The organism is Kitasatospora sp. NPDC091276 (genome assembly GCF_040684355.1).
GTDB lineage: Bacteria > Actinomycetota > Actinomycetes > Streptomycetales > Streptomycetaceae > Kitasatospora.
On record NZ_JBFBFU010000022.1, the window covers coordinates 1 to 55,799 of the forward strand.

General features: G+C 73.2%; 49 protein-coding genes and 2 pseudogenes (1 of these 51 running past the window's edge). 23 read left to right on the forward strand and 28 right to left on the reverse strand.

Going from position 1 to position 55,799, the window contains the following annotated elements; all coding sequences use genetic code 11:
* Positions 1-115 precede the first annotated feature (115 nt).
* The 4 genes from AB0O19_RS25870 to AB0O19_RS25885 all read right to left on the reverse strand — a co-directional run bounded on the left by AB0O19_RS25870 (position 116) and on the right by AB0O19_RS25885 (position 4,109).
* Positions 116-712: a hypothetical protein gene (locus tag AB0O19_RS25870; protein WP_363622785.1), complete on the reverse strand. Its 597-nt coding sequence runs from the start codon at positions 710-712 to the stop codon at positions 116-118.
* 53 nt (positions 713-765) lie between these two features.
* Entirely contained in the window at positions 766-1,398 is a 633-nt protein-coding gene (locus tag AB0O19_RS25875) for a hypothetical protein (RefSeq protein ID WP_363622787.1), read from the reverse strand.
* A 165-nt stretch (positions 1,399-1,563) separates the two neighbouring features.
* Positions 1,564-2,643, reverse strand: a complete 1,080-nt coding sequence (locus AB0O19_RS25880; RefSeq protein WP_363622789.1) for a helix-turn-helix transcriptional regulator — start codon at positions 2,641-2,643, stop codon at positions 1,564-1,566.
* Between the two features lie 140 nt (positions 2,644-2,783).
* On the reverse strand, positions 2,784-4,109 hold the full coding sequence (locus tag AB0O19_RS25885) for a radical SAM protein (RefSeq protein ID WP_363622791.1): 1,326 nt from the start codon (positions 4,107-4,109) through the stop codon (positions 2,784-2,786).
* 367 nt (positions 4,110-4,476) lie between these two features.
* Here AB0O19_RS25885 and AB0O19_RS25890 point away from each other — a divergent pair.
* Positions 4,477-5,631, forward strand: a pseudogene (locus AB0O19_RS25890) (family 2 encapsulin nanocompartment cargo protein terpene cyclase); the annotation flags it as partial.
* A 55-nt stretch (positions 5,632-5,686) separates the two neighbouring features.
* Positions 5,687-6,571 (forward strand): geranyl diphosphate 2-C-methyltransferase, encoded by an 885-nt coding sequence (locus AB0O19_RS25895; RefSeq protein ID WP_363587146.1) that lies wholly within the window; start codon positions 5,687-5,689, stop codon positions 6,569-6,571.
* Positions 6,572-6,646: 75 nt separating this feature from the next.
* Here AB0O19_RS25895 and AB0O19_RS25900 read toward each other — a convergent pair whose 3' ends face one another.
* A complete protein-coding gene (locus tag AB0O19_RS25900; RefSeq protein ID WP_363587147.1) occupies positions 6,647-7,300 on the reverse strand; it encodes a dihydrofolate reductase family protein in 654 nt (217 codons plus the stop codon).
* A gap of 203 nt (positions 7,301-7,503) precedes the next feature.
* Here AB0O19_RS25900 and AB0O19_RS25905 point away from each other — a divergent pair, with 203 nt between their 5' ends.
* From AB0O19_RS25905 to AB0O19_RS25925, 5 genes are all read left to right on the forward strand, one after another.
* Positions 7,504-8,583, forward strand: a complete 1,080-nt coding sequence (locus AB0O19_RS25905; protein ID WP_363622793.1) for a phosphatidylinositol-specific phospholipase C domain-containing protein — start codon at positions 7,504-7,506, stop codon at positions 8,581-8,583.
* 331 nt (positions 8,584-8,914) lie between these two features.
* Positions 8,915-9,247, forward strand: coding sequence for a ribonuclease domain-containing protein (locus AB0O19_RS25910; protein ID WP_363587179.1), 333 nt, complete (start codon positions 8,915-8,917; stop codon positions 9,245-9,247).
* Positions 9,248-9,339: 92 nt separating this feature from the next.
* A complete protein-coding gene (locus AB0O19_RS25915) occupies positions 9,340-9,786 on the forward strand; it encodes an isomerase (protein WP_363622795.1) in 447 nt (148 codons plus the stop codon).
* 92 nt (positions 9,787-9,878) lie between these two features.
* Entirely contained in the window at positions 9,879-11,237 is a 1,359-nt protein-coding gene (locus AB0O19_RS25920; RefSeq protein ID WP_363587150.1) for an MFS transporter, read from the forward strand.
* 58 nt (positions 11,238-11,295) lie between these two features.
* A complete protein-coding gene (locus AB0O19_RS25925; protein WP_363622797.1) occupies positions 11,296-12,144 on the forward strand; it encodes an SAM-dependent methyltransferase in 849 nt (282 codons plus the stop codon).
* A 13-nt stretch (positions 12,145-12,157) separates the two neighbouring features.
* Here AB0O19_RS25925 and AB0O19_RS25930 read toward each other — a convergent pair whose 3' ends face one another.
* Positions 12,158-12,439 carry a hypothetical protein gene (locus AB0O19_RS25930; protein ID WP_363622799.1) on the reverse strand — a complete coding sequence of 94 codons (282 nt, stop codon included), beginning with the start codon at positions 12,437-12,439 and terminating at the stop codon, positions 12,158-12,160.
* A 373-nt stretch (positions 12,440-12,812) separates the two neighbouring features.
* On the opposite strand from AB0O19_RS25930, the gene AB0O19_RS25935 reads away from it, so the two are divergent.
* Both AB0O19_RS25935 and AB0O19_RS25940 read left to right on the forward strand, forming a co-directional pair.
* Positions 12,813-13,451, forward strand: a complete 639-nt coding sequence (locus tag AB0O19_RS25935; RefSeq protein ID WP_363587153.1) for a DUF4360 domain-containing protein — start codon at positions 12,813-12,815, stop codon at positions 13,449-13,451.
* 221 nt (positions 13,452-13,672) lie between these two features.
* Positions 13,673-15,325, forward strand: a complete 1,653-nt coding sequence (locus AB0O19_RS25940; protein WP_363622801.1) for a metallophosphoesterase family protein — start codon at positions 13,673-13,675, stop codon at positions 15,323-15,325.
* Between the two features lie 10 nt (positions 15,326-15,335).
* Here AB0O19_RS25940 and AB0O19_RS25945 read toward each other — a convergent pair whose 3' ends face one another.
* The 5 genes from AB0O19_RS25945 to AB0O19_RS25965 all read right to left on the reverse strand — a co-directional run bounded on the left by AB0O19_RS25945 (position 15,336) and on the right by AB0O19_RS25965 (position 20,010).
* On the reverse strand, positions 15,336-16,793 hold the full coding sequence (locus AB0O19_RS25945; protein WP_363622803.1) for a cytochrome P450: 1,458 nt from the start codon (positions 16,791-16,793) through the stop codon (positions 15,336-15,338).
* 85 nt (positions 16,794-16,878) lie between these two features.
* On the reverse strand, positions 16,879-17,496 hold the full coding sequence (locus AB0O19_RS25950) for an ATP/GTP-binding protein (protein ID WP_363587156.1): 618 nt from the start codon (positions 17,494-17,496) through the stop codon (positions 16,879-16,881).
* On the reverse strand, positions 17,477-17,839 hold the full coding sequence (locus AB0O19_RS25955; protein ID WP_063345928.1) for a DUF742 domain-containing protein: 363 nt from the start codon (positions 17,837-17,839) through the stop codon (positions 17,477-17,479). Before AB0O19_RS25955 ends, AB0O19_RS25950 begins: the two co-directional genes overlap by 20 nt.
* A 144-nt stretch (positions 17,840-17,983) precedes the next feature.
* The gene (locus tag AB0O19_RS25960) at positions 17,984-18,370 is read right to left on the reverse strand and encodes a roadblock/LC7 domain-containing protein (RefSeq protein ID WP_208869028.1); all 387 of its coding nucleotides are present in this window, start codon (positions 18,368-18,370) and stop codon (positions 17,984-17,986) included.
* Between the two features lie 17 nt (positions 18,371-18,387).
* Positions 18,388-20,010: an ATP-binding protein gene (locus AB0O19_RS25965; protein ID WP_363622805.1), complete on the reverse strand. Its 1,623-nt coding sequence runs from the start codon at positions 20,008-20,010 to the stop codon at positions 18,388-18,390.
* A 444-nt stretch (positions 20,011-20,454) separates the two neighbouring features.
* Between AB0O19_RS25965 and AB0O19_RS25970 the strand changes: the two genes are divergently transcribed.
* The 5 genes from AB0O19_RS25970 (at position 20,455) to AB0O19_RS25990 (ending at position 26,109) form a co-directional block, all read left to right on the forward strand.
* Positions 20,455-21,144 carry a Crp/Fnr family transcriptional regulator gene (locus AB0O19_RS25970; protein WP_363622807.1) on the forward strand — a complete coding sequence of 230 codons (690 nt, stop codon included), beginning with the start codon at positions 20,455-20,457 and terminating at the stop codon, positions 21,142-21,144.
* 159 nt (positions 21,145-21,303) lie between these two features.
* Positions 21,304-22,347 carry a hypothetical protein gene (locus tag AB0O19_RS25975; RefSeq protein ID WP_363622809.1) on the forward strand — a complete coding sequence of 348 codons (1,044 nt, stop codon included), beginning with the start codon at positions 21,304-21,306 and terminating at the stop codon, positions 22,345-22,347.
* Complete coding sequence (locus AB0O19_RS25980; RefSeq protein WP_363622811.1) at positions 22,344-24,548, forward strand: hypothetical protein; 2,205 nt, start codon at positions 22,344-22,346, stop codon at positions 24,546-24,548. The genes AB0O19_RS25975 and AB0O19_RS25980 overlap by 4 nt, the downstream gene beginning before the upstream one ends.
* A complete protein-coding gene (locus AB0O19_RS25985) occupies positions 24,545-25,504 on the forward strand; it encodes a hypothetical protein (protein WP_363622813.1) in 960 nt (319 codons plus the stop codon). The genes AB0O19_RS25980 and AB0O19_RS25985 overlap by 4 nt, the downstream gene beginning before the upstream one ends.
* On the forward strand, positions 25,501-26,109 hold the full coding sequence (locus AB0O19_RS25990) for a Pycsar system effector family protein (RefSeq protein ID WP_363622815.1): 609 nt from the start codon (positions 25,501-25,503) through the stop codon (positions 26,107-26,109). The genes AB0O19_RS25985 and AB0O19_RS25990 overlap by 4 nt, the downstream gene beginning before the upstream one ends.
* A 62-nt stretch (positions 26,110-26,171) precedes the next feature.
* Here AB0O19_RS25990 and AB0O19_RS25995 read toward each other — a convergent pair whose 3' ends face one another.
* Together AB0O19_RS25995 and AB0O19_RS26000 are read right to left on the reverse strand one after the other, a co-directional pair.
* Positions 26,172-26,867 (reverse strand): response regulator transcription factor, encoded by a 696-nt coding sequence (locus AB0O19_RS25995; RefSeq protein WP_363622817.1) that lies wholly within the window; start codon positions 26,865-26,867, stop codon positions 26,172-26,174.
* Between the two features lie 26 nt (positions 26,868-26,893).
* Positions 26,894-28,078 (reverse strand): histidine kinase, encoded by a 1,185-nt coding sequence (locus tag AB0O19_RS26000; RefSeq protein WP_363622819.1) that lies wholly within the window; start codon positions 28,076-28,078, stop codon positions 26,894-26,896.
* 211 nt (positions 28,079-28,289) lie between these two features.
* On the opposite strand from AB0O19_RS26000, the gene AB0O19_RS26005 reads away from it, so the two are divergent.
* The 4 genes from AB0O19_RS26005 to AB0O19_RS26020 all read left to right on the forward strand — a co-directional run bounded on the left by AB0O19_RS26005 (position 28,290) and on the right by AB0O19_RS26020 (position 31,585).
* The gene (locus AB0O19_RS26005; RefSeq protein ID WP_363622821.1) at positions 28,290-29,222 is read left to right on the forward strand and encodes an ABC transporter ATP-binding protein; all 933 of its coding nucleotides are present in this window, start codon (positions 28,290-28,292) and stop codon (positions 29,220-29,222) included.
* Positions 29,223-29,257: 35 nt separating this feature from the next.
* The gene (locus AB0O19_RS26010) at positions 29,258-30,040 is read left to right on the forward strand and encodes an ABC transporter permease (protein WP_363622823.1); all 783 of its coding nucleotides are present in this window, start codon (positions 29,258-29,260) and stop codon (positions 30,038-30,040) included.
* A gap of 88 nt (positions 30,041-30,128) precedes the next feature.
* The gene (locus tag AB0O19_RS26015; protein ID WP_363622825.1) at positions 30,129-31,295 is read left to right on the forward strand and encodes a HEAT repeat domain-containing protein; all 1,167 of its coding nucleotides are present in this window, start codon (positions 30,129-30,131) and stop codon (positions 31,293-31,295) included.
* The gene (locus AB0O19_RS26020) at positions 31,292-31,585 is read left to right on the forward strand and encodes a hypothetical protein (RefSeq protein WP_363622827.1); all 294 of its coding nucleotides are present in this window, start codon (positions 31,292-31,294) and stop codon (positions 31,583-31,585) included. The genes AB0O19_RS26015 and AB0O19_RS26020 overlap by 4 nt, the downstream gene beginning before the upstream one ends.
* A gap of 63 nt (positions 31,586-31,648) precedes the next feature.
* On the opposite strand, the gene AB0O19_RS26025 is transcribed toward AB0O19_RS26020, so the two are convergent.
* On the reverse strand, positions 31,649-34,018 hold the full coding sequence (locus AB0O19_RS26025; RefSeq protein ID WP_363622829.1) for a lamin tail domain-containing protein: 2,370 nt from the start codon (positions 34,016-34,018) through the stop codon (positions 31,649-31,651).
* A 304-nt stretch (positions 34,019-34,322) separates the two neighbouring features.
* On the opposite strand from AB0O19_RS26025, the gene AB0O19_RS26030 reads away from it, so the two are divergent.
* Complete coding sequence (locus tag AB0O19_RS26030; protein ID WP_363622830.1) at positions 34,323-35,774, forward strand: WGR domain-containing protein; 1,452 nt, start codon at positions 34,323-34,325, stop codon at positions 35,772-35,774.
* A gap of 66 nt (positions 35,775-35,840) precedes the next feature.
* Here AB0O19_RS26030 and AB0O19_RS26035 read toward each other — a convergent pair whose 3' ends face one another.
* From AB0O19_RS26035 to AB0O19_RS26060, 6 genes and pseudogenes are all read right to left on the reverse strand, one after another.
* Positions 35,841-36,848: an NADP-dependent oxidoreductase gene (locus tag AB0O19_RS26035; RefSeq protein ID WP_363622832.1), complete on the reverse strand. Its 1,008-nt coding sequence runs from the start codon at positions 36,846-36,848 to the stop codon at positions 35,841-35,843.
* Between the two features lie 92 nt (positions 36,849-36,940).
* Positions 36,941-37,381 carry a nucleoside deaminase gene (locus tag AB0O19_RS26040; protein WP_363622834.1) on the reverse strand — a complete coding sequence of 147 codons (441 nt, stop codon included), beginning with the start codon at positions 37,379-37,381 and terminating at the stop codon, positions 36,941-36,943.
* Positions 37,378-37,740 (reverse strand): annotated as a pseudogene (locus AB0O19_RS26045) (LLM class F420-dependent oxidoreductase); the annotation flags it as partial. The gene AB0O19_RS26040 and the pseudogene AB0O19_RS26045, both read right to left, overlap by 4 nt.
* A gap of 167 nt (positions 37,741-37,907) precedes the next feature.
* Entirely contained in the window at positions 37,908-38,945 is a 1,038-nt protein-coding gene (locus AB0O19_RS26050) for an LLM class flavin-dependent oxidoreductase (protein WP_363622836.1), read from the reverse strand.
* Between the two features lie 209 nt (positions 38,946-39,154).
* A complete protein-coding gene (locus AB0O19_RS26055) occupies positions 39,155-39,544 on the reverse strand; it encodes an SCO5389 family protein (RefSeq protein WP_363622838.1) in 390 nt (129 codons plus the stop codon).
* 81 nt (positions 39,545-39,625) lie between these two features.
* Complete coding sequence (locus tag AB0O19_RS26060; protein ID WP_363622840.1) at positions 39,626-41,164, reverse strand: MFS transporter; 1,539 nt, start codon at positions 41,162-41,164, stop codon at positions 39,626-39,628.
* Positions 41,165-41,369: 205 nt separating this feature from the next.
* On the opposite strand from AB0O19_RS26060, the gene AB0O19_RS26065 reads away from it, so the two are divergent.
* Positions 41,370-42,125, forward strand: coding sequence for a class I SAM-dependent methyltransferase (locus tag AB0O19_RS26065; RefSeq protein ID WP_363622842.1), 756 nt, complete (start codon positions 41,370-41,372; stop codon positions 42,123-42,125).
* Between the two features lie 94 nt (positions 42,126-42,219).
* On the opposite strand, the gene AB0O19_RS26070 is transcribed toward AB0O19_RS26065, so the two are convergent.
* Together AB0O19_RS26070 and AB0O19_RS26075 are read right to left on the reverse strand one after the other, a co-directional pair.
* Positions 42,220-43,440 (reverse strand): hypothetical protein, encoded by a 1,221-nt coding sequence (locus AB0O19_RS26070; protein WP_363622844.1) that lies wholly within the window; start codon positions 43,438-43,440, stop codon positions 42,220-42,222.
* A 195-nt stretch (positions 43,441-43,635) separates the two neighbouring features.
* Complete coding sequence (locus tag AB0O19_RS26075) at positions 43,636-44,208, reverse strand: carboxymuconolactone decarboxylase family protein (RefSeq protein WP_363622846.1); 573 nt, start codon at positions 44,206-44,208, stop codon at positions 43,636-43,638.
* Positions 44,209-44,357: 149 nt separating this feature from the next.
* Between AB0O19_RS26075 and AB0O19_RS26080 the strand changes: the two genes are divergently transcribed.
* Positions 44,358-44,645: a helix-turn-helix domain-containing protein gene (locus tag AB0O19_RS26080; protein ID WP_363622981.1), complete on the forward strand. Its 288-nt coding sequence runs from the start codon at positions 44,358-44,360 to the stop codon at positions 44,643-44,645.
* 92 nt (positions 44,646-44,737) lie between these two features.
* Here AB0O19_RS26080 and AB0O19_RS26085 read toward each other — a convergent pair whose 3' ends face one another.
* The 5 genes from AB0O19_RS26085 to AB0O19_RS26105 form a co-directional block, all read right to left on the reverse strand.
* On the reverse strand, positions 44,738-46,516 hold the full coding sequence (locus tag AB0O19_RS26085) for a glycoside hydrolase family 15 protein (RefSeq protein ID WP_363622848.1): 1,779 nt from the start codon (positions 46,514-46,516) through the stop codon (positions 44,738-44,740).
* 68 nt (positions 46,517-46,584) lie between these two features.
* Entirely contained in the window at positions 46,585-47,481 is an 897-nt protein-coding gene (locus AB0O19_RS26090; protein WP_363622850.1) for a carbohydrate ABC transporter permease, read from the reverse strand.
* Positions 47,468-48,544: a sugar ABC transporter permease gene (locus tag AB0O19_RS26095; protein ID WP_350884138.1), complete on the reverse strand. Its 1,077-nt coding sequence runs from the start codon at positions 48,542-48,544 to the stop codon at positions 47,468-47,470. The genes AB0O19_RS26090 and AB0O19_RS26095 overlap by 14 nt, the downstream gene beginning before the upstream one ends.
* Complete coding sequence (locus AB0O19_RS26100) at positions 48,534-49,787, reverse strand: extracellular solute-binding protein (protein ID WP_363589225.1); 1,254 nt, start codon at positions 49,785-49,787, stop codon at positions 48,534-48,536. The genes AB0O19_RS26095 and AB0O19_RS26100 overlap by 11 nt, the downstream gene beginning before the upstream one ends.
* Before the next feature lie 62 nt (positions 49,788-49,849).
* Positions 49,850-50,884, reverse strand: a complete 1,035-nt coding sequence (locus tag AB0O19_RS26105) for a LacI family DNA-binding transcriptional regulator (RefSeq protein WP_363589223.1) — start codon at positions 50,882-50,884, stop codon at positions 49,850-49,852.
* A 166-nt stretch (positions 50,885-51,050) separates the two neighbouring features.
* On the opposite strand from AB0O19_RS26105, the gene AB0O19_RS26110 reads away from it, so the two are divergent.
* Positions 51,051-53,108 (forward strand): glycogen debranching N-terminal domain-containing protein, encoded by a 2,058-nt coding sequence (locus tag AB0O19_RS26110; protein ID WP_363622852.1) that lies wholly within the window; start codon positions 51,051-51,053, stop codon positions 53,106-53,108.
* Positions 53,109-53,186: 78 nt separating this feature from the next.
* Here AB0O19_RS26110 and AB0O19_RS26115 read toward each other — a convergent pair whose 3' ends face one another.
* Positions 53,187-54,746 (reverse strand): metallophosphoesterase family protein, encoded by a 1,560-nt coding sequence (locus tag AB0O19_RS26115; protein WP_363622854.1) that lies wholly within the window; start codon positions 54,744-54,746, stop codon positions 53,187-53,189.
* Between the two features lie 273 nt (positions 54,747-55,019).
* On the opposite strand from AB0O19_RS26115, the gene AB0O19_RS26120 reads away from it, so the two are divergent.
* Positions 55,020-55,799, forward strand: partial view of a phytanoyl-CoA dioxygenase family protein gene (locus tag AB0O19_RS26120; protein ID WP_363622855.1) — the 5' portion only. The gene runs 9 nt beyond the window's last position; the window shows 780 of its 789 coding nt (coding positions 1-780); it begins with the start codon at positions 55,020-55,022; the stop codon falls past the right edge of the window.

Below are 55,799 nucleotides of genomic sequence, written 5' to 3' on the forward strand. Positions count from 1 at the left end.
TTAACCCCCGTGTTTTTGTGCGGGGGGCCCGCGGGGGGGCCCCCCTGGCCGCGTCGCCCCGGGCCGCCCCGCCCCGGCCGGGCACGACGGGCGTTCCTCGTGGTGCGCCGTACGGTCAGACGGCCTGCAGGTAGAACAGGTCCGGTCGGCTGTCCTGGACGATCTGGTAGCCCAGGCCGTCGCTGTGGTTCTGGGCGGCGACCCACTTGCCGGAGTTCAGGTTCTGGAGGGCGAAGCGGTTGCCGCCCGGAACCTTCGCCATCCAGAACGCCTGGTTCTCGGGGACGATGTCGCCGCAGCCGACCGTGATGATCCAGTTGCCGTCGTCCTTTCCCCAGCGGTCGACGACCATGCACCAGCCGCGCCAGCTGTCGCGGAAGTACACCAGCTCGCGGCCGTCGGAGGCGTGCTTGCGGCAGACCTGCCACTTCTGGTTCGACTCGTCACCCCAGAAGTACTGGATGACCGAGCCGTGGTTCCCGGGGGAGAGCGCGACGGTCAGCGGCCGGTCGGCCCCGGCGGTGTTGATGCGGTAGAGGCCGGGGTCGCAGGGGTAGTCGCTCTCCGGGTCCGCAGCGAGTGCGGTGGCCGACGCGGGGGCGGCCAGGGCGGCGGGGGAGGCGGTGAACAGCAGGGCGCCGACGGCGGCCGCCGTGCCGAGGACGTTCAGCGGGCGGCGGGCGCGGTAGCGCGGACGGTGCGGGTGGGGCATCGTGGACTCGCTTTCGCAGCAGGTGGGTCGGGCCGTTTCCGTGATCCTGGGCATCAGCAGACGAGTCGCGCCCGGGCGGCCGCGCGCAGGGTGCCGGCCGGCTCCGGGTAGGCGCAGGAGACGGTGCCCTGCTCCGGGACGTCGAAGGTGGTGAAGGTGCCGGGGCCGTTCGGGCTGGTGTTGATCCAGTAGCCCGTGTTCCCGCTGCGGGCGCAGATGTAGCGGACCCACTCGCCGGTGACCTTCCGGGTGCCGCGGTAGAGGCCGTAGTAGCCGGGGCTGTTGAAGTTCACGGTGTCGGTGACGGTGGTGGTGCGGGTGGTCGCCTTGGTGTTGGCAACCGAGAAGCCGACCTTGACGCTCACCTTGGCGAAGATCGCCTTGAATTCGGCGCTCACCTCGGTGCTGGTGTTGATCGTGGTGCTCACCGAGTCGACCTCGCTGAGGGTCTTGGTGTAACTGCCGGTGGTGCCGGGGGTGATGGCGACCGCGAGGAAGTCGGTGACGGTCGGTTCGACCCGGGCCGAGGCGATGTCCTCCCACAGGTAGTCGCGGGCGGGGTCGCAGGTGGCGGTCGGCGGTGTGGTGTCGGCGTGTGCGGGCGCGGCGCCGAGGCCGAGTCCGGTCACCGCGACCAGTGCGGCGACTCCTGAGGTGAAGGCGGTGCGCCTGGTGCGCGAGCTCATGAGGGTGCTCCTCCGCTGGACGATGAAGGCACTGCGATGCACGTCACGTCATGTGCATGGCGTGAATCCCCCGTGGGGAAATCTTCACGTTCGCGGCGGGGCCCCGGCCATCCCAGATTCCTGGGGGCGTGCGGCGGGCGCGCGCCAGGGGCGCGGGGCCACGGGTCAGCAGCGCCCTCCGCCGAGCATGATCCGCGCGATCAGCTCCTGCCGGCTGCCCACCCCGGTCTTGGTGAACACCGACTTCAGGTGGTCCTGCACCGTGTACGGCGTCATCGCGAGCAGCCGGGCCACGTCCCGGGTGTCGCTGCCGCGCACCAGCAGCAGCGCCACCTCCTGCTCGCGGGCGGTCAGCCCGTACGCGGCCAGGTAGAGCGGCATCACCTCGGCCGGCGAGGCGGGCGTGGCCACCACCGTCACCTCGTCCGCCGCCGCGTCGCCGCGCAGCGCCGATCCGTGCAGCAGGTACCAGCGATCGTCCCGGGAGCGGACCCGTACCGGCGTCTGCGGCGCGGCCAGCCCGTGCGCCGCCCGGCGGGCGTGCTCGGCGGCCATCGCCACGGAGGTCGGGATGCTGAGCGAGGTGGGGGTGGGGTCGGCCAGCCGGTCGAGCAGGTCCTCGGCCGGGCCGGACATCGCCCGCAGCCGGTTGCGCCGGTCGAGCAGCAGGACCGCAGGCCCCGCGTCCTCCTGGTCCGGTGCGCCGGCCGGAACGTGGCACGCCCGCAGCGCGTTGCCCAGGTGGCGGGCGGCGGCGCCGGCGAGCTCGCGCTGGCGCCCCAGGTAGGGGCCGCGGTCCGGGGCCCGCATGAACGCCGCGCACCCCCACATCCCGCCCGTCGCGTCGAACACCGCCCGCAGTTCGTCCCCGAACCCGGCCGGTGCTATCTGCTCCCGGAACCGCACGCTCTCCTGCGGGCGCCCCTTGGTCGCCCGGCTCAGCGTCTCCGCCTGCGCCCCGCTGTGCCGGATCTTCGGGAAGGTCGCCAGGTCGTCCTCCCAGACCTCCAGCCTGACGGCGTGCTCGTACGCCGTCAGGCTGAGGTCCTCGCTCTGCACCGAGTTCACCAGCCCGGTCGCCGGATCCGCGGTGTGCCAGCACACCGCGTCGAACTCCAGGACCGGGCGCAGCAGTTCGTCCGCCCGCCGGAACACCTCCGGCGCCGTCAACCCCTCCCCGGCGAGCTCCCGCATCCCCTCGATCGCCGACCGCGCCGCCACCCCACGAGCCCCACGTAATCCCATGGCGGGAAGCTAACACGCTGTTCGTACCCCCACCCACGCGCCGATCGGCGGGGTCCGCCTCCTCCTCGCGGTGGGCCGACGGCCCCCGGCGTCATCCTGACGTCCCGTCATGCCGGCCGGGGGCGGCGTGCGCCGGGGGCTCAGCCGGGCAGCGAGTCCATGAAGGAGCTGACCGAGAAGACGGCCTTGCCGGGGCCGGCCGGGCCGTAGCCGGGCGGGGAGGAGAGGCCGAACTCCTCCAGGGTGGCGCGGTAGGCCCGGAGCAGGCGGATGTGGTACTCCAGCGGGGCGCCCTGGGGGTTGGCCTTGCCGAGCGGAGTGGTGGGTTCGGGGCACCAGGTGGTGAAGCGGGGCACCACGCCGTGGGACATGAAGAAGCGCAGGCCCTCCCGGGTGGAGGCGATGGCCTCGTCGACGGTGGTGAAGCCGAAGGGCTGCGCCATCTCGACCCCGGCGACGAAGTTGGGGATCACGTTCTCCGGGCCGAACACCTCGGTGGAGTCGAGGATGCGCCGGTGCCACTCGTCGCGGCCCACGTAGCGCTCCTTGCCGGGGCAGTACAGCTCGAACAGGCGCTTGTCCCAGACCTCGAAGTTGGGGTGGTAGATCCGCACGCCGTAGTCGTGGAAGCGCTGGACGTCCTCGCGCGGCAGGGCCTGGGCGACGACCTTGCCGATCCAGCGACCGGGGAAGCGCTCCTCGATGGCCTTGGCGTACTGGCCGTAGAAGTCGGCCTCGTCCCGGCCGCCGACCTGCGAGGTGATGGCGCCGCCGGTGAGGGTGTACGCCTGGGAGGCGCGGGCGGTGTCGTGGCGGTCGATGAGCTCCAGTGCCTCCAGCACCTCCTCGACCGGCTTGACCCCGGTGTAGGGGCGGCCGGCGGCCTTGTGCTGGCGCCAGTTGTGGTTGATGTCGCAGTACTGGCACTCCTCCTTGGCGCCGAAGTACTGGCAGACCCGGAAGACCGTCAGGTAGATCAGGTAGCCCCACTGGATGGTCGGGGCGACCTCCATCACCGACTTCCCGTTGGCCAGGGTGTGTCGGTAGTAGTCAGGCATCGGAGGCAGGCCCACGTCGGCGATCCGCGCGCCGTCGAGGTACAGGCCGAGCGTGCCGTCCTCCCCGGCGCCGACCCGGTACGGCGAGTCCGGGTTGACCCGCACCGACACCACGGTGCGGCGCAGCCCGTACGGGCCGCCGGTGAGCACGACCTCCTCCGGCGGGCGGTTGAGCGCGGCCGCGCCGAGTTCGGGCAGGGTGCGGTGGTCGAAGGAGAAGATGAAGTACGACTTCGGCTTGACCTCGCCGCTCCCGTCGGCGCCGGTGCTCCCGCTGAGGGCGGACTCGTCGAAGGCCATGCCGCCGCGCAGCAGGTCCTCCTTGATCACGGCCTCCCGGGGCACGTCGGGGAAACGCTCCATGAGGTCCTCGACCAGTGCGGTGCGGCTGCGGCCCTGGGTCTCCATGTGCTGGTACGTCCTTCCTGGCCCCGTTTCGTCACGGGGTCGTGGCCATTCTTCTCCCCCTTACACCGGCGGGCGCGGCGGACCGATGCATGAGGAGGTGGCGTTTCAAACGCCATACGGGCCCACGTTCACCTGATCGGGTGTAGAAGATCGTCCGGAGCGTTTCCGAACCGGTCCCCGCGCCTACGGTTGTGAACCGAGCGAGACGGGGGGCGCGTTCGAAGACCGCCCGCGCCGTCGGCCAGGTGACGAAGCGTCATGTCTCGCGATCCTTCATCAGAGTCAGAGGAGGCTCCATGCCCCTGTGCACCAGAGCGGGGACACCCTTCGAGCGCACTGCCCCCGCGGCGGTGGGGTCATGAGCTCCTCGGCGATGGAGCGGATCCTGCGCGGGCCGAGCGGCCTGGGCACCGCGGGCCTGAACCTGGCGCAGAGTCCCCCCGCCCCGAGCGCGCCCGCACCCAACACCTCCGTGCCCGGCGTCCCCACGTCCGACAGCCCCTCGCCGGGCGGTTCCAAGCCGGGTGGTTCCAAGCCGCAGCCCGGCGACGCCATCCCGGGCCTCTACCACCACCCGGTGGCCGAGCCCGACCCGGTGCGGGTGGAGGAGCTGAGCCTCAGGATCAAGGCCTGGGCGCTGGACGAGGTCGAGCTGTACCCGCCGGACTGGGAGAAGCAGTTCGACGGCTTCTCGACCGGCCGCTACATGGTGGCCTGCCACCCGGACGCGCCCGGCGTCGACCACCTGATGCTCGCCGCCCGCCTGATGGTCGCCGAGAACGCGGTCGACGACTACTACTGCGAGGAGCACGGCGGCTCGCCGGTCGGCCTCGGCGGGCGCCTGCTGCTGGCGCACACCGCGCTCGACCCGCTGCACACCACCCCGGAGTACCACCCGGAGTGGGAGGCCTCGCTGCACGAGGACGCGCCCCGCCGGGCGTACCGCTCCGCGATGGAGTACTTCACCCGGGCCTCCACGCCCTCCCAGTCGGACCGGTTCCGGCACGACATGGCCCGGCTGCACCTCGGGTACCTCGCCGAGGCGTCGTGGGCCGAGACCGAGCACGTCCCGCAGGTGTGGGAGTACCTGGCGATGCGCCAGTTCAACAACTTCCGCCCCTGCCCGACGATCACGGACACCGTCGGCGGCTACGAGCTGCCGGTCGAACTGCACGCGCTACCCGCCATGCAGCGCGTGATCGCCCTGGCCGGCAACGCGACCACCATCGTCAACGACCTGTACTCGTACACCAAGGAGCTGTCCATCCCCGGACTGCACCTGAACCTGCCCGTGGTGATCGCCGAACGCGAGGACTGCTCGCACCGGGACGGCTACCTCAAGGCGGTCGAGGTCCACAACGACCTGATGCACGCCTTCGAGGCCGAGGCGGCCGCGCTGGCCGCGGCCTGCCCCGTCCCGACCCTCGTGCGGTTCCTGCGCGGTGTGTCCGCGTGGGTCGACGGCAACCACTTCTGGCACCAGACCAACTCCTTCCGCTACACCCTGCCCGACTTCTGGTAACCACCGTTTCCGGCAGCCGTCCCCCTTCCGTTGATCACCCGCTAGGAGCTGACGCATGTCCCTGACCGACGACATCACCACCCCCGCCGACAACGCCGCCATCCCCGGGCCGGCGACCCCCTACCAGGGCGACATCGCACGTTACTGGGACCACGAGGCACGGCCGGTCAACCTTCGCCTCGGCGACGTGGACGGCCTCTACCACCACCACTACGGCATCGGCGACGTCGACCAGGCCGCCATCGGCGACCCGGCCGACAGCGAGCGCGAGAAGAAGGTGATCACCGAGCTGCATCGCCTGGAGTCCGCGCAGGCCGAGCTGCTCCTCGACCACCTGGGCGCGGTTCCGGCCGACGCCACCCTGGTGGACGCCGGCTGCGGCCGCGGCGGCTCGATGGTGATGGCCCACCAGCGCTTCGGCTGCCGGGTCCAGGGCGTCACGCTCTCCGCCAAGCAGGCCGAGTTCGGCAACAACCGGGCCCACGAGCTGGGCATCGGCGACTTCGTCCGCTCGCAGGTCTGCAACATGCTCGACATGCCGTTCGAGACCGGCCAGGTGGCGGGCTCGTGGAACAACGAGTCCAGCATGTACGTCGACCTGCACGACCTGTTCGCCGAGCACTCCCGGATCCTCGCCGTCGGCGGCCGGTACGTGACCGTCACCGGCTGCTGGAACCCCGCCTACGGGCAGCCGTCCAAGTGGGTCTCGCAGATCAACGCGCACTTCGAGTGCAACATCCACTCCCGCCGGGAGTACCTGCGGGCCATGGCCGACAACCGGCTGGTGCCGCAGGCCGTCATCGACCTGACCCCCGCCACCCTGCCCTACTGGGAGCTGCGCGCGACCTCCTCGCTGGTCACCGGCATCGAGGAGGCGTTCATCAACTCCTACAAGGACGGCTCCTTCCAGTACGTCCTGATCGCGGCTGACCGGGTCTGACAGGGTCTGACAGGTCTGACGGTCCGAGTGTGACGGTGGCCTCCCCACGGGTGCGGGGAGGCCACCGTCTTTCGGCTACCGCCGGGTGAAGGTGAGGTGGGTGACGCCGCTCGGGCTGGTCACCGCCTCGGTGCGGAAGCGCTGTTCCAGGCCTTCGAGCCCGTCCCAGAGCCGCTCGCCGCGGCCGAGGACGATCGGCACCACCACCACGTGCAGGTGGTCGATCAGGTCCGCCTCCAGGAAGGCCCGGACGGTGCTCGGGCCGCCGCCGATCCGGACGTCCTTCCCGTCGGCCGCCGCCTTGGCTTGGCGCAGTGCCTCCTCGGGCGTGGCGTCGAGGAAGTGGAAGGTCGTCCCGCCCGCCATCTCCAGCGTGGGGCGCGGGTGGTGGGTGAGGACGAAGACCGGGGTGCGGAACACCGGTTCCGGCCCCCACCAGCCCTTCCACTCGTGGTCCTGCCACGGGCCGCGCTGCGGGCCGAACTTGTTGCGCCCCATGATCTCCGCACCGATGCCGTCGCTCCAGGTGCGGGCCATCGCGTCGTCGACGCCGGTGTCGCCGCCGGTGTCGCCCTCCCGGCCGTGCATCCGCCGGAAGGTCCGGGTCTGGAAGAACCAGCCGTGCAGCCGGTCGCCGGCGTGGCCGAACGGCGAGTCGAGGCTCTGCCCCTCGCCCGTTCCGTAGCCGTCGAGCGAGATCGAGAAGTTGTGGACGCGGACCAGGGACACGGGAGTTCCTCCGGTGCTCGGTGCTCAGGCGCGGACCGGGCCGCGCCTGCTGGACGGACCACGCTAACCCGGGCGGGAGCGGTACAGCCGTCACGCTATTGTCGTGTCTTCTTCACCCGGAGCTCGCCCTGGTGGGCGATGCTTCGTCCGACCGTCCGGGAGGGGCGGCCGGAGGCACATCCGCACTTGGGGGGACAGTACCTGTGACCGTACGCCGCACCGCCGCCGCCATCCTGGCGGCCGGCCTGCTCGCCGCCGCCGCGGCCCTGATTCCGACGACCGCCGACGCGGCGCAGGACGCGGCCGCGAGCGGCCCGGCGGACCTGCCGTTCGGCTCGGCCACCACCGTCGGCCTGCACAACACCTACGACCCGGCCGCCTACCCGTACCTCGCCCAGGGGCTCGACACCGGCACCGGGATGATCGAGCTGGACATCTGGACGGACATCGTCACCAAGGAGTGGAAGGTCAGCCACTCCAACCCGCTCGGCAACTCCAACAACTGCACCGCCGCCAGCACCCCGGCGCAGCTCTACAGCGGCGGCGCCAACAAGAACCTGGAGAACTGCCTCGACGACGTCCGGGTCTGGCTCGGCGCCCACCCGGGCGCCGGCCCGCTGGTGGTCAAGCTGGAGCTCAAGGCGGGCTTCTCGGCCAACCTCGGCATGGGGCCGACGGAACTGGACGCGCTGATCGCCGCCCACCTGGGATCGGCCGTGCTGCGCCCCGCCGACCTGCTCGCCAAGCCGGGCGGCGGCTCGTACGCCAGCGTCGACGAGGCGGTGCGGGCCGGCAACTGGCCGAGCCGCGCGGCGCTGGCCGGAAAGGTCCTGCTGTACGCGATCCCGGGGACGGTCGAGGAGAGCAACCCCTTCGACACCCTGCACACCGACGTCGAGTACGGCCGCCACCTGCGCGACCTCGCCGCCGCCGGCCGGATCGGCGACGCCCAGCTGTTCCCCGCCGTGCACGGCGCCAAGACCGGCGACCCGCGCGCCGCGTACACGGGCGCGGACGCCGGGATCCGGCCCTGGTTCGTGGTCTTCGACGGCGACGCCGCCACGTACCTCAACGGCGTCGACACCGCGTGGTACGACCGCTCGCACTACCTGCTGGTCATGACGGACGCGCACAACGTGGCGCCCGCCATCAGCGCCACCGACCCGACGGCGGACCAGGCCCGCGCCCGCACCGAGCAGCTGGCCCGGGCGCACGCCAGCATCGTCTCCAGCGACTGGCGCAAGCTGCCGGCCGTCCAGTCCCTGGCCCTGCCCCGGGGCTGACGCCGGGACGCCGGCTGCGCCACCGGGGCGGTGAACGCCCCGGTGGCGCAGCCGTGTCCGGCCTCGGCTCGGCTCGGCTCGGCTCGGCTTGGTTTGGCTCGGCTCGGCTTGGTTTGGTTTGGCTTGGTTTGGTTTGGTTTGGCTTCGCGCAGGGCGGACCCGGAGCGGCTGTTGTCCAGGTCAAGTCCGTTGCGGGTACGTCGAGTTGACCAGAGATGAAGAGTTGGATCAGGGCTTTCGGCGGGCCGGGGCGGTCGCCATGCTGGTTGTCATGACCCGAACTCTACGCGCGTGGAAGTCTCGCGCCGCCGCCGTCACCGCCGTCGCTCTGATGACCCTCGCGCCCGTCGCGGTCGCCACCGAGGCACACGCCGCGGTGAGCGGCTCGGTGTGCCTGTCCGCCCTGCCGTCACAGGCACGCACCACGCTCAACCTGATCGCCTCCGGCGGGCCGTTCCCGTACAGCCAGGACGGCGTGGTGTTCCAGAACAAGGAGCGCGTGCTGCCGAGCCAGTCCTCCGGCTACTACCACGAGTACACCGTGGTGACGCCCGGCTCGCCGACCCGCGGCACCCGCCGGATCGTCACCGGCCAGCGCACCCGCGAGGACTACTACACCGGCGACCACTACGTGACCTTCCGCCTGATCAACTTCGGCTGCTGACCCGCTGTTCACGCTCCCGGGCTCCCGGGCTCCCGGGCCCCCGGCGCAGCCGGGGCCCCGGGAGTGCCGCGCCACCGCCGCGCCGCACCCCGGTGAGCGCCCTGCCCGAGGGCCGCGCCGCCGTGCGCGGTAGCGTCGCCGTACTGTCCGAGGAGCCTCGCGCGGGCTCCGTCTCCTGGGAGGTCCCCGTGCCGCAGATCCTGGTCGACCACTCCGCCGGCCTCGACCTCGACCGGGCGGGCTTCGCCGAGGAGGTCCACCGGCTGATCGCCGAGGTGATCGACACCACCGTGGCGGACTGCAAGACGCTGTTCCGCCCGGCCGGGCGCCACGTGGTCGGCGACGGGAGGGGCGGGCGCGCGGTGGTGCTGGTGGAGGTCAAGATCCTGGCGGGCCGCAGCACCGCGCAGCGTGCCGAGCTGACGGCCCGGGTGCTCGCCGCGCTGGAAGCCCGCCTCGACGTGCCCGCCGCGATCGGCGTGGAGGTCACCGAACTGGACCGCGAGACCTACCGCTTCGTCCACCACCCCGGCCGGTAGCACCACCCCGGCCGGTAGCGCCGGGCCGCCGGGGGCGGCGGACCTCGCCGCGTCCGATACCGCGCCACCTCGATCGGTGCCATGCTGAGGCCATGACAGATCGGACCGGAACCACCCCGCCGCGCGAGGAGCCGCAAGCCGGCCGGCGGCGACGGGAGTTGGCCGCCGCCACGGTGGGCTCGGTGGTCGAGTCCTTCGACTGGAACATCTACGCCGTCCTCGCCCCGTACTTCGCGGCGGACCTCTTCGGGCACGGCAAGGGCGGGGTCAGCGGCCTGCTCGGGGCGTACGCGACCTTCGCGGTCGGGTTCGTCGCCCGGCCGGTCGGCTCGTACCTGATCGGGCGGCTCAGCGACACCCGGGGGCGGCGCTTCGCCCTGACCCTCGGCATGTCCGTGATCGCCGCCGCCAGCCTCGGCATCGCCGTGCTGCCGGACCAGCGGACGATCGGCGCCTGGGCGGCGGTCCTGGCCGTCGCCGCGCGGGTGGTGCAGGGGCTGGCCTTCGGCGGGGAGGCGCCCAGCGTCGCCGCGTACGTGACCGAGACGGCCCCGCCCCGGCACCGCTTCGCGTTCAGCTCGGTCTCCTACGGCGGGATCATCGTCGGCTCGCTGCTCTCCTACGGGGTGCTCGCGCTGCTGCTGCACACCCTCGGCAAGTCCGGTGTGACCGACGGCGGTTGGCGCTGGGCCTTCGTGGTCGCGGCACTGCTCGGGCTGGCCGCCGTCTGGGTGCGCCGGGCGGCCCCGGAGAGCGCGGAGTTCCGCCGGGCCCGGGCGGAGTCGACGGGCGCCCGCCCGCCGTTCCTGCGGGTGCTGCGCGAGCACCGCTGGGCCGTGCTCACCGTCTTCCTCAACACCCTGGGCGGGACGGTCGGTTACTACTTCGCCCTGGTCTACCTGCCGCAGTACGCCGCCGCCTACGGGGTGGTCGACCGGGAGGAGGCGACCTCCTTCATGACCGTGGTGCTCGCGGTGGTGCTGGCCACCATGCTGCTCAGCGGCGCCGCCGCCGACCGCTTCGGCCTGCTGCCGGTGGCCCGGGCCGGGTTCGCGCTGCCGGTGCTGCTGGTCCCGGTGCTGCTGATCGGGCTGCGGCAGGGCTGGCTGCCGTTCCAGGTCGTCGCCGTGCTGCTGGGGATGCTGGTGGCGACGGTGCTCGGGACGCTCAACGTCTTCACCGGCCTGCTGTTCCCGACGGAGGTCCGCGCCCTCGGCCTGGGCGTGGTCAACGCGGCCACCATCGCCGTGTTCGGCGGCTCCTTCCCGCTGCTCGCCGAGTGGTTGCACGACCACCACCGGCTCGGCCTGATCCCCGGCTACGTCACCCTCTGCACGCTGGGCCCGGCGCTCGGCCTCGTCACCGCCCTGCGGGTGCCGTCCTTCGCCGCCGCCGTGGGGGCTCCGGCCATCAAGGCGCGCGGCGGGCGGGTGCCGTCCCGAAGTGGCTGACGTTCGATCATGTCCTGTGGTTGAGTGGGACGGGAACGAACGTGCGGAAGGGCAAGACATGGAGAACAGCGGTCCGGACGGCTGGCTGACCGGGGTCCGGTTCGAGGAGGCGCCGCAGGTGGACCTGCGCACCGACCGCGCGCACCCGGCCCGGGTCTACGACTACCTGCTCGGCGGCAAGACCAACTTCCCGGTGGACCGCGAGGTCGGCGACCGCATCCTCGGGGAGTGGCCCGGCTCGCGCACCGCCACCGTCGCGGCCCGCGCGGTGATGCACCGGATGGTCCGTCGGCTGGTCGAGGTGCACGGCGTCCGCCAGTTCCTGGACGTCGGCACCGGCATCCCCACCACGCCCAACCTGCACGAGGTCGTCCAGGCCGTCGACCCGTCCTGCCGGGTGGTGTACGTCGACAACGACCCGATCGTGCTCGCCCACTCGCGCGCGCTGCTCACCAGCACCCCCGAGGGCCGCACCGCCTACGTCGAGGGCGACCTGCGCGAGCCGGGGAGGTTCCTCGCCGATCCCGCGGTGGCCGCCACCCTGGACCTCGACCGGCCGATCGCGCTGACGCTGATCAACATCGTGCACTTCCTCTCCGACGAGGCCGCGCACCCGCCGGTCCGCAAGCTGGTCGACGCCCTGCCCTCCGGCAGCTTCCTCGCGCTGACCGCCGGCACCGCCGACTCGATTCCCGACCTGGTCGCGATCGGCTCCCGCCGCTACTCGGAGGCCGGCATCGAGAACCACCTGCGCCCCCGCGCGGGCGTCGAGCGCTTCTTCACCGGGCTGGAACTGGACGACCCGGGCGTGGTGCTGATCAACCGCTGGCACCCGGAGCTGGGCGAGGGCCCGGTGCTCGGCGACCACGAGGTGGCGGCCTACGCGGGGCTGGGCCGCAAGCCCTGACGGCTTTACCGCTTTACGGCGCCATGGTGAGCCCCGCCGCGTCCGCGTCCCGGCTGAGCACCACCGAGCGGATGTGCTGCAGGGCGCGGGCGTAGTCGGCGCGGCCGGGGTTGCGGCGGACGGCCTCGCGCAGGTCGAGCACCCGGTAGGGCGGCCCGAGGTCGGTGACCTGCGGGACGAACTCGGCCCGGCCCACCGTCCGGCGCAGCCCCGGCCCGGCGGGCGGGGTGACGGTGAAACGGGCGAGGGAGCTCCGGTTGCCGCGCGGGTCCTCGGCGCCGTCGTAGGTGAACATGTGCCCGGCGAGCTGGTCGCCGAGGCCGTAGACCGTCCAGGTGTCGCCGATCTTCTCGTAGGCCTGCGGGGATGTGGGCGTGGGTGCCGAGGATCAGGTCGATGTCGGGCTGTCCGGGAGCCGGTTCGACGGCCGGCTCGCGGGCGAGGGTGAGCTGCTGCTCGTCGCCCGCAGGTCACCCGGGAGGTGCGTCACCCCCTGTACGCGGACACCCCGAGTGTGGTGACATATCCATGTCAATTTCGGGGCCGCGCTCGAAGTGCCAAGGCGCTCGGACCGCCAAGGTGCTCGGACCGCCAACGCGGGGAACGTCACCGCGCTCGGAGCGCCAACGCGCCGGCCCCGGCTCCGTGGACGATCGAAGGGGAAGCCCATGCTGCTCCGTGTACTGGCCACGACCGGAATCGCCGCAACCCTGTTCGCCTCGCCGACCCTCGGCTCCGGCGCGCTCCCGACGCCGCCGGACCGGATCGTCATCGACGTCGCGACCGTCAACGGCTCCGGCTGCCCGGCGGGGACGGCCGCCGTGGCCGTCTCCCCGGACAACACCGCCTTCACCGTGACCTACAGCAGCTACCTCGCCCAGGTGGGGGTCGGCTCGAAGCCGACCGACTTCCGGAAGAACTGTCAGCTCAACCTGCGGGTGCACGTCCCCCAGGGCTTCACCTACGCGATCGCCTCCGCCGACTACCGCGGCTTCGCCCACCTGGAGAAGGGCGCGACCGGCACCCAGCAGGCCGGCTACTACTTCCAGGGCGACCCCGCGACCGTCCAGCTGAGCCACCACTTCAGCGGCCCCAAGGACGACAACTGGCAGGCGACCGACACCGTCGACGTCGCCGCCCTGGTCTTCGCCCCCTGCGGCGAGGAGCGCAACTTCAACATCAACACCGAACTGCGGGTCGGCGCCGGCAGCTCGGACCCGAACAGCACCACCAGCTTCATGACCATGGACTCGACGGACGGCAGCATCAACACCGTCTACCACCTCGCCTGGAAGCAGTGCCCCTGATCCCCGGCGCCTGACCCCCGGGCCCTGCGCCCGACTCCCTGCGTTCGACTCCCTGCGCCCGACTCCCTGCGCCCGGCCCCGGCGGAGCTCCCGACCCCCGCCGGGGCCGACGCATGCCCTCCGTCGTACCGGTGGTGACCGTCCGTCATATCGATCGTTTCTGCATGCACATGTCTGTACAGTGCTCCGGGTCGACACCCCCACTCGGCAGGCGGAGCTCCATGACGATCGCACGCAGGTCCATCCTCAAGGGCACATCCGCGGCCGGCGCCGCGCTGGTCGCGGGCGGTGCGGCCGCCCAGCCGGCCGCGGCGGCGGACCCGGAGGCAAGCCCGGACGCGGGCCGGGAGGCGGGGCCCGCCGCGAGCCCGCTGCTGCAGTCCACCCCGCATCGGACCGGGGCGCCCAGCGTGAGCGGGCTGCACCTGCAGTTCGGCATGGACCCGTCCGCCGACATGACGGTCTCCTGGATCACCCCGCAGTCCGTGCGCCGCCCGCAGGTCCGGCTCGGCTCACCGGACGGCGGCCTCGGCCGGGTCGTCGAGGCGCAGACCCGCACCTACCGGGACGCCCTCGGCAAGGAGGAGGTGTACGTCCACCACGCCCGCCTCACCGGCCTGCGCCCCGCCACCACCTACCTCTACACCGCCGGCCACGACGGCGCGAGCCCCGAGCCGGGCTCCTTCACCACCGCCCCGCGCGGCCGCGCGCCCTTCACCTTCACCAGCTTCGGGGACCAGGCCACCCCCAACCTCCGCCGCCAGGTGGTCTTCCCCGACGGCATGCCGTCACCGCTCGGCAAGTACCCGGTGTTCACCAGCAGCCAGGTCGGCACCCCGCACTCCGCCGACATCGTCGCCGCCGTCGAACGCGTCGGCCCGCTGTTCAACCTGGTCAACGGCGACCTCTGCTACGCCTCCTACAGCGGCCGGCACGGCCAGAGCCGCACGCTGACCTGGGCCGACTGGTTCATCAACAACAGCCGCTCGGCCCGGCTGCGCCCCTGGATGCCCTGCGCCGGCAACGGCGAGAACGAGGCCGGCAACGGCCCGATCGGCGCCCTCGGCTACCAGACCTACTTCGAACTGCCCGACTCCGCGGCCGCCGACGACGCGGAGACCCGGGGCATGTGGTACGCCTTCACGGTCGGCTCGGTGCGCTTCATCAGCCTGGCCAACGACGACGTGGCCATCCAGGACAGCGGCGACCACTATCTGCGCGGCTACTCCGGCGGGGCCCAGCAGCGCTGGCTGGAGCGCGAGTTGCGGTCGGCGCGGAGCAGCCGGGCGATCGACTGGATCGTGGTCTGCATGCACCACCCGATGATCTCCAGCTCGCAGCACGGCGCCGGCAGCGACCTCGGCATCCGCGAGGCCTGGGGCCCGCTGTTCGACGCCTACGGGGTCGACCTGGTGGTCAGCGGCCACGAGCACTACTACGAGCGCTCCCACCCCGTCCGCGGGACCTTGCCCAACGACACCCGCACCCCGGTGCCGTCCGACACCGACCTCCACACGGTCGACACCGGCCGTGGCACCGTCCACATGGTCATCGGCGCCGGCGGCAACGCCGCCACCACCCAGGACGACCTGTTCGGGGAGCCCAAGGGCCGGGTGGTCGTCGCCCTGGAGGACGCGCCGCGCCCGCCGGCCCCGTACCGGCAGTCCGTGTGGCTGACCGAGGAAGCCCCGTGGGCCGCCGTCCAGGACCGGCAGCACACCCACGGCTTCGCGGCCTTCGACGTCGACCCCGGCGACCGGCGCGGCGGTCTGACCAGGATGCGGGTGACGTACTACACCTTCGACGGCCCGCACGGGGACCTCACCCCGGTCGACACCTTCACCCTGCAGCGGCCCCGCACCGACCGTCGTTAGGGACGGGCCGTCAGCGCCGGAACAGGCCCGTCAACGCCCGCCACCAGCCGCGCCGCTGCGCCGGGATCCGGACGGCGGCCGGTGCCTCCGCCTCCTCCACCGCCGGCGACTCCACCGGCGCGGGTTCGGGTGCGGTGACGGCCGCCGGCTCCGGGGCGTCGACCGGCTTGGAGTCGGGGTGCGGCTCGATCTCGCGCGGGGTGAACTCCACCGGCAGCTCCACCAGGTGCCGGGAGATCCAGGCGGAGGTCCAGGTCAGCTCCTCCTCCGGCACGGCGAGCCGAAGGTCCGGCAGGAGGGTCAGCAGGATGTCGATCCCGGCCTCGGCGACGGAGCGCCCGATGTCCTGGCCGGGGCACTCGTGCGGGCCGGCGCCGAAGGAGAGGTGGGAGCGGTTGCCGTACAGCGGGGTGGCCAGATCGGGCCGGACGACCGGGTCGACGTTGCCGGCCGCGAGTCCGAGCAGCAGCAGGTCACCGGCCCTGATCTGCTGCCCGCCCAGCTCGGTGTCGACGGTCGCCCAGCGGCCGGCCACCAGCGACATCGGCGGGGAGTCCCACAGCACCTGGTCCAGCGCCTCGCCCAGGGTCATCTGACCGCCGGACAGGTGGGCGCGGAACCGGGGGTCGGTGAGCACCATCTTCAGGGTGTCCGCGATCAGGTTGACGGTGGTCTCGTTCGCGGCGAGCAGCACCACCCGCAGGTGCTCCATCACCTCGTCGTCGGTCAGCCCGGCCGGGTGCTCCATCAGCCAGGTGACCAGGTCGCCGCCCGGGTCCTCGCGCTTGGCGGCCATCGTCCGGCGCAGGCTCGCCACCACGTACTCGTTGCTGGCGATGGCCGTCTCGGTGCCCTTCATGAGGTCCCGGGCGGCGTTCACCAGCTGTGGTCCGTACTCGTCGGGCATGCCGAGCAGCTGGGTCATGACGAGCATCGGCAGGTGCTCGGCGAACTGGGTGACCAGCTCGGCCCGGCCGGTCTGCCCGACCACCTGGACCAGCTCGGTGGTGAACCGCCGGACGTGGCGGCGCACGCCGCGCCGGTCGAAGCGGTTCAGGCCGTCCAGCACGGCGCCGCGCAGCCGCCGGTGCTCCTCGCCGTCCGCGAACACGCACAGCGGCTGCCAGGCGATCACCGGCATCAGCGGCGAGTCCATCGGGACGTCACCGTCGCGGAACGCCGACCAGAGGCGGGAGTCTCGGGAGAACAGGGACGGCGAGCGCATCGCGGTGATGTTCGCGCCGTGGCCGAGGATCAGCCAGGCCGGGAGGTCCCCGTGCAGCAGGACCGGGGCCACCTCGCCGTGTTCGGCGCGCAGCTTCTCGTACAGGCCCGCCGGGTCGGCCTCGGCCTCCGGCCCGTACAGGCGCCGGACGCCGCCGGGGCCGAACGGTTCGAGGGCGCGCCCGTGGGCCGGGCAGCCGGGCGGCGGGGTGGGGGCGGCGTCATCGGGGAACGGGGTGCTCACGGGCTCTCCGGGGTCGGGTGGGGTCGGCGGGGCGGACGGGGGGTTCGGCTGGCGGGGCGCGCGGGCGGCCCCGGGCGGGCGGTCGTCAGCGGGTGGGCGGGACCGCGAGCTCGTACAGGTACCGCATCAGGGTCATCAGGGTGTCCCGGCTGGACTCGCGGCTGCGCGCGTCGCAGGCCACGATCGGCACCTCGGGCGGCAGGTCGAGGGCGGCCCGCAGCTCGTCGACCGGGTGCGCCGGCGCCTCCGGGAAGCCGTTGACGGCCACCACGAAGGGCACGCCGCGGTCCTCCAGCCTCCCGATCACCTCGAAGCTGACCTCCAGCCGACGGGTGTCCACCAGCACCACCGCGCCCAGGGCGCCCTCGAACAGGCCGTTCCAGAGGAACCAGAACCGCTCCTGCCCGGGGGTGCCGAACACGTACAGCACGAGCTGGTCGCTGATGCTGATCCGGCCGAAGTCCATCGCCACCGTGGTGGAGGTCTTGCGTTCGACCCCGGTGGGATCGTCCACGCCGACCCCCGCCTGGGTCATGGTCTCCTCGGTGGTCAGCGGGCGGATCTCGCTGACCGAGCCGACCAGCGTCGTCTTGCCGACGCCGAAGCCGCCCACGATCACCACCTTGACCGCCATCGCGACGGAGTCCGGCAGCAGGTCCGAGGCGGCCGGCCCGACCACCGTGTCAGAGCCTTTGAAGTCCATGGATCACCGCCTCCAACAGGGCACGGTCGGGAAGTTCCGCCTTGGGGACGGCGGCGCGGGCCTCGATCCGCCCGTCGTCGAGCAGGTCCGCCAGCAGCACGGTGACGACGCTGGTGGGCAGTTCGAGGTAGGCGGAGACCTCCGCCACCGAGAGCGGCGAGCGGCACAGCCGCAGGATGGCCGCGTGCTCGGGCTGCATGGTGGGCGTCGGCTCCGCGCGGGAGACGATCAGGGTGACCAGGTCGAAGACGCCCGGTCCGGCCGGGCCGCTGCGGCCTCGGGTGATCACGTACAGGCGGGCGGGGTCGGGACCGTCCCACCCGTCCTGGTCGGCCGTCGTCATGTGCCCGCCTCGCTGTGCTCGTTCATGTGCCCGCTCCGCGATGCCGGGTCAGGCGGTCGTGGTCCCGGTCGCGGTCGGGACCGGGACCGGGACCACGACCGGGACGGCGCACCGGCCGCCGCTGCGCCCGCCGCTCCGGCCGGTTCACGCGACCACCTCGGGGTTGCGCGGGGGAGTGGCCAGGTGCTCGCCGATCCGGGCGACCAGGTCGCGCATCTGCTGGCCCACCAGCCCGGCGTCGACTCCCTCGTCGGCGAGCACCGCGAGGTACGCGCGGGAGGCGGCCGCCATCAGGTAGAAGAAGCCGCCGTCCACCTCGATCACCACCAGCCGCATCGAGCCGTCGCCGTGCGGGAACTCCTGCCCCACCGCCGCGGCCAGGCTCTGCAGCCCGGCGCAGGCGGCGGCGAGCCGGTCGGCGGTGTCCGGATCGGTGCCGTGCTGGGCGATCCGGAGGCCGTCGCCGGAGAGCACGACGATGTGGCGGATGTACGGCACGCTGTCTGCGAGGTCCTTGAGGATCCAGTCCATGTTGCTGCGGTGCGGAATCACTGCTCGCCTTTCCCTGCCGTCTCTTCATTGGTCTGACCGGCCGAACTCGCGGCCGGCCCATGGCCGTTGATCCCCTCGGTGAACGCCTCCAGCCAGAGGCCGGGCTGTACCGGCTCCTTGGCGTGACGCCCTCCCGTCCCCGGGGCGGGGCCCGCGGCGGGCCCCGAGGCCGGGTTGCCGTACTGTCCGGCGGTCCGGGCCGATCCGGGGTAGCCCGCCCGGGGGGTGGGCGGGCGGCGCCGCCGTTGCGGCAGGCCGTTCGCGGTGCGCTCGGTCACCACCACCTCGTCGTCCCCCGGGCCCGGCCCGCTCGGCGCCCACGGGCCGGACGCCCCGATGGACGGTCCGACGGACGGTCCCGTCACGCCGGTCGCCGCCGCCCGCGCCCCCCACGGGGCCGCCGACTTGGACGGGTTCGCCGGGAGCGGCCGGGGGCCGGAGAACGCCCCGATCCCGTGCGCCCGCCCGGTCGGGGGCGCGGTGGTGACCAACTCCTGCGGCACCACCAGCACGACCCGGACGCCGCCGTAGGCGGAGCGGCGCAGCGAGATCTGGAAGCCGTACGCCTGGCACAGCCGGCCGACCACCGCGAAGCCCAGCCGGGGCGACTCGGTGAGGTCGTCCAGGTCCTTCGAGACCTGGGCCTCGCGCAGGCTGCGCTCGGCGCGGATCCGGGCCTCGTCGGTCAGACCGAGGCCGCCGTCCTCGATCTCGATCGCTATGCCGCTCTGCACCTCGGCGGCGCTCAGGTGCACGTGGGTGTGCGGCGGCGAGTAGCGGGTGGCGTTGTCGAGCAGTTCGGAGACGGCGTGGATCAGCGGCTCGACGGCCGGTCCGATCACCGACACCTGGGCCACCGGGTGCAGGTCCACCCGCTGGTACTCCAGGATGCGCGACATGCCGCCGCGCAGCACGCTGTAGAGCGCCACCGGCCTGGTCCACTGACGGCCGGGGCGGGCGCCGGACAGGACGGCGATGCTGTCGGCGAGGCGGCCGGTCAGCGCGTTGCCGTGGTCCAGGCGCAGCAGGTCGTCGAAGACCGCCGGGTCGTTGCCGTGCCGGTCCTCCATCTCGCGCAGGTCCTTGGCCTGCCGGTGGATGATCGCCTGCACCCGGCGGGCGATGTTGACGAAGGCCCGCTCGGCGGAGTCGCGCCGGTTCACCTCGTCGTCGACGGCGACGATGATCCCGCGCACCACCGACTCCAGCGCGCCCCGGAACTTCGGTGCGGCCAGCGGATCGCGCACCTGGTACGACCGGGCCAGGCTGTCCATCGACGCGCCGTACCGGGCCCGGGCCACCAGCCTCGGCAGCTCCTCCTTCGCGAGCCGCACGGCCTCGGCCTCCTGGCCGGCCAGCCGCCGCTGTAACTCGCCCACCTGCCGGGCGTGCTGCTCCCGCAACGCGGCCAGCGCACGCCCCCGGCGGGCCGACTCGGCGGCCACCACGGCCACCAGCACCGTGCCCGTCGCCCCGCACCAGAGCACCTCCGCACGGACCCCGGCGGACACCACCGCCGCGGCGGCCGCCACGGCCGCCGCCATCACGGCGGTGGGCAGCAGCCACCCGAGCAGGGGCGCGGACGGCCGTCTGGCGGGTGATGATCCAGCTCGAAGCATTCTCGGCATCCTCAAACGATCGGAACAGTACGGGGACGGGCGACGGCCGGCGCCGGAGGCATGGTGATGCAGCATAGCCAAGTTCAGGACAATCCTGACGGAAGTTCAAGAATCCAGCTGTACAGCCGACTTGTCCTGCCGTGCCGGACATGCCGGACATCTCGCACACCAGTCTCAGCCCCGGCCGGCCGCCGTCCCGCCACCAGGCTTCTCGCCCCGCCCCGCCCGCACCGCCAACCCGCCCCGGATTCGCTCATGCGAAGGGTTTCTTCGCCAATTCCCCACCCCGAAAGATGAGTTCGTGCTACAGCGGCGCCTCCTGCGCTGGCCCCGACCGGACCACCCCCCTCCCGGGGACCGCCACCACCGGGGCGCCCAAGGGAAATTCCGGCGGGAGACCGCATCCGTCTGCGCACCCGCCGTGGCGCCTCCTAAGGTCAGCGCATGAACGATCACGGCCGAACGGTGGACCCCCTGGGTCAGACCCTGCGCCGACTCATGGGTGAAGCGACCTGGAACAGCATGCTGGCGGAGGCCTTCGAGCGCCGGCATCCGATCGGCGCCACCCTGCTGCGCCAGGCGGAGCCGGGAACGCACGTGCTCGCGCTGCTGAGCGGGGTGGCGAAGGTGACCCGACGGGAGCGCACCGGAGACGTCAGACTGCTGGCGTTCCGCGGCCCCGGTGAACTGCTCGGCGAGGTGGCCGTGCTGGACGACGGGGCCCGTTCGGCGAGCGTCCAGGCGATCTCGGACTGTACGGTCGCGGTCCTCGCCAAGGCCGCGTTCCTGCGGTTCGTCACGGACCGGGACCTGTTCCCGGTGATGGTGCGCTACGCCATCGGCAGGCTGCGGGAGTCGGACCTCGCCCGCGGCGGCGGCGACATCGTGGCCCGGCTGGCGGGCGCCCTGGCCACCCTGGCCGACGTCTCCGCGGACCCGGCGGGGCCGCCGGGGCGGCGCACGGAACTCGCCCTGACCCGCGACGAACTGGCCCAGCACCTCGGGGTGTCCCGGAACACCGTCACCGCGGGCCTGGCTGAACTCGGCTCCCACCAGGTCCACGCCGGGCGGAAGTCCATCGTCATCGGCGACCTGTCCGCGCTCCGGCGGGTGGCCCGCGGGGCGCGTGACTGACGCGGCGCCGGTCCGTTCGGAGGGTCCGCCGCGCGACTGATGCCACGTCAGTTCGCGTGACGGGCGTCACCAGGTTTCCGCACTGAGCGAGCACACCGCACGGCGCGCGCTCGCGAAGCTTGGGGCACACGGTCCGCACCGGAACCACAAGGAGCACAGATGTCGCAGTCCGACCAGCCGATGCCCGAGGCCAGCGCCCTGCCCTACAGCCGGAGCCGCCAGCTGCCGCCGTACCGGGGCATCGTGGCCGTCGACGCCAAGGACTTCACCGGCTACCCGGCCATCGAGCACGGCATGATCAGCCAGGCCGTCCCGCAGGTCCTCCAGTGGTCCTTCGAGCGCGCCGGGCTCGCCGAGGTCTGGCACGGTCGCCGGTTCCCCGCCTCCACCGGCGACGGCTACGTCTTCGGCTTCGACCCGGCATGGATGCCGTTCCTGATCCACCCGTGGCTGCACACCCTCCAGGAGGTGCTCACCGAGTTCAACGTGAACTCGGTCGGGACGGTACGGATCCGGCTGCGGGTCAGCCTCCACATCGGGCCGCTGCCCGACTCCGGCGGCGAGTTCGACGGCAACGGCACGCCCCGCAACGACACCCACCGCCTGCTCGACTCCCGCCCGGTGAAGGCCATGCTGGCCGCCTCCAACGAGAGCATCACCCAGGTCGCCGCCATCCTGTCCGACCGCTGCTACGACGACGCGGTGGCGGGCGGATTCACCGGCCGCCACCCCGACCACTTCATCGAGGTGCCGGCCACCGTCGAGGGCAAGCGGTTCGACCAGCGGGCCTGGCTGTACGTACCCGCGCCCTCGGGCAACCTCTACGACCGCCGCATCCTGGGCGACGCCGTGGTCGGGGAGCACGAGCGGGCGCAGGCCGCGGCGGCGGAGCCGGCGGCCGGGCAGGCGGACGGTGGCCGCGCGGGGAGCGGGCCGGTGAGCTACCGGGCCGACGGCGGAAACGTCAACGGCGGCGGCACGGTGCACGGCGGCCAGCACGTCACCAACGTGGAGGGCGGCCAGCAGGTGACCAACGTGGAAGGCGGCCAGCAGGTCACCAAGGTGCGCGGCGACTACGCCGGGCGCGACTTCGTGCGCGGCGACTCCTTCGGGGGCGACTACGTGGCGGGCCACAAGGCCGGTACGGTCCACGGCAACCAGGGCGACACCTTCCACGGTGACAAGAAGGAGCGCCGCCGGTGAGCGCCGAGGACCGGGCCTCCGCCGACGGCGCGTCCGGCGGCGGCCCGTCCGGCGACCGCCCCGGCGACCCGACGCCCGACCGGGACGGGACCGCGTCCGGATATCCGGACCCGGACGACGCCGACGACTTGGCCGACCTCGACCGGGACTTCCCCGGCCGGCGCTATGTCATCTACGCCCCGAACGGCAACATCAACACCGGCGCGGTGCACGGGGACCAGCGCGTCGAGAACGCCGGCGCGACGTCCACCCCTGGCGGCCCGCACGTGGAAGCGCACGAAGGCCCGATCTCCGCACTGGAGATCCTGGACGCGCGGGCCGGCTTCGCCCGGCCCGAGTGGTTCCCGTCGGCACTGCGGCAGTTGGACACCGGCCTGCTGTTCCTGGCGGGCGAGCCCGGCACCGGGCGCCGCACCGCGGCCCTCAACCTGCTGTTCCAGCACAGCGGGCACAGCACGAAGCTGCGCGCGCTCGACAGCGACGAGGACCTGTCCACCTGGCGCCCCCGCGACGCCGAGGCCCGCGGGTACCTGGTGCACGGCCTGCTGCCCACCCTCCAGCTCGGCCCGGCGGTGGTCGCCAACCTCCGCCGCCTGCTGGCGGACGCGAAGGCGCGCATGGTGGTCATGCTGCCGCACGACCCGGACCTGCTCCGCAGCCTCGCCCGCGACCTGGACCTCACCCCGGTGCGCTGCGTGCCCCCGCCGCCCGGAGCGGTCTTCGAGGCCCGCCTGGAGGCTGCCGTCCCCGACCCCGACCGGCGCCGACGCCTACTGGAGCGGCTGCGGCCGGGGCTGGACGACCTCCTGGCGTCGGAACTGGTCCCCGCCCAGGTCGCCGAACTGGTCGCCGAGGTGGCCAGGGCCGGCGACGAGGGCCCCGACCTCGCCGATCTCCGCAGGCGGCTCAGCTTCCTCGCCGAGAAGGAGGTCCCCGACCTGCTGAAGAAGCTGCGCGACGACCCGGACGGACTCGCCTTTCTGCTGGCGACCAGCGTCTTCGAAGGACTCGACCACCGGATCGTCCGGGACGAGGCCGACCGCCTGCTCAAGCTGGCCGACGGCCGTCTCGACGCCGTCCTGCCGACGGGCGGTGACGACGGCCAGACCGGTGGGGTGAGCCGGGAGGCCCCCCGCCCGAACCCGCGGTTCGTCTTCCGGCGGTCACTGGACGAACTCCTGGCGACCGTCCGCGCCGAGTGCGCGCCCGGCGAGATCCGGGCGACCTCCCGCTACACCTACACGGTGGAACCGGTGCGCTTCACCCGGCACCGCCAGGCCGAGACGGTGCTGCGGCACGTCTGGCGGCAGTACGGCGAGCTGTCCGGGCTGCTGACCGAGTGGATGGACGCCGTCCCGGGTACGGACCCCGAACTGGCCGCGCCCCTGGGCCGGGTGATGGGACTGGCCGCCGGCTGGGGCGGCGGCCGGCGCGCCCTGCGCGACATCGTCAAGCTGGCCCGGTCCGACCGTCAACGCAGCCGCCGCACCGCCGCGTTCGCGCTGGGCATCGCGGCGCTGGACCCGGTGCTGGCCGGAGAGGTCAAGTACCGCTTGAGGAGCTGGAGCCACGAGGTCGGCTGGCAGGCGCGGTCCACGGTCGCCTACGCCTGCGGCGAGGAATTCGGGACGTCCCGCCCGGAGCTCGCGCTGTCGCTGCTGCGGGGGTGCTACCGGGGGCGGGAGGGAGACGAGAGGGCGGTCGCCACAGCCGTCGACGCGGCGTTGTGGGAGCTCTTCGCCTCAGGTAACCAGCCGGTCGTCCTGCGCGAATTGATGGACTGGACGGACCGCCCGGGGCGCGGGGCCGAACTCGCGCTCCGGACCTTCCCCCGACTGCTGTGGGACCGCGCCTGGTTCCAGGCCCAGTTGATCACCGTCGGCGAGTTCACCGACACCGTGATCACCTTCATCCGGCTCTCGCTCAACGACGACGACCTCTTCGGCGAGACGCGCAGCGCACTGCTCTCCTGGTGTGCCTCGGCGGTCTGGAACGAACCGCTGCGCGCCGCCGTGGAAACGCTGCTGACCGCGCTCGCCCAGGAGATGAGCCTCGGCGAAATGCGCCTGTTCGTCGAGATCGACGGCGACGACAACCCCGACCTGGCCGGACGGCACATCGTCCAGCACGCCCTGGACGCCTGGCGCCGGGGCGAACCGCAGCCGTACCGGCCCGCCCCTGCCGATGGAGGAGCCCGATGACCGCCGACAGTGATCCGCCCGTCTACGCCCGCGCGACCCAGGCGCCGTGGCGGGAGATCCTGCGCCACCGCTGGTCCGGGCGGCGCGACCGCGCGCTCGTCCTGCTGGACCGGGACGGCCTCTACCACCAGGTGGGGCACCGCCGCCGCGCCCGCGCCGACGAGGACCCGGACCTGGAGGGCCCGGTGGCCGTCCGGACGGGCCTGCGCGGATTCGACGAGGCGTACCTGGTCGAGCTGGACGAGCGGTCCGGGACCCGGGCGGTCGGCCTGTCGACCCCGTACGGCACGAAGTCGGTGGACGTCCACGTCCTGTGGTGGGTGCACGACGCCGTGAACGTCGTGCGGGCGCGGACCGTGCGGGGCTGGCTGCCGGTCCGCAAGGATCTCGAACAGCGTCTGCGCCAGCTCAAGGAGCAGTTCGCCACCGCCGGGCACGGGCTGGCCGAGGCCGAGCTGATGCACTACCTCGCGACGCCCCACCTCCTGCCGCACTGCGGCCTCGGCTACCGCGTCACGGACGTGTCCGCCCGGGAGCACGACGCCGAACTGCGGCTCGGGGAGCCGGACGGGGCCGACGTGCCCTACAACTGGATGGACAAGAGCGAGGACGAGTACGCGTTCTGCCGCCGGGCCGTTCAGGAGGGCCCGGTGTCGCTCGCGGCGCTCTGGCTGGCCAGACACCCGGACCAGGTCCGGGAGGTCCTGGACTGGGCGGTCGGCCACGCCGAACTGCTCCGGGGTGAGACCACCTGGCAGGACCAACTGGCTCTCATGCTCGGCAAGTTGAGCGAGCAGGAGAGGCAGGAGCTGTCCCGGATGCTGCGCGACCGCCTCATCGCGCTCGGACGGCGGGTGCCGGGCCCCGGGCCGCAGGGCACCGGGCCGGAGTTCGTCAAGATCCGCTCGCAGGCCAACGGCTGGGCGGGCGGCGTGGCGAACGGGAGCCCGGTGTGACCGCCGCCGGCATACCCGGCGGCCGGGCGCCGACCGCCTCTACCGCCGCCTCTACCGCCGCCTCTACCGCCGCCTCGGACGCCGCCCCGAGCCCGTCGGCGGTGGCGGCGATCGAGCGCCTGGTGGCCGCCAACAGCATGGAGCTCACCCGGGCCGACGCCAAGGCCGCCGTGTTCCTGGCGTTCACCGGCGCGGTCCTCGGGGTGTTCATCCCGCTGGGCGGGGGCGGGGGCGGGGGCGGGGGCGGGAGCGGCGGCGGATCCGGGCCCCGGGCCTGGGCGGTGCCGTTCCTGTGGTGGAGCGCGGTGGCGAGCGCGCTGTTGGCCGTCGCCTGCTTCGTGGCCGCCCTCGTTCCCCGGTACCGGAAGGGCGAGCGGCAGGCCCCGGCCAGCCCGGCCTACTTCGGGCACATCGCGCCGGGTGCCGGGGTGGACCGGCTGCGCCGTGTCTTCGAGCTCGGGGGCCGTGATCCGGTGGGGGCGCTGTTGTCCTCGCTGGCCGGGACCAGCGCGATCATCCGGGCGAAGTACCGCTGGATCGAGGCCGGTACCGCCGTGCTTCTCCTCGCGCTGCCCCAGTTCGCGCTGACCCTCCGGCCGGCCTGAGGCGCGGCCTGGGGCGCGGTCCCGTCCACGGTCCGCCCCAGGGCTCCTGGGGCGGACGGCCGTCAGGATTCGACGAGGGCTGCGCGGAAGGCGGTGATCACCAGGTGCACGCGATCCCGGGCGGCGAGCTTGGCCAGCAGGTGGCCGACGTGCGTCTTGACCGTGCCGGTGCTGACGGACAGCTGCTCGGCGATCTCGGCGTTGGTCAACCCGCGACCGATCAGCGTCAGCACCTCCAACTCCCGCCCGGTGACGGCGCGCAGGACCCGCTCCCGCTCGCCGCCGCCGGGCGCGGCGTTCGCCGGTTCGGCGGCGGGCCGGGCGGCGAACTCGCGGATCAGCCGGCGGGTGACGCTCGGGGCCAGCAGCGCCTCCCCGGCGGCGACCACCCGGATCGCGGTCAGCAGTTCCTCGGGCGGGGTCGACTTCAGCAGGAAGCCGGACGCCCCCGCGCGCAGCGCGCCGTAGATGTACTCGTCGAGGTCGAACGTGGTGAGGATCAGGATCCGCACGGCGCTCTCGGCGGTGATCTGCCGGGTGGCCGCCAGGCCGTCCGTGCCCGGCATCCGGATGTCCATCAGCACCACGTCCGGCTGCCCGGCGCGGGCCAGCCGGACGGCCTGCGCGCCGTCGGCGGCCTCGCCCACCACCTCGAAGCCGTCGGCGGCGGCCACGATCCCGGCCAGACCCGCCCGCACCAGGGTCTGGTCGTCGGCCACCACGACCCGGATCGGCGGGCCGACGGGCGCCACGGTCACGACGTCTCCCGTCACTGTGTCTCCCGTCATGAGGCCGCCCGCCCGCCCGCGTCGGCCAGCGGCAGCACGGCGCGCACCCGGAACCCGCCGCCCGGCAGCGGCCCGGCCTCCAACCGGCCCTCGTACAGCCCGACCCGCTCGGCCATCCCCGCCAGTCCGTGCCCGCCGACCCCGACCGGCCCGCCGCGCCCGGCGTCGCTCACCTCCAGCACCAGCGCCCCCTCCTCGAACTCCACGGCGACCCGCGCCTCGGCCGCGTGCGCGTGCTTCACCACGTTGGTCAGCGCCTCCTGGACGATCCGGAACGCGGACAGCTCGACCCCGTCGGACAGCTCCCGGACCACGCCGCCGACCCGCAGCTCCACCCGCACCCCGGCCTCGGCGCTGCTCGCCACCAGCCGGTCCAGATCGGCCAGCCGGGGCGCGGGCGCGAGCCCGGCCCCGTCGGCGCCGCGCAGGACGGTCAGCAGGCCGCGCATCTCGACCATCGCGTCCCGGCTCACCGCCTGGATCGCGGCCAGCGCCTGCTCGGCCTGCGCCGGATCCCGCCCGATCACGAAACGACCGTACCCGGCCTGGACGTTGACCACGCTCATGCTGTGCGCGATCACGTCGTGCAGCTCCCGGGCCAGCCGGATCCGCTCCTCGGCCAGCTCCGCCGTGGCCAGGTCGACCTGGTGCCGGCGCAACTCGGCGCCGTACGCCCGGTAGCGGGCCACCGCGCAGCCGAGCGCCCACGCGGTGACGACCCCCAGCGCGGACAGCACGAGGTTGTTCCACAGCTCCCGCGACCCGAACCGGCTCAGCCCGGCCCCGACCAGGCCGAACGCCAGGACGGTGAGACCCAGCCGCATCGGCCCGGCGGCCGCGACCAGGTAGACGACCATCGCCGCCGCGACCACCACCAGGAACCCGGCCAGGTTGGCGATCGTCAGCTGCCCGGCCACCGCGACCACCACCACCCAGGCGGCGAACACCACCCCGGCCGCGGCCACCGGCGCGAGCCGGCGCAGCCCGGCGGCCACGCCCACCGCCACCACGCACACCAGCACCGTCACCAGCTCCGCCGACGTCGGCTTCGGGTAGCCGCGGTGGTGCGGGTCGAACACCCGGTAGGCGTCCAGCACCCGGGACCAGGTGAGCACGGTCAGGGCCGGCGAGACCGTCAGGTCGACCGCGACCCAGTGGCCCGGGCGCAGCCTCCTGGTCACCGGTGGATGCGGAGCACGGGGCATTTCCCCAGGCTAGCGGCGGCCCCCGCGCCCGGCATCGCCCTGTGGACCTACGACCACGGGCAGAGGCCGGCCCCGCCGAACGCCGTGATTTCCGCCCACGGCGGGACGCCCCGCCCCGGGCCCGGGCGGGAGCGTGGAGCCCGCGTCGGCCCCCTCGGCCGACCAGGAGACCCGGAAAGGCACCACGATGATCGAGGTACGCGACCTCACCAAGCGCTACGGCGGCGCCGTCGCCGTGGACGGGCTGACCTTCACGGTCCGGCCGGGACAGGTCACCGGCTTCCTCGGGCCGAACGGCTCGGGCAAGTCCACCACGCTGCGGATGATCCTCGGCCTGGACGCCCCGACCAGCGGGCGAGTGACCGTCAACGGCCGGCCGTACGCGGCCCTGCGCCACCCGCTGCGGGAAGTCGGGGCGCTGGTCGACGCCGGCGCCGTCCACCCTGCCCGCTCCGCCTACCACCACCTGCTCGGCATCGCCGTCACCAACGGCATCGGGCCGGCCCGGGTCCGCGAGGTGCTGGCCCGCACCGGCCTGGAACAGGCGGCCCGCCGCAAGGCCGGGCGGTTCTCCCTCGGAATGAAGCAACGCCTCGGCATCGCCGCCGCCCTGCTCGGCGACCCGCCCGTCCTGCTGCTCGACGAACCGGTCAACGGGCTCGACCCGGAGGGCGTGCACTGGATCCGCACCCTGCTGCGCGACCTGGCCGCCGAGGGCCGGACCGTCCTGCTCTCCTCGCACCTGATGAGCGAGACGGCCGCCACCGCCGACCACCTGGTGATCATCGGGCGCGGCCGGCTCGTCGCGGACCGCCCCACCGCCGACTTCCTCGCCGAGAACGCGCGCACCGACGTCCTGGTCCGCTGCGCCCGGCCGGCCGAACTGGCCCGGCTGCTGCGCGCCGCCGGGGCAGCCCCGGTCACCGAGGAGTCCGGCGGGGCACTGGCCGTCGGCGGCCTGGAACCGGCGGCGATCGGCGAGCTGGCCGCCGCGCACGGCCTCGGCGTCCACGAACTCACCGTCCGGCAGGCCTCGTTGGAGCAGGCGTTCCTGGACGCCACCGGCGAGGCCGTCGACTACCGCGCCACCACCACTACGTCCGGAAAGAGGACCGCATGACCGCCCCCACCGGTACGTCCGGAAAGGAGGACCGCATGACCGCCCCCACCACCCGGGGCGCGCTGGCCGGCGAGTGGGTCAAGTTGCGCAGCGTCCGCGCGACCCCGCTCACCGCCGCCGTCGCGCTCGCCGCCGCCCTGTTCATCGGCCTGATCGACTACGGCAGCGCCGCCGACAACTGGGACGTCTGGACGGCCGACCAGCGCGAGCGCTTCGATCCCGTCCGCTACGGCTTCTCCGGCGGCTTCTACGTCGCCGTCCTGGCGATCGGCACGCTGGGCACCCTGGCCGCCTCCAGCGAGTACACCACCGGCCAGATCCGCGGCACCCTGGCCGCCGTGCCCCGGCGGGGCCAGGTGCTCGCGGCCAAGGTGCTGGTGGTCGGCGGGGTGTCGGCGCTGCTCGGGCAGTTGCTGGCGTTCCTGACCTTCCTGCTCGGCCGACGGGCCCTGGCCGGGAAGCACCTGGCGGTGTCGCTCGGCGACCCGGGCGTGGCGCGCGCGGTCGTCGGCTGCGGCGTGTTCCTGTCCGTCTTCGCCCTGCTCGGCCTGGCGCTCGGTTTCCTGGTGCGCCACACCGCGGGCGCCGTCGCCGTGCTGTTCGGCCTGTTCTTCCTCTCGCCGATGCTGCTGGCGCCGCTCGGTGACGGCGCCACCCGGTTCGGCCTGCAGAGCGTCTTCGAGGGCCTGGGCAGCACCGTCGCCTCCGTGGGCGGCACCGACCGGCTCGGCGCGGCCGGCTGCCTGGCCACCCTCGCCGGCTACCTCGCCGTCGCCCTCACCCTGGCCGCCCTCAGCCTGACCCGCCGGGACGCCTGACCCTCCCGCCAGGACGCCTGACCCGCCGGGAGGCCTGAGCACTGCGGGACGCCCGAGCGCTGTCGGTGGCGGCTGCGATGATCCGCCCATGGACATCGCCCACGCCCTCGACGGACTCGACGCCCACCCCTGGGCGTCCGTCTCGCACGCCTACGGACCCGCCGAAGACCTGCCCGGCCTGCTGCGCGCGCTCGTCGCCGGTGGCGAGCAGGCCGACGAGGCGCTCGCCGAGCTCTACTCGTGCATCCTCCACCAGGGCTCGGTGTACACCGCCAGCGCGGACGCCGTCCCCTATCTGGCCCGGATCGCGGCGGCCGGCTGCGGGACGGTCGAAGTCCTGGGCCTGCTCGGCGGGTTGGCCGAGAGCGAGGGCGAGTGGGGCGGAGCACGGGGCGGGGAGCGGGGCGGCGGCGGGGAGGGCCCGCCCGCTCCCGTCCGGGCCGCCGTCGTCGGCCAGCTCCCGCTGCTGCTGCCGCTGCTGGCGGACGGGAGCGCCGCCGTCCGGCAGGCCGCCGCCTGGGCCGTCGGCCAGACCAGGGCCGTCGAGCCCGCCCTGCCCGGGCTGCGCCGCCGCTGGGCGAGCGAGACCGACCCCGTCGTCCGCGGTGAACTGCTCACCGCCCTCGGCCGGTTGGACCGGTCCGCAGCCGCCGCCGAGGCCGGGCCGCTGCTGGGCGAGGACACGCCGTCGCCGCTGCGTCTGGCCGCCGTCCTCGCCGGGTTGGACGCGGGCGAGCCGTGGACCGGCGCCCACCACGCCGCCGTCCTCGCCCTGCTGCCCGCCGACCCGGTCGCCGCAGACCGGTACGACCTGGACCGCCGGGAGCCGTTGCGCGCGATCACCGAGGAACTGCTGCTGCGCGAGACGCCCGCCGACCGCGACGCCGCCTACGCCCTGCTCGACCGGGCCCTGCGCGACGAGCGCCCGGAGGTGCGGGCCGAGGCCGTCTGGGCGGCCGACCACGCCTGCCAGCTGTCCCGCAGCGCGCCCCGGCGGCTGCTCCCGGCGCTCGCCCGGCTCGTCGCCGACCCCGACGTGGTGCACCTGCTCGGCAACCTCGGCCCGGCCGCCGCCGAGGCCGCCCCGGCGCTGGCCGCCCGGGCCGCGCAGGCCGAGGACGGGCCCGCCGACCAGGCCCTGGCCGCGCTCGTCCTGATCGCGCCCCGGACGGCGGCCCCGCTGCTCGCCCGTGCGCTGGGCCGGCCGCCCGCCCGCTCACCGCCAGGCTCGACGGGCTGCTCGCCGACCGGGTGAAGGCCCCGGCCGCCGTGCTGGCCCTCCTCGCGGTGGCCGACGGCGCCGCCCTCGACCGCGGCCGCCTGGCCGAGGCCGCCCTTTGTGCGGCCGAGACCGAGTCGGACCTCCGGGGCGCGGGCGAGGCCCTGGCGGCCCTGGGCACCACCGCCCTGGACGACGGTCAGCGCCGCCGCCTCGCGGACCTCGCCGGGCGCGACCGCCGGATCGTCGGGGGCTGCTTCGCGGGCGCCGGCATCCGTGACGACGAGGCCCTGCGCGCCCTGCTGGCCGCCGTGGCCGGAGGCTGAACGGCGAACGCGGTGCCGGCCTCCCCGTCCGGCGGGAGGCCGGCACCGCGCCGGTGTCGTGCGTCAGGGCAGCGGGATCCGCACGACCTGCGGGTCGTGGTCGCTCAGCTGGGTGCTGAACTCGCTGTTGATGTGCACGATGTCGTAGCTGTACGGCTTCGCCGCCAGCGCGCCGGAGATGAGGATGTGGTCCAGCACCTGGGAGTTGCCCTCGTACACGTAGGTGTAGCGCTCGGGCAGCGGCAGGGTGCGCGGCAGGTCGGTCAGCGAGCCGCCGGCGGTGAGGATGTCGGCGGTCTGCGAGAACTCGAAGTCGTTGAGGTCGCCGAGCACGATGACCGCCGCGTTCGGGTCCACCGCCAGGATCTGGTCGGTGAAGTTCTTCACCGCCGTCGCCTGGTTGTGGCGCTGGGTCTCGGACGGGTGCGCGGGCGGCTGGTAGCGGCCGAACAGAGGCTGGTCGCCGCCCTTGGAGTTGAAGTGGTTGGCGATCACGAAGACCGGCTTGCCGTTCCAGCGGAACTCGCCGGCGAGCGGCTTGCGGCTGGAGTTGAACGCCGTGTTGGTCGGGTCGATCCGGCCGGGGGAGTAGGCGAGTTGGGGCGTGCCGCCGTTGTTGACCACCGAGTCGGCGGTGGTGGAGCCGGCGCCGGGGCGGTCGGTGAAGCTCAGGCCGCGGTCGGTGCGGAACAGGAACACCTGGCGGATGTTGCCGCCGGGCTGGCCGCCGTCCTGGCCGTCCACCGGGTCGATCTGGCGGTAGGAGTAGGCCGGGCCGCCGGCCGCCGAGATGGCGGCGGTGAGCTTGGCGAGGGTCTGGTCGGGGGCGGTGGTGCCGTCGTCGGTGGGGCCGCTGTTGTCCTGGATCTCCTCCAGGGCGACGAGGTCGGGCGAGCGCAGGTTGGTGACGATGCCCGCCGCGAGGCCGTCGAACTTGCTCTGCGGGTCGGCGGGGGAGAGGTTCTCCACGTTGAAGGTGGCGGCGGCGAGCTGGCCGGCCGTCGGGGCGGCGGTGACCTCGGGGGCGAGGTTGCCGGAGGTGACCGCCGGAGTCGCGGTGACCTGGAGCTTGAAGTTGCCGAAGGAGTAGTCGAGCACGCCGACGGTCGCGCCGGTCAGGGTGTCGCCGACGTTGGCGGCGGGGGTGGGCGCGAGCGCGTTCGCCAGGGTCACCCGCTCCGGGTTGCCGTCGCCCGCCTGGAGCAGGATGCCGCCCCGGTTGGTGCGGGTGGTGCTGCCCGGGGGCACGACGGGGAGTTCGCCGTACTTGTTGCTGGGGCCGACCACGGCCGCGTTGTCGATCTCGACCCGCATGCCCTCCAGCGAGGCCCAGAAGTCGAGGCCGTCGGTGGCGGGTTGGTAGTTCCCGGCGGTCTCGACGTCCCCGCCGGTGACGCTGGAGATCACCGCTGCCGGGGGCACCCGCCCGCCGGGGCCGACCAGGGTGGGCGCGGGCAGCGGCGCGTTGTGGGCGAGCACCGTGACGCTGGGCGCGGTGAGTTCGGTGATCGACAGGTTGGTGGTGCCGCCGCTGCCGCCGGGGCGGTACTGGCTGACGGTGGCGCTCACGGTGACGGAGTCGCCGACCGCGACGGTGGGCGCGCCGGCGGTGTAGACGTAGACGCCCTCGCTGGTGCCGGGGTCGTTGTCGGGCTGCGGGTCCTGGTACCAGAAGCCGTTGGGCCCGACGGCGGTGACCACGCCGGGCACCGCGCTCACGGCGCTGCCGGCGAGCGGGGAGGTGCGGGCCGCGCCCTGGATGTCGTGTATTCGGGCGCCGGTGGTGGTGCCGCCGCCGGTGGACGCGGAGTTGCGCGGCGTCGGGGCGCCGATGGTGAAGTCCGCCGCGTTGTTGTCGGTGTCGGTGGCGCCGCCGCCGACGCGCAGGGCGGCGGTGGCGTTGGACAGGTTGCCGGTCGGCGAGCCCTCGGCGGAGCTGGCGCTCGACCCGTAGCCGACCAGGTCCTTCACCCCGGGCTGCGTCGCGCAGCCCGAACCGCAGGTCAGCGCCGTGCCGTTGGTGACCAGCGCGACCTTGCCGGAGGTCGCGGCCAGGTTGAGGGTCCCGGTGGCGTCCGGCGTCGGCAGCGCGGCTCCCGTCCCGGCCCCGGCGGCCTCCTGCACCAGGAGGAAACGCCCCGGCGCGATCGTGCCGGACAGCGTGGTCCGCCCCCAGGACGTGCCGCCCGCCGAGGCGTACTGCACCGTCCAGCCGGTGACGGACACCGGCGCGGTGCCGCGGTTGTACAGCTCGATGAAGTCGTTGGCGTACGGGGCTCCGGAGTTGCCACCCCCGCCGTACACCTGGCTGATCACCACGTCGGGTGACGCCGCCTGGGCGACGCCGCCGGGCAGCGCCAGCAGCGCCCCCACCACGGCTGCGGCGGACGCCCCCGCCATCGCTCTGCGCCGGACTCGCTGGGTACTCCGCATGAGCTTCCTCCTGACGGCCGCTCGGGCTGGTGGGCCCGGCGGTCTGAGCACGGACAAGAAAGTTCGGGCGCTGCGGTTCTAGCAACGCCACCCGATCCCTACCGTGCGCGGCGGGCGACGGCCAGATGTACGGCGGAAGAATGGTTCGTGAGGCGACAAGTGGGAGGCGGGGTTCCGGGCAGCCCGGCGGGACGCGTTGTCAGTGCCGGGCCTTAGGTTGGGGGTTGTCGGCGAGCGGGGCCGCGAACAGGCCCCGCCCCGCCTCCCGTCTCCGTTGCCCGAGAACCCGAAAGGGGACTTCGTCGTGTCCGTCGCCGTGGAAGAGCAGGTCACCTACCTCGAACTGTCCGAGGAGGAGGGGAGCGCGCACAAGTTCTACGAGGTGCGGCTCGCCGGCAGTACGGTGACGGTCCGCTACGGGCGGATCGGCGAGGAGGGGCAGGCCAAGTCCACCAGCTTCCCGAGCGCCGAGAAGGCCGCCGCGTCGGCGGCCAAGAAGATCGGCGAGAAGGTCCGCAAGGGCTACGCGCCGGCCGTCCAGGGCGTGCGCCAGCGCCGGGCGGTGACCAGGCGGCAGCTCGTCAGCACCCGTTCGACGGCGAACCAGGCGCCGCTGCTGTGGCGGTTCCGCTCCGGCTCGCCGGCCTTCGGCGTCTTCGTCGGCGAGGAGCACGCCTGGGTCGGCAACGAGCGCGGCGACGTCTACACCCTCACCCACGACGGCGAGGTCACCGCCCGGTTCGGCCTGCCGGACGGCGTCAAGTGCATCGTCGCCGACGACTGGTGGATCTACGCGGGCTGCGACGACGGCAAGGTGTACGACCTGGGCGGCAAGGTCCCCCGGGTGGCGTACGAGATAGCCGAGGACGTGGACATCTTCTGGCTCGACATCCACGACGGCGTCCTGGGCGTCGCCGACGAACGCGGCGGGCTGACCACCGTCGACCACGAGGACGAGTTCCAGTGGCGCCGCAAGGCCGAGGGCCGCTCCGGTTGGATGGTGCGCTGCGACGCGGACGGCGTCTACCACGGCCACTCGCGCGGCGTCGCCCGCTACGCGGCGCGCGGCGGCGACCAGGTGTGGCACACCGCGACGAAGGGCGAGGTGCTGTTCGGCTGGCAGGAGGCCGACGAGGTGTTCGCCGGCACCGGGCGCGGCTGGGTGCACCGGCTGCGCAAGTCGGACGGCTCCGAGGTCGCCGCCTACCGCTGCGACGCCGCCGTGTTCTCCTGCGCGGCCTCCCCGGACGGCGAGTACGTCTTCGCCGGGGACAACCACTCCTCGGTGTACTGCTTCGCCGCCGACGGCACCCGGCTGTGGAAGCTCGCCACCGGCTGCGGCTCCGCGTACAGCATGCAGTACCGGGACGGCCGGCTCTACCTGGTGACCACCGACGGCTCGCTCGCCTGCCTGGACGCGAGCGAGCAGGCCGTCCGGGCGGCCGAGGCCGGGACGCTGCCGGCCACCGCCGAGGTGCGCGACGCGGGCTGGGAGGCGGTGCGGCCGGGCACGGCCCTGGAGACGGTGGTCGTCGGCACCGGCGGCCTGCCCGGCGGCGGGATCGAGGTCGAGTGCGTGCAGGACGGGGCCCGGCTGCGGGTGCGGGTGGTGTCGGCGGGCTTCGACCCGGGCCGGCGGGTGCAGTTCCCGAAGGACATCCGGGTCGCCGGGGCGCGGTACCTGGTCGCCGAGGTGCGGGAGTCCGCCTCGGGCGGCTTCTACCGGGCGCGCGGCGAGATCAAGCGCCTGCTCTGAACGCCCCCGGTGCGGCGGCGGCGGACGTCCCGTCGCCGCCGCACCGGGCCCGGCTCAGGCCGGAGTTCAGCTCAGCCGCAGCACCAGCTTGCCGGTGTTCTCCCCGCGGAAGAGCATCCCGAGGACCGCCGGGAAGTCGTCCACCGTCCCCTCCACCACGTGCTCCTTGACCTTGATCCGGCCGTCCGCGATCCAGCCCGCGAGCTCCCGGGCCGCCTCCGGGTAGCGGGGCGCGTAGTCGAACACCACGAAGCCCTCCATCCGGGCCCGCCGCACCAGCAGTGACAGGTAGTTGGACGGGCCCTGCACGGCGGTCTCGTTGTTGTACTGGCTGATCGCTCCGCAGAGCACCACCCGGGCGTGCATCGCGAGCCGGGTGAGCGCGGCGTCCAGGACGTCCCCGCCGACGTTGTCGAAGTACACGTCGATGCCGTCTGGCGCGTGGTCGCGCAGCGCCTTGCGGACGTCCTCGGAGTGGTAGTCGATCGCCGCGTCGAAGCCCAGTTCCCCGGTGAGCAGCGCGCACTTCTCGGGGCCGCCCGCGATGCCGACCACCCGGCAGCCCTTGATCCTGGCGATCTGCCCGACCAGGCTGCCGACGGCCCCGGCGGCGCCGGAGACCACCACGGTCTCGCCCTCCTTGAGCGCCCCGACGTCCAGCAGCCCGAAGTAGGCGGTCATCCCGGGCATGCCGAGCGCGCCGAGGTACGTCGACAGCGGCGCGAGCGCGGGGTCGACCTTCAGCGCGCCCTTGCCGTCCGAGACCACGTACTCCTGGACGCCGAAGCTGCCGACCAGGTGGTCGCCGACGCGGAACTTCGGGTGGTCGGACTCGACGACCTCGACCACGGACCCGGCCCGCATCACCTCGCCCAGCCCGACCGGCGGCAGGTAGGACGGCCGGTCGTCCAGCCACCCGCGCATCGCCGGGTCCAGCGACACGTACCGCGTCCGCCCCACGAACTGCCCGGGCCCGGCCGCCGGCACCGGCTCCGACCCGTGTGCCCAGTCCTCCGCCCGCACCTCCCCGACCGGACGGCGGGCGAGGCGGATCTGACGGTTGGTCGCGGTCATGACGTCTCCTGGGGGCGCGCGGGCCTGCACTGGACGCCCGAGTCTAAGCAAGCGCTTAGTCATCTGACCAGTGCCCGCCCGGCGCGTCGACGTCAGGGGCCTGGCCGGTAGTGGGCGTCGAGGGGTGCGCGCGCCTCGTCGAACAGGGCCGGGCCGTCCTGGGCCACCGTCGGCCAGGCGCCCGACTGCGGGTTGAGTTCGACGAGTTGCTCGGTGGAGAGCGCGGAGACCACCCGGCCGAGGTCGGAGCGGACGATGCCGCCGGCGCACATGCCGCAGGGCTGGCAGCTGGTGTGGAGGGTGGTGCGGGCGGCCAGGTCCGGGTCGAGTTCGCGGGCCGCCCAGCGGGCGAGCTTCAGCTCCGGGTGGGCCGTGATGTCGTCGTCGCGCCGCACCGTGTTGTGCGCCTCGGCGAGGATCGCGCCGTCCGGGCCGGCCAGCAGGGAGCCGTACGGTGCGTCGCCCAGGGCGACCGCCCGGGCCGCGAGGGCGACGGCGCGCCGCAGGAGGGTTTCGTCGGCCAGGGTGATCACGGGCGGGCCTTCCAGTGGGTGGCCACGGTGGTGAGCGCCCGCCAGGCCGCGCGGGGCCGACGGGTCTCCTCCGGATCGCCGTGGTAGGGGTCGAGGACGACGGTGTCCGCGCCGAGCAGCCGCAGCTGGTCGAGGTCGTCGAGGACCTGCTCGACGGTGCCGACCCCGGCGGGCCGCTCGGGACCGTCGACCGGCGCCTCGGTGATCCGCAGGGCGATGCGGGGGGAGAACCCCGGCAGCGAGTGCGCCGCCAGGATGGAGCGCATCAGGGGAAGGGGGAGTCGCAGCGGGTGCCAGGCGTCGCCGAACCTGACCGCGCGTCGGATCGCCGCCCCGCTGTGGCCGCCGACCCAGACGGGCGTCGGGGCGCCGTGGCTCCCGGTCCCCGTCCTCGTCCTCGTCCCCGTCCCCGTCCCCGTCCCCGTCCCCGTCCCCGTCCCCGTCCCCGTCCCCGTCCCGGTCCCCGTCCCCGTTCCCGGAGCCTCCGGACGCCAGGCGTCCCGCAGCGCGCCCAGGTACTCGTCGGTCAGCCGCGTCCGGTCGAGGGCTGCCAGCCGAGGGCGGGGCCGAGGCGGGTGGCGAGGTCGGTGAGGATCTGCACGTAGTCCTGGTGGTCGAAGGTGAAGGGCAGGGCGAAGGCGACCTCGTCGACCTCCTGGTAGCCGGCGTGGGCGTGCAGCCGCTCGGCGATCTCCTCGGACGGGCCGACCAGGTCGGGCGCGAACACCATCCGGGCCGGGCCCTGCGGGGCGAGGGTGCGCGGGGCGCGGGCGAGGGCGTACGCCTGGTACTTGGCGCGCTGTTCGGGGGTGGCGCCGTCGGTGGGGATGACGACGAGGCCCTGGGAGACGCGGGCGCGCTCGCCGTCGGGGTGCTGGGCGCGGAAGGCGCGGATCTGGGTGCGCTGGATCTCGGCGAAGTCCTCGGACTCCCCGGGCTCCCCGGCCTTGACGATGCTGCTGGTGAGCAGGTTGAGCCCGTGCTCGCCGGCCCAGCGGGCGGAACGCAGGCTGCCGGCGCCGTACCAGAGCCGGGAGGCGAGGCCGGGGGAGTGCGGCTGGACCCGGCGGGAGTACACCTCGATGCCCTCGGTGCCGGCGAACTCGGAGGCGGGTTCGCCGCGGACGAGGCCGAGGAGGCGCTCGGCGCGACCGGTCCCGAAGTCCTCGTGCTCGCCGGTGTCGGGGTAGAGCGCGCCGCGGACCCGGTCGTAGTGGGTGGGCGGGCCGACGCTGAAGCCGGGGTTGAGGCGGCCGCCGGACAGGATGTCGACGGTGGCGAGGTCCTCGGCGAGGCGCAGCGGGTTCTCCCAGCCGAGCGGGGTGACGGCGGTGCCGAGGTGGATGCGACTGGTGCGCTGGGAGGCGGCGGCGAGCACGGCGACGGGGGAGGAGATCCCGTACTGGAGGTGGCGGTGGCGCAGCCAGGCGCTGTCGAAGCCGAGCTGCTCGCCGAGGGTGATGAGGTCGAGGGTGGACTCGTGGCCCCGGCGCGGGTCGGTTTCGTCGAACAGCCCGATGGTCAGGAAGCCGAGTTTCCGCAGCGGTCGTGGGGTCGGCGGCATGGTGGGTGGCTCCGGGTGGTGTGAGGCGGCCCCGGGAGGGCCGGGCGGGTGGTGCCCGTCGAACGTACGCAGGCGGCTCGCGTCCCCACAAGATCGGCGCGGGATCGGACATCGGCACGCAACACGGCGCAATCCCGCCTCCACATCGACCCGGTACGGGGCGCGGCGGGCCCCCTCCCCCGACGGGGCCCGCCGCGCGTCCGGGAGGGTCAGCAGCTGCGCAGCTCCGGGCTCTGGTTGCGGATCTGGTTGTGCAGCGAGGTGAACTCGCGGTAGGCGTCGCCGTCCTCGGTGCCGGGGCGGAAGGCGCCGACGCGGTGGCAGTTGACGAAGGCGAGCTTGACGCCGAAGTGGTCCTCCAGGCTGCCGCGGATGGCGTTGCTGGCGAGCGCGCGCAGCAGCTGGGCGCGCTCCTCGTCGGTGGGCGTGGTGTTGTCGGTGGTGAACTCGTCCTCGGTGGCGCTGAGTTCGGTGCTGAGCCCGGCGACGACCTGGTAGGCGTAGGGGAGGGAGGTGCGGACGGTGTCGAGGAAGTCGGCCTGGTTGACCCGGCCGTGCTCGGCCTGGGCGAGGAGGGCGGGGGAGACGTCGAGCGACATGGGTGTCCTCTTTCGCGGAGTCTGGTTATCGAAGATGAAAACCATTGCAAGATGGACTGTCGGCGATGTCCGGAGGCCCTGTCAAGTGCCGTCCCCCGAAGGGCTGACGGGCGGCGCCTCCCGGTCGGTCCTGATGACGAACAGGGCGATCAGCGCCGCGAGCACGGCGAAGGCCAGGCCCATGTCGAACGCCCTGGAGATGCCGTGCGCCAGCACCTCGGAGGAGTACGGCGCCGGCAGCTTTCCGCTGGCCCGGAACTGGGCCGCCTGCTGCGGGGTGGCCTGCCGCAGGAACGTGTCGACCTGTCGGCCGGCCTCGTTGCGGCCGGCCGCGCCGTAGACCGTGACCAGGATCGACAGCCCCAGCGAGCCGCCCACCTGCTGGGTGGTGTTGAGCATGCCGGTGGCCGCGCCGGTCTCGTGCGGGGCGACCCGGGAGACCACCGTCAGCGTGGCCGGGACGAAGATCGAGCCCATCCCGAGGCCGAACAGCAGGGTCGGGCCGAGGACCCCGGTCAGGTAGCCGCTGTGGGCGTCGAGCCGGGTCGACCAGAACGTCCCGCCCGCCACCAGCAGCGAGCCCACCACCAGGAACGGTCTGCGCCCGTACCGCAGCTGGGTGCGGGCGGCGAACTGGGCGGCGGCGACGCTCGCGGCGCTGATCGGCAGGAAGGCGAGGCCGGCCCGCAGCGGGCTGAACCCGAGGACGTCCTGCACGAACAGGGTCATGAAGAAGAAGATGCTGAACATGGTCGCGGCCACGCAGAGCAGCAGCCCGTAGGCGCCGGAGCGGTTGCGGTCGCGGAACAGGTGCAGCGGGGTGATCGGCTGCGGCGCCCGCCGTTCGTGGAACAGGAAGGCCGCCAGCAGCAGCGCGGCGAGGCCGAACGAGGTGAGCGTCACGGGGTCGGTCCAGCCGTGGTCGGAGGCCCGGATGAAGCCGAAGACCAGCGAGACCATGCCCGCGGTGGCGGCGAACGCGCCGGTCAGGTCGAAGCGTCCGGGGTGCCGTTCGGACTCGTTGATGTAGAGCGGCGCCAGCAGCGCGATCGCGATGCCGATCGGCACGTTGACGAACAGCACCCACCGCCAGGACAGCCAGGAGGTCAGGATCCCGCCGGCGAGCAGGCCGACGGCCCCACCCGCTCCGGCGACGGCCGAGTACACGCCGAAGGCGCGGTTGCGGGCCGGGCCCTCCGGGAAGTTGGTCGCGATCAGGGCGAGCGCGGTCGGCGAGGCGATCGCCGCGCCCAGGCCCTGGAGAGCGCGCGCGGCCAGCAGCCAGCCGGAGGACTGTGCGACGCCGCCGAGCAGTGAGGCGAGGCTGAAGATCAGGACCCCGGCGACGAACACGCGCCGGCGCCCGAGGATGTCGCCCATCCGTCCGCCCAGCAGCAGGAGCCCGCCGAAGGCGAGGGTGTAGGCGTTGACGACCCAGGACAGGTCGGTGGTGTCGAACCTCAGCGCCTGCTGGATGTGCGGCAGGGCGATGTTCACGATCGTGACGTCGAGGACCACCATGAGCTGGGTGGCCGCGATGACGGTGAGGGCTGTCCCCGGGTGCTGGCCGCGTCGCGCGGGTGCGGGCGGCGCCGGGGCCAGGGCGCGCGAGGTGACCATGGCAGGTCCCCCAATGACTCGGGAGCGAATGACGGTGAGGGGGCGGGTCCGTCGAATGACACCGGCAGTATCCCCGGGGTATAGGGAACACAATCGTTCATTACCGACAACCGGCTGATTCCGGACCCGCACCACTCCGCCGGGCGTGGTGCGGCGGCGGAAAGCCCGGGGCACGGCCCGCCGCGGTCGTGTCAGGATGCTCGGCATGTCTGCTCGTGCACTGAGCTTCGGCGCGGTCGCCGAAGCCTACGAACGTTTCCGGCCGGGGTACCCCGACGAGCTCTTCGACACGGTGACGGCGTACGCGGGCCGGCCGGTGCGGACCGCCCTGGAGATCGGTGCGGGCACCGGAAAGGCGACCCGGCTGTTCGCCGGGCACGGGGTCGACGTCACGGCGACGGAGCCCGACGCGGCCATGCTCGCCGAACTGCGCAGGACGGCGCCCCCCAACGTGCGGACCGTCCGGGCCGCGTTCGAGGACCTGCGGCCGGGCGCGACGTACGGGCTGGTCTACGCGGCGGCGGCCCTGCACTGGACGCGCCCGGAGGGCCGGTGGTCGCGGGTGGCCGAACTGCTGGAGCCGGACGGCGTGTTCGCCAACTTCGGCGGTCCGTTCCAGCCGGCCGACCCGGCCGTCGAGGAGGCCGTGCGGGCGGCCCGGGCGCCGTTCCTGGAGAGCGACGACGTCCCGTCCCCGGACGGGACCGCCCCCGAGGAGGAACTACATTGGCCGGGAACGGAGTTGGAGCGGTCCCGGCTGTTCCGTGACGTCCGGCAGTCCGTCATCCGGCGGCGCCTGCTCGTGAGCGCCCCGTACTACCTCGGCCACCTGTCGACCATCTCGGCGTACCTCCAACTGCCGCCGCCGAGGCGGCGGCAGGCCTTCGACGCGATCGCTCGGGTGCTGCCCGAGACGGTCGAGGTCGCGGCCGACCTCACCGTCCATCTCGCGCGCCGGTGATCCGGGCGGCCGGGGCACCGGCTGTGACGTCGAACAGCGGCGCCCGGCCCGCCGCTGTCGCGGCCGGCCGGGCGCCGTGGGGGAGAAGCGGGGATCAGCCCTCCTGGGCGAGGCTCTTCATGTCCTCGTAGCCCATACCGAGCTTGCTGAACACCTGCTGCTGCTCCAGGGGCAGGCCGAGGCCCTTCAGCTCCTCGGCCTGGGCCGGGGTCAGGGGCTTGCCGGGGGTGAGCGCCGGGGTGGTCGGGGCGGTGCCGCCCTTGCCACCGCTGGCGGCGCCGGAGGTGAGGAGGCTGAGCATCGCGCTCTGGATGTCGTCGCTGGTCAGCGCGACGGCGTCGGCGGGCGCCTCGACGGTCGGGGCGTTCTGGTTGAAGGCGAGCTTCACCGGGAAGTTGACGCCCGGTCCGGCCTTCGCCTCCAACTGGGCGAGGTCGAAGGTGGCGGCGGAGAGCTTGCCGTCCTTCAGGTAGAGGTCGGCGCCGACCTTGTCCTCGCGCACGGTGCTCGGGACGGAGGTGGGGAGCTTCCCGAACTGCTGGGGGAGCTTGGTGGCCAGCGGCTTGAGGGCCTTCAGCAGTTCGTCGGCCAGCTGGCGGCCCGGGGCGCTCATCCAGATGTGCTCGGCGCCGTCCTTCTTGCCCTTGTCCTCGAAGGTGACGGTGCGGGACAGCACGTCCTTGAGGGAGTTGGTCAGCTGCTTGGCGGACTCCGGGTCCAGCGAGGGCTGCGCGCTCGGGGTGGCCTTGGCGCCGTCGAACTTCTTGGCGTCGTCGGCGAGCTTCTGGAGGTCGAAGGAGACCCACTTGCCGGCCAGCACGTCCTTGACCGGCTTCAGTTCGGCGGGCAGGCCGCTGCTGATGGCGTCGACCTGCGACGGGTCCTCGCCGACCAGCTTCACCAGGCCCTTGGCGTCGGCCCGCAGGAACGCCTTGGCGTCGACCTGGCGGTACTCCAGCAGCGCGGTGCCCTTCCGGTCGGAGAGCACGTAGGACAGGCGCACCGACTTGTCGAGCGTCAGGTCCTTGTCGGCGCCGCTGCTTTGCGCGTTCTTGAAGGTGTCGAGGTCCTTCAGCGGCTTGTCGGCGGATATCGCGACGGAGAAGTTCAGCCCGGACACGGCGTCGGCGCTCTTCGGGTCGACCTTGTCGCCGGTGGCCGCGCCGAAGGCGGTGATCTGCTCAGGGGTGGCGTCCACGGAGAACGTGAGGCCGGCGGCCTTGCCCTCGCCGACCTTGGTGAAGGCCTTGGACACCTTCTGCGCGGCGGACAACTGCTCGACGGTGCCGCAGGCGGCCAGGCCGGCGGCGAGCACGGATGCGGTGACGGCGACGGGAACGGTTCCGCGTGCGGCCCGGCGAATGGCGGTGTTGATGGTACGTCTCCTGTGTAACGGGGCCTGACCACATGGTCAGACCAGTCCCTCCCCGGTGGCGTCGAGCGCCACAGTGTTTACACATTTGATCACATCATCGGCAAGGGGGTGGCCGATTATTTCGGGGGGCGTGGCTCAGCGGGCACCGGGGAGGACGTCGGCGAAACGGGGTGCGCCGGGCTCGTGCGGCACCCGCGCGGCCCGCGCGGTGAAGCTGACGGCGTGGTACCAGCCGCACAGCAGGAGCAGGTCGAGCAACTGGTGGTCGTCGAAGACCGGTGCGAGTCGCGCCCACAGCGCGTCGTCGATGTCGGAGCCGGCGTGCAGCGCGTCGACGGCGAGGATGAGCAGCCGTTCCCGTTCGGACGTCCAGCACGCGTCGGCGGCTCCGCCGTGGACCAGTGACGCCGTCTGCGCGCGGGTGAGGCCGACCCGCTCGGCGAACGTCGCCACGTGGACGCCCCATTCGTACTCGCAGCCGCACAGCGCGCACGTCCGGTCGATGACGATCTCGCGCTCGCGCATGGTCAGGCTCAGCTGCCGGCCCAGCTCGTAGCGGCCCCACCCGTGCATGGCGTCGGCCATCGGCAGGTTCCTGGCGAACAGGCGGAACAGGCCGATCGGCTCGGCTCCCTCGGGCGTCATGCGTGCGAGTCGTGCGGCGGCCTGGTCGGTGTACGGCGGCTCCAGCGGGGCTATCCGCGGCATGGGCTCTCCCGTTGTGCTCGTTCCGGATGTTTCGGAATCAGAAACAGCAGGGTGGATGCTAATGTTTCGAATAACGAAACACAAGGGGAGTCATGCCGACACCACGCCCGGGGGAGCCGGTCCGCGGCTCGACGAGCGGCCGCCCGATCATGGCCGCGATGGACCTGTTCGGACGCCGCTGGGCCCTGCGCCTCCTCTGGGAGCTGCGCGCCGGCCCGCTCGGGGCCCGCGCCCTGCTCGCACGGTGTGACGGCCTGTCGTCGAGCGTCCTCTACCAGCGGCTCCGTGAACTCACGTCGGGCGGTCTCATCGCCCCGTCGGCCGACGGCTATCAGCTCACCCGGCTGGGAGAATCCCTCGGCCACGCGCTGCGCCCGCTCGACGAGTGGGCGGTCGCCTGGGCACAGGAGCAGGAGCAGGAGCAGGAGCAGGGGTAGGAGCAGGGGTAGGGGTAGGGGTAGGGGTAGGGCGAAAGGGGCGGCCAGGCCGGACGGCCGGGCTGACCGCCACCACGGGCGGGCCCCGGCGCTCAGCCCCGGCCGAGGCGCAACGCGGTGTCGATCAGCGGGACGTGGCTGAAGGCCTGCGGGAAGTTGCCGACCTGGCGCTTGAGCCGCGGGTCCCACTCCTCCGCCAGGAGCCCGAGGTCGTTGCGGATGGACAGCAGCTTGTCGAACAGCTGGTGCGCCTCGTCCGTCCGGCCGATCATCGCCAGGGCGTCGGCCAGCCAGAACGAGCAGGCCAGGAAGGCGCCTTCGTCGCCCGGCAGGCCGTCCACCCCGCCGCTGGTGGGGTAGCGCAGCACGAAGCCGTCCTCGGTGGACAGTTCGCGCTGGATCGCCTCGACGGTGCCGATGACGCGCTTGTCGTCCGGCGGCAGGAAGCCGACCTGGGGGATGAGCAGCAGGGAGGCGTCGAGTTCCCGCGAGCCGTAGGACTGGGTGAAGGTGTTGCGGTCCGGGTCGTAGCCGTGGGTGCAGACGTCCTCGTGGATGGTGTCGCGCAGGGCGCGCCAGCGCTCCAGCGGTCCCTCGCAGTCGGTCTGCTCCAGCAGTTGGACCGTCCGGTCGACGGCGACCCAGGCCATCACCTTGGAGTGGACGAAGTGCCGGCGCGGGCCGCGGACCTCCCAGATGCCCTCGTCCGGCTCCTGCCAGTGCTCCTCCAGCCAGGAGATCAGCCGCAGTTGCAGCAGGTGGGCGTGGTCGTTGCGGGCCAGGCCGGTGTGCTGGGCGAGGTGCAGGGCCTCGACGACCTCGCCGTAGACGTCGAGTTGGAGCTGGCCGGCGGCGCCGTTGCCGATCCGGACGGGGCGGGAGCCCTCGTAGCCGGGCAGCCAGTCGAGTTCGGTCTCCACCAGCTCCCGTTCGCCGGCGATGCCGTACATGATCTGGAGGTTCTCCGGGTCGCCGGCGACGGCGCGCAGCAGCCACTCGCGCCAGGCCTTGGCCTCGTCGCGGTAGCCGGTGCGCAGCAGCGAGGAGAGCGTGATGGTGGCGTCGCGCAGCCAGGTGTAGCGGTAGTCCCAGTTGCGGACGCCGCCGATGTCCTCGGGCAGCGAGGTGGTGGGGGCGGCGACGATGCCGCCGGTGGGGGCGTAGGTGAGGCCCTTGAGGGTGATCAGGGAGCGGATCACGGCCTCGCGGTAGGGGCCCTGGTAGGTGCACTGGGCGGCCCAGTCGCGCCAGAACTCCTCGGTGGCGGCGAGTGCCTGCTCGGCGTCCGGCCGGTCGGGCGCGCCGAGGTGGGAGGCCTGCCAGGTGAGGGCGAAGGCGATCCGCTCGCCGGCGGTGACGGTGAAGTCGGCGTAGGTGGTCAGGTCGCGGCCGTAGGTCTCGGACTCGCCGTCCAGCCACACCGAGTCGGGCCCGGCCACGGCGACGGTGCGGGTCCCCGTGCCGTCCGTGACCTTGTGCACCCAGGGCACGACGCGCCCGTACGAGAAGCGCATCCGCAGGGCCGAGCGCATCCGGACGGTGCCGGACACGCCCTCGACGATCCGGATCAGCTGCGGGGCCGCCGTGCCGCGCGGCGGCATGAAGTCGACGACCCGGACGGTGCCCCCGGCGGTGTCCCATTCCTGTTCCAGGATCAGGGAATCGCCCCGGTAGCGCCGCCGGTGGGCGGGCGGGGCGTCACCGGGGGCGATCCGCCAGAAGCCGTGCTCGTCCGTGCCCAGCAGGCCGGCGAAGACGGCCGGGGAGTCGAAGCGGGGCAGGCACAGCCAGTCGACGGCGCCGTCCCTGCCGACCAGGGCGGCGGTCTGCATGTCGCCGATCAGCGCGTAGTCCTCGATACGGGCGGGCACGTGGTTCTCCAAGAAGGGTTCACAGGAAGGTTCGGCAGAGGGGGTGTACTGGCCGGGCCGGGCCGGGCTCACTCCTTGAGCGAGCCCGAGTTGGCGCCGCGCACGAAGTGGCGCTGGAAGCAGAAGAACAGGATCGCCACCGGGAGGGTGGAGACCAGCGCCGCCGCCAGCTTGAGCGGGTACTGCGTCCCGGAGCCGAGGCCGCCGGAGACGAAGTGCGCCAGGCCGGTGGTGAGGGTGTCGTGCTCGCTGGACTGGGTGGAGACCAGGAAGTGCGTGAACTCGTTCCAGGAGCCCTGGAAGGAGAGCACGGTGAGCGTGATCAGCGAGGGCCGGGACATCGGCAGGACGACGGACCAGAAGATCCGGAACGTCCCGGCGCCGTCGATCCGTGCCGCCTCCTCGATCTCGCGCGGCACCGACTCGAAGAACTGCTTCATGATGAAGATCCCCGCGGCGTCGACCAGCAGAGGCAGGATCATGCCGCTGTAGCTGTCGAACATGCCGAAGCTCTTCAGCACCAGGAACTTCGGGATCAGCAGCACCACGCCCGGCACCGCCATCACGGCGAGCACGAAGGCGAACAGCAGCCGGCGGCCCGGGAACCTGATCCGGGCCAGCGCGTAGCCCGCCATCGAGTCGAACAGCACCCGGCCGGCCGTCACCAGGACGGTCACCACCACGCTGTTGCCCAGCCAGCGCAGGAACGGGATGTTCTCGACGCCCTCCGCCAGGCCGAACAGCCGCCGGTAGGAGGCCAGGGTGCCGCCGTCGGGCAGTACCGACATCGGGTTGGCGGCCGCGTCCGGGTCGGTCTTGAAGCTGTTCACCAGTTGCAGCAGGAACGGCAGCAGGTAGAGCAGCGCGAAGCCGAGCAGGACGGTGTACCCGAGGATCCGCAGCGGCCGGGGGAAGCGGCCGAGGATCGGCTTGTCCACGGTGGCCTTGCGGTCAGCGTGCGGCACGGCGGGCTCCCTTCGGGCTGCGGCGGGGCTTGCCGTCCCGCTCCCGCAGGACCCACCGCTGGACGGCGGTGAGCAGCAGGATCAGGCCGAGCAGGACGAACGCGATGGCGGCGCCCTGCCCGAAGTCGGCGTTGTCGAAGCCGGCCGAGTAGGACAGGTAGGCGGGCGTCAGGGTGGTGTTGCCGGGCGCGCCCTTGCCCATCACGTACACCTGGTCGAAGACCTGCCAGGTGGAGATCAGGCCGAGGGTCAGCACCAGGAACAGGACGGGCCGCAGGGCGGGCAGGGTGACGTGGCGCAGCAGCTGGCGGCGGTTGACGCCGTCGAGCGCGGCTGCCTCCTCCAGTTCGCGCGGGATGTCCTGGAGGGCGGCGAGGAAGATCAGCATGAAGGTGCCGGAGGTGGTCCACACCGCCATCAGGATCAGCGTGCACATCGCGACCGAGGGCCCGGCGAACCACTCCGACCAGGACAGCCCGAGCGGGCCGCCCGTGCCCGGAGCGGGCTGGTCCAGGCCGAACCAGCCGAGCACCAGCCAGATCACCCCGCGCGGGTCGGCGAACCAGTTCGGCCCCTTGACCCCGAGCCAGCCCAGCATCCGGTTGACGGCGCCGCTGCCCTGGAAGAGGAACAGGAAGACCGTCGAGATCGCGATCGAGCTGGTGACGGACGGGAAGTAGAACACCGTGCGCAGGGCGCCCCGGCCGCGCAGCATCCGCTGGTTGACCAGGATGGCGAGCAGCAGTGCCAGCACCGTCTGCAGCGGCACCGTCAGCAGGACGTAGTACAGCGTGTTGCGCATCGAGGTGGCGAACAGCGTGCGGTCCAGGCCGTCCTCGGCGAACAGCCGGCGGTAGTTGTCCAGGCCGATGAAGTCCGCGCTGCCGCTGAACGGGTTGGACTGGCCGTCCCAGTGCAGCAGGCTGACCCACAGGGCCATCCCGATCGGCAGGACCATGAAGAGGCCGAGGACCAGGACCATGGGGCCGGCGAACAGCCAGCCCCATGCTCCCTCGCGCAGGCTGCGCCGGCGTGTCGTGCCGGTGGAGCTGTTACTTGGCATTCTTGATGGCCTGCTCGCCGTTGCGCTGGAGGGTGGCCAGGATGGCCGCCGGGTCGCCCGTCTTCAGCGACTGGAGGTCGGTGTTGAACTGGGTGAGCACCTTGGTGAACCCGGCGATGGTGACCGGCGCCTGGGCGTTGGCGACGCCGTCGACCCAGGCCTTGGACTCGGGGTACTTCTGGGCGTAGGCGCTCAGCGCGCTGGTGCGCGAGGGCATCACGCCGAAGGCCTGGGCGAACTCCAGCTGCTGGTCGGCGGAGGCGAGGTGTTTGACCAGGTCGACCCCGGCCGCCTGGTGCTGGCTCTTGGCGGCGATGCCCCAGCAGTTGCTGAAGGCGAGGGTGCCGGGGCCGGCCGGGCCGGCGGGCAGCGGGAGCACCTTGTACTGGACGTTCGGGTAGTCCTTGGCCATCGCGCCCTTGAGCCAGTTGCCCTCGATGGTCATCGCGGCCTTGCCCTTGCCGAGCGCCTCGCCGCCCCAGCCGGCGTCCACCTCGGCGACGTACTTGGCCGAGCCGGCCTTCATCATCGACTGCACGTACTCCAGCGCCTGCTTGTTGGCCGGGCTGTCGGCGGTCATCGCGGTCTGCTCGGGGTTGGTGATCCAGCCGCCGGCCTCCTTCAGCAGGGCGCCGAGCCGCTGGTAGTCGGGGGCGGTCACCAGGCCGGTCACGCCGTCCTTGGTGAGCTTGGCGGCGTCGTCGGAGAGCTGCTGCCAGCTGGTCGGGTAGTCGGCCTCGGTCAGGCCGGCCTGCTGCCACAGCGTGGTGTTGATCGCCAGGCCCAGGGTGGAGGTGTCCTTGGGCAGGCAGGTGAGCTTGCCGTCGTAGCTGAAGGCCTTGCGCAGCGGCTCGGAGAAGTCGGCGGCGTCCGGGATCTGGTCGCCGTAGGCGTACAGCGAGCCGCCCTTGGCGTAGTTCGCGAACTGGTCGGAGTTGACGTAGAAGAGGTCCGGCGGGTTGCCGCCGGCGAAGGCCTGGCCGAGCTGCTGGTTGATGTCGCTGGCGATCTGCACGGTGACGGTGTTGCCGGTCTTCTTGGCCCAGTCGGCCGTGGCGGCCTTGACCGCGGCCGTCTCGGACTCGCCGGAGGTGGCGATCAGCACCGTCAGGCTCTGGTTGCCGCCGGAGGACTGCTTGGCCGGTGAGTCGCCGAAGCCGCCGGAGGAGGAGCAGCCGGTGACGGCGCCGAGGGCGACGGCCGTGCAGACGGCTGCCGCGGCGAGGGTGCGGGAGGTGGCCATGCGGGATCTCCTTGCGAGGGTGGGTGGGGGGAGTGGGCGGAGATGGTTCGGGGGAGTGGCGGTCAGACGCTTTCGCGCAGGACCAGCTCCGGTTCCAGGAGCACGTGTTCGGTCGGCCGGTGGCGGTCGCCGAGGCGTTCCAGCAGCAGTCGCATGCACTCGCGGCCGACCGCGTCGAGCGGTTGGGCGAGGCTGGACAGCGACGGGAACAGCAGGGGGGCGACCGGCGAGTCGTCGAAGCCGATGACGGCCGCGTCCGGGCCGGGGGCGCGGCCGTCGCGGCGCAGCGCCTGGTACCAGCCGAGCGCCAGGGTGTCGCTGGCGGTCACGACCGCGGTCGCGCCGGTCGCGAGCAGCCGTTCGGCGGCCTCGGTGGCGCTCGCCTGGTCGTCCGGGCTCTCGGCCCGGCGGCCCCGGGCGGGTAGGCCCAGTTCGCGCATCGCGCTCTGCCAGCCGCGGGCGCGGTCGTCGCCGACGCCGGAGCCCTTCGGCCAGCCGAGGAAGCCGATCTTGCGGTGGCCGAGCCCGGCCAGGTGCCGGACGGCGGCCGAGGTCCCGGCGGAGCCGTCGACGTCGACCCAGTCGCCGACGTCCCGGCCGGACCAGGTGCGGCCGAAGGCGACGTAGGGGACGCCGCGTTCGTGCAGCCAGCCCTGGCGGCGGTCGCCGCGGTCGGTGCCGCTGAGTACGAAGCCGTCCGCGCCGTGCTCGTCGAGCAGCTGCTGGTAGCTGGTGAGTTCGTCGTCCCCGGGGGCGACGGCGAACAGCACCACCCGGTAGCCGGCCTGGTCGGCGGCCTCGGAGAGCGAGTGCAGGAACTGGTCCAGGACCGGGGTCGGGACGCCGGTGCTGCTGGAGCGGATGCCGTAGCCGATCAGCCGGCTGGCCCTGGTCTTGAGGGCCTGCGCGGCCCGGTGCGGGCGGTAGCCGAGCTCGTCGATGGCGCGCTGGACCCGCTCCAGCGTCTGCGGGCGCAGCAGCTCGGGCGAGTTGATCGCGTTGGACACCGTCTGACGGCCCACGCCGGCCCGGGCGGCGACCATTTCCAGGGTCGCGGCGGACCCTGTCCTGGGCCGGGGCGATGAGTGTGCATGCATGACGGCGATCCTAGGTTCTGTCTTCATTGACAAGATCTTGGAGCGTTCCAATACGGGGTTCCATCTTCCCCACCAGGGGGGTTAATGTCTTGGAACGCTCCAATGGCAGAAAGGTTGCGCCCGAGTGGAAGCAACTGTCAAGCCCCAAAACGAGGATGAAGAGACCATGTCAGCGATCGCCCTGCAGCCGTTCCTGCACGACGCCCAGCTCTCCGTGGCCGCCCCGAGCTTCTGTGCCTCGCGCCCGGACGGGCGGATCGGCGAAGGCGCGGACGGCTTCTACCACGGGGACCGCCGGATCCTCTCCCGCCTGGAGGCCGGCGTCGCCGGGATCCCCAACGCCCCCGTCGCCACCGCGCACGGCGAGGACGGGCGCACCACCTTCGTCACCGTGCTGCGCGGCATCGCCGAACTCACCCCCGACCCGGCCGTCACCCTGGAACGCCGCCGGGAGCTGCACCCCGGCCGCCTCGTCGAGCGGTACACCGTCCGCAACGCGGGCGACCTCACCGCCCGCCTGCGCCTGGACCTGCGCGCGGAGAGCGACTTCGCCGCGATGGACTCCGTCAAGGCCGGCCGCACCACCCAGGCCCTCACGCCCACCGCCGGCCCGAACGGCCTGCGCTGGAGCGAGGGCCCGCTCAGCGCCGCCCTCACCGTCGAGCCGGCGCCCGACCACCTCGCCGCCGACACCGGCACCCTGGGCTTCGACCTCGAACTCGCCCCCGGCCAGACCTGGCAGGCCGTCCTGGAGTGCACCGCCGAGCACCGCGACGGCGACCTCTTCCCCGCCCCGGCCGCCGACGCCGCCCCGTGGCGCACCCCCGGGATCACCGGCCGCGACCACCACCTCGCGCACTGGATCGCCCGCTCCCACCACGACCTGCGCGGCCTCCTGCTCACCGACCCGCTGGAGCCCGCCGACCACTTCCTCGGCGCCGGGGCCCCCTGGTTCCTCACCCTGTTCGGCCGCGACTCGCTCTGGGCGGCCCGGATGATGCTCCCGCTCGGCACCGATCTCGCCGCCGGCACGCTGCGTACCCTGGCCCGCCGCCAGGGCCGCGCCCTCGACCCGGCCACCGAGGAGCAGCCCGGCAAGATCCTCCACGAGGTCCGCCGCGACGAGCAGCACCTCGACAACGGCTCCCACCTGCCGCCCTGCTACTTCGGCACGGCCGACGCCACCCCGCTGTGGCTCACCCTGCTGCACGACGCCTGGCGCTGGGGCATGCCCGAGGACCAGGTCGAGGCCCTGCTGCCGCACGCCGAGGCCGCCCTCGCCTGGCTGGCCGACCACGCCGACGCGGACGGCGACGGCTTCCTGGAGTACGTCGACAGCTCCGGCAAGGGGCTCTCCAACCAGGGCTGGAAGGACTCCTCCGACAGCATCCGCTTCCGCGACGGCCGGATCGCCGACGCCCCCATCGCGCTCAGCGAGGTCCAGGCCTACGCCTACGAGGCCGCCGTCGCCTCCGCCGCCCTGCTGGAGGCCTTCGGCCGGCCCGGCGCCGACCGCTGGCGGCAGTGGGCGGAGGAGCTGCGGCTGCGCTTCCGCGACCGGTTCTGGACCGAGGACGCGCACGGCCCGTACCCGGTGGTCGCCCTCGACGGCGGCAAGCACAAGGTCGACTCGATCGCCTCCAACATGGGCCACCTGCTCGGCACCGGCCTGCTCGACCCGCAGGAGAGCGCCCTGGTCGCCGGTCGGCTCACCGCCCCCGGCATGGACAGCGGCTTCGGGCTGCGCACCCTGGACGCCGCTGCGACCGGCTTCAACCCGCTCGGCTACCACACCGGTTCGGTCTGGCCGCACGACAGCGCCATCGCCGTCCACGGCCTCGCCCGCGCCGGGCTGCACGACGCCGCCGCGCCGCTGGCCGCGGGCCTGGTCCGCGCGGCGGCGGCCTTCGACCACCGCCTGCCCGAACTCTTCGGCGGCCACCCGCGCGCCGAGGTCGCCCGCCCCGTCCCCTACCCGGCCTCCTGCCGCCCGCAGGCCTGGGCCGCCGCCGCCTCCGTCCAGGTGGTGCAGGCACTGCTCGGCCTGGAGGCCGACGCCCCCAACCGGCGGCTCCGGGTGCGGGCCCAACTCCCGGCCGGCTACGAGTCGCTGACGTTCACCGGCCTGACGGTGGCCGGCCTGCCGATCGAGGTGTCCACCGACCACACCGGAGCCGTCGACCTGCGCGCCCCGGAGGGCTTCACCGTCACCACGGACCGCTGACGCACACCCCGCCGGCCCGCCGCCGCGCCCGGCCCGGCTGGCGGGGAGCAGACCGTCCGGGCGCGGGCGCGGGCAGGCTCAGCCGCGTTGCACGGTGAACTGGTCCACGGCGGTGCCGTCCTCGGTGATCGAGCGCACCGCCATGCGGGCCGGCTTGCCGGCGGCGGCGGGCGTCACGTCGACCGCCACCAGGCAGTAACCGGTGTAACGGACCCTGGACCAGGTGACCTTGACGGTCTGGTTGTGGCCGGTCGGATCGGCGACCACCATCGGGACGGGGGAGTCGTTCTTCGTCTCGTGCCCGAGGTAGGTGTCGGCGACGGGGAAGGAGTAGACCCCGCCGCCACCGCCGCCCGCGACGACGTACGTGGTGCCGTCCTTCGGGGGATTGACGGTGTCGCCGGAGGCGACCTTGCGGGTGGGCTTGCCGGAGCGGATGGGGTCGGTCCGCTCGTAGACGTGGTTGTGGCCGCTGAGCACCAGGTCCACCTGGTACTTGTCGAACAGCGGGGCCCAGTCCTGCTGCGCGCCGAGTTCGGCTCCGTTGTCGTGGCAGGTGGAGTACGTGCACTGGTGCAGGTAGACGACGACGAAGTCGATGGTGGTGTCGGCGCGGAGCGCGGCGAGCCGGCTCTCCAGCCACTTCTTCTGCTTGCCCTTGGTGTAGTTCAGGTTGGCCGCGGTGTTGTAGCAGATGTCGTTGCCGTCGAGGCTGATCAGGCCGACGTTCTGGCAGCGCCAGGAGTAGATGCCGGTGGACTGGGCCCAGGCGTTGTCGGGCATCGTGAACCGGGCGCGGACGCCCCCGTAGCCGTCGGCCCCGTACCAGGCCTCCATCTCGTGGTTGCCGATCGCCATCATCCACGGGGTCCGGGAGGCGACGGGGTCGTTCTGCACGAAGAAGGAGTCCCACAGGCGGGCGTCGTAGGGGTCGCTGGTCTTGCCGCTGCCGCCGCTGTTGGCGTACGAGAGGTCGCCCATGTGGAGGTGGAAGGCGGGGTCGAGGCCGGCGATCAGGTTGGCGGTGGCGGCCGCGTTGTACCCGATGCCCTGGTCGCCGAAGGCCGTGAAGGTGAACCCGGTGCCGCGGCCGGGGGCGGGCGCGGTGCGGAAGCTCGCCACGTCGCCGAGCTGGGCGCGCTGCCCCGCGGGGTCGTAGCCCTGGTGGCCGACGACGTAGTAGTACGTGGTGTCCGGGATCAGCTGGTCCACCTGCGCGTGCAGGTAGTACTGGGTGACGGTGGTGGGCTTGACCAGGGGCTGGTCCTCGACCGGGTGCTGCCAGGACAGCTTGCTGACCAGGGTGCGGACCTCGGCGGCGATCGGGGAGCCGAAGTCGCCGGGCTGGAGGCCGATCCGGACGAAGGGGGCGGTCACCGCGCCCGGCACCTGCCAGGAGACGACGACCTGTTGGGAGGGATCGGCCCCGAAGGCCAGGTGCCGGCCGAAGGGGCGCAGCGCGGACCCGGCGGTCCGGTCGCTGCGGGGTGCGGGGAGGGGCGGGGTGTCGAGGGCGGTCGGGCGGGGGGCGGCCTGGGCGGCGCCGGGCAGCAGGAGGCTGCCCGCGGCGAAGGCGGCACCGCCCGCCGCGCTCACTCGCAGGAGGTCGCGCCGGGAGTGCCGTGTGGTCTCGGACATGACATTAAGTTAGGAAACATCCCTAACCTTTGACAAGGGGGCGAACGCGAACGGATTCGGCCGCACCGCACGCCAGTTGGGGGTGCTCGGACATCGAGGCGACGGTGCCCGGGCATCGAGCCGGGGGCGCTCCCCGCCTCGGGAGCCCCGCCACCTGCTCGGTTGCGGCCCGGCGGGAGGGACGTGAACGCGCGGGCCGATGTCCGGATAACCCACCGGGCCGTCCGTATCGCCCCTCGGTCCGGCCCGGCCCCCACGCCTACGGTCGAGGCCATGAACGAACCCCTCAGCCCCGACGACCTCGCCGCCTACCACGAGAACGGCTTCCTCCTCGTCAAGAACCTGATCAGCCGACAGGAGGCGGCGGCGATGCGGGAGGAGTGCCACGCCCTGGCCGCCCGCCTCGACTCCGACGCCGACCCGACCTGGGCCAGCGCGCGCACCATCGCGGGTGCGTCCGCCGGACGCACGGCCCTCAAGCACGCCCACGACGCGCAGTTCCACTCGGCGGCCTTCGCCCGGCTGCTGGTCGACCCCAGGTTCACGGACGTCGCGGCCGCACTGCTCGGTGGGCCCAACCTCCAGTTGCACCACACGAAGATGTTCATCAAGCCTCCGGAGACCGGCTCCCCCTTCCCCCTGCACCAGGACCACCCGTTCTTCCCGCACGTCCGGCACACCGTCGCGGCCGCGGTCTTCCACTTCGACGACGCCCCGGAGGAGAAGGGCTGCATCAGGGCCGTCCCCGGCAGCCACCGGCAGGGCCCGCTGCCGCACGTCGAGGACGGCAGCTGGCACCTGCCGCCCGACACCTGGCGGCTCCAGGACGCCCGGCCGTGCCCGGCGGAGGCCGGCGACGTCCTGTTCTTCGGCTACCTCACCGTGCACGGTTCGGGGCTGAACACCTCCGACCAGGCCCGCACCACCTGGCTGGTACAGTTCCGGGACCCTGCGGACCGGCCCACCACGGACGATCACACCTGGTCCCTCGGTCAGGGCATGATGTTGCGGGGCGTCGACCCCACCGCGCGCAGGACGGACGGGGCGGGCGAG

Bases quoted from the DNA above. Each gene is read 5' to 3' on its own strand.
- AB0O19_RS25910 (WP_363587179.1), top strand. From the start codon at position 8,915: ATGACCCTCGCGCCCGTCGCGGTCGCCACCGAGGCACACGCCGCGGTG.
- AB0O19_RS25925 (WP_363622797.1), top strand. From the start codon at position 11,296: ATGGAGAACAGCGGTCCGGACGGCTGGCTGACCGGGGTCCGGTTCGAG.
- AB0O19_RS25970 (WP_363622807.1), top strand. From the start codon at position 20,455: ATGAACGATCACGGCCGAACGGTGGACCCCCTGGGTCAGACCCTGCGC.
- AB0O19_RS25935 (WP_363587153.1), top strand. From the start codon at position 12,813: ATGCTGCTCCGTGTACTGGCCACGACCGGAATCGCCGCAACCCTGTTC.
- AB0O19_RS25950 (WP_363587156.1), bottom strand. From the start codon at position 17,496: ATGGACTTCAAAGGCTCTGACACGGTGGTCGGGCCGGCCGCCTCGGAC.
- AB0O19_RS25880 (WP_363622789.1), bottom strand. From the start codon at position 2,643: ATGGGATTACGTGGGGCTCGTGGGGTGGCGGCGCGGTCGGCGATCGAG.
- AB0O19_RS26015 (WP_363622825.1), top strand. From the start codon at position 30,129: ATGGACATCGCCCACGCCCTCGACGGACTCGACGCCCACCCCTGGGCG.
- AB0O19_RS25875 (WP_363622787.1), bottom strand. From the start codon at position 1,398: ATGAGCTCGCGCACCAGGCGCACCGCCTTCACCTCAGGAGTCGCCGCA.
- AB0O19_RS26050 (WP_363622836.1), bottom strand. From the start codon at position 38,945: ATGCCGCCGACCCCACGACCGCTGCGGAAACTCGGCTTCCTGACCATC.
- AB0O19_RS26110 (WP_363622852.1), top strand. From the start codon at position 51,051: ATGTCAGCGATCGCCCTGCAGCCGTTCCTGCACGACGCCCAGCTCTCC.
- AB0O19_RS26100 (WP_363589225.1), bottom strand. From the start codon at position 49,787: ATGGCCACCTCCCGCACCCTCGCCGCGGCAGCCGTCTGCACGGCCGTC.
- AB0O19_RS25940 (WP_363622801.1), top strand. From the start codon at position 13,673: ATGACGATCGCACGCAGGTCCATCCTCAAGGGCACATCCGCGGCCGGC.
- AB0O19_RS25975 (WP_363622809.1), top strand. From the start codon at position 21,304: ATGTCGCAGTCCGACCAGCCGATGCCCGAGGCCAGCGCCCTGCCCTAC.
- AB0O19_RS26115 (WP_363622854.1), bottom strand. From the start codon at position 54,746: ATGTCCGAGACCACACGGCACTCCCGGCGCGACCTCCTGCGAGTGAGC.
- AB0O19_RS25885 (WP_363622791.1), bottom strand. From the start codon at position 4,109: ATGGAGACCCAGGGCCGCAGCCGCACCGCACTGGTCGAGGACCTCATG.
- AB0O19_RS25955 (WP_063345928.1), bottom strand. From the start codon at position 17,839: ATGACGACGGCCGACCAGGACGGGTGGGACGGTCCCGACCCCGCCCGC.
- AB0O19_RS26060 (WP_363622840.1), bottom strand. From the start codon at position 41,164: ATGGTCACCTCGCGCGCCCTGGCCCCGGCGCCGCCCGCACCCGCGCGA.
- AB0O19_RS25965 (WP_363622805.1), bottom strand. From the start codon at position 20,010: ATGCTTCGAGCTGGATCATCACCCGCCAGACGGCCGTCCGCGCCCCTG.
- AB0O19_RS26055 (WP_363622838.1), bottom strand. From the start codon at position 39,544: ATGTCGCTCGACGTCTCCCCCGCCCTCCTCGCCCAGGCCGAGCACGGC.
- AB0O19_RS26095 (WP_350884138.1), bottom strand. From the start codon at position 48,544: ATGCCAAGTAACAGCTCCACCGGCACGACACGCCGGCGCAGCCTGCGC.
- AB0O19_RS26065 (WP_363622842.1), top strand. From the start codon at position 41,370: ATGTCTGCTCGTGCACTGAGCTTCGGCGCGGTCGCCGAAGCCTACGAA.
- AB0O19_RS26035 (WP_363622832.1), bottom strand. From the start codon at position 36,848: ATGACCGCGACCAACCGTCAGATCCGCCTCGCCCGCCGTCCGGTCGGG.
- AB0O19_RS26010 (WP_363622823.1), top strand. From the start codon at position 29,258: ATGACCGCCCCCACCACCCGGGGCGCGCTGGCCGGCGAGTGGGTCAAG.
- AB0O19_RS25920 (WP_363587150.1), top strand. From the start codon at position 9,879: ATGACAGATCGGACCGGAACCACCCCGCCGCGCGAGGAGCCGCAAGCC.
- AB0O19_RS25985 (WP_363622813.1), top strand. From the start codon at position 24,545: ATGACCGCCGACAGTGATCCGCCCGTCTACGCCCGCGCGACCCAGGCG.
- AB0O19_RS25930 (WP_363622799.1), bottom strand. From the start codon at position 12,439: ATGTTCACCTACGACGGCGCCGAGGACCCGCGCGGCAACCGGAGCTCC.
- AB0O19_RS26080 (WP_363622981.1), top strand. From the start codon at position 44,358: ATGGCCGCGATGGACCTGTTCGGACGCCGCTGGGCCCTGCGCCTCCTC.
- AB0O19_RS26005 (WP_363622821.1), top strand. From the start codon at position 28,290: ATGATCGAGGTACGCGACCTCACCAAGCGCTACGGCGGCGCCGTCGCC.
- AB0O19_RS25895 (WP_363587146.1), top strand. From the start codon at position 5,687: ATGTCCCTGACCGACGACATCACCACCCCCGCCGACAACGCCGCCATC.
- AB0O19_RS26075 (WP_363622846.1), bottom strand. From the start codon at position 44,208: ATGCCGCGGATAGCCCCGCTGGAGCCGCCGTACACCGACCAGGCCGCC.
- AB0O19_RS26105 (WP_363589223.1), bottom strand. From the start codon at position 50,884: ATGCATGCACACTCATCGCCCCGGCCCAGGACAGGGTCCGCCGCGACC.
- AB0O19_RS26025 (WP_363622829.1), bottom strand. From the start codon at position 34,018: ATGCGGAGTACCCAGCGAGTCCGGCGCAGAGCGATGGCGGGGGCGTCC.
- AB0O19_RS25870 (WP_363622785.1), bottom strand. From the start codon at position 712: ATGCCCCACCCGCACCGTCCGCGCTACCGCGCCCGCCGCCCGCTGAAC.
- AB0O19_RS25960 (WP_208869028.1), bottom strand. From the start codon at position 18,370: ATGGACTGGATCCTCAAGGACCTCGCAGACAGCGTGCCGTACATCCGC.